Source organism: Stenotrophomonas sp., from assembly GCF_059505245.1.
The window spans coordinates 1-55,420 of the sequence record NZ_JCACKF010000037.1 but is presented as its reverse complement, the minus strand read 5'-3'; the positions used below and the strand labels follow the sequence as shown (position 1 = coordinate 55,420).

At 67.8% G+C, this 55,420-nt stretch carries 55 protein-coding genes (1 of these 55 cut by a window edge); 23 read left to right on the top strand and 32 right to left on the bottom strand.

Annotated features, from left to right (window positions below):
- The 7 genes from AC5JLE_RS13610 to AC5JLE_RS13580 form a co-directional block, all read right to left on the bottom strand.
- Positions 1-128 carry the start of an MFS transporter gene (locus AC5JLE_RS13610; protein WP_496065376.1) on the bottom strand. The gene continues 1,405 nt to the left of window position 1, outside the view, so 128 of the gene's 1,533 nt are visible here — the first part of the coding sequence; the start codon lies at positions 126-128; its stop codon lies off the left edge, out of view.
- 151 nt (positions 129-279) lie between these two features.
- Complete coding sequence (locus AC5JLE_RS13605; RefSeq protein WP_241883938.1) at positions 280-1,026, bottom strand: hypothetical protein; 747 nt, start codon at positions 1,024-1,026, stop codon at positions 280-282.
- Entirely contained in the window at positions 1,026-1,643 is a 618-nt protein-coding gene (locus tag AC5JLE_RS13600) for a DUF3299 domain-containing protein (RefSeq protein ID WP_241883939.1), read from the bottom strand. Before AC5JLE_RS13600 ends, AC5JLE_RS13605 begins: the two co-directional genes overlap by 1 nt.
- Positions 1,633-2,202 (bottom strand): DUF3299 domain-containing protein, encoded by a 570-nt coding sequence (locus AC5JLE_RS13595; protein ID WP_241883940.1) that lies wholly within the window; start codon positions 2,200-2,202, stop codon positions 1,633-1,635. The genes AC5JLE_RS13600 and AC5JLE_RS13595 overlap by 11 nt, the downstream gene beginning before the upstream one ends.
- Positions 2,203-2,204: 2 nt before the next feature.
- Positions 2,205-3,458, bottom strand: coding sequence for an ABC transporter permease (locus AC5JLE_RS13590; RefSeq protein ID WP_401746968.1), 1,254 nt, complete (start codon positions 3,456-3,458; stop codon positions 2,205-2,207).
- Positions 3,451-4,146: an ATP-binding cassette domain-containing protein gene (locus AC5JLE_RS13585; protein ID WP_262217381.1), complete on the bottom strand. Its 696-nt coding sequence runs from the start codon at positions 4,144-4,146 to the stop codon at positions 3,451-3,453. The genes AC5JLE_RS13590 and AC5JLE_RS13585 overlap by 8 nt, the downstream gene beginning before the upstream one ends.
- On the bottom strand, positions 4,143-4,676 hold the full coding sequence (locus AC5JLE_RS13580; protein ID WP_053495169.1) for a ZrgA family zinc uptake protein: 534 nt from the start codon (positions 4,674-4,676) through the stop codon (positions 4,143-4,145). The genes AC5JLE_RS13585 and AC5JLE_RS13580 overlap by 4 nt, the downstream gene beginning before the upstream one ends.
- A 32-nt stretch (positions 4,677-4,708) precedes the next feature.
- On the opposite strand from AC5JLE_RS13580, the gene AC5JLE_RS13575 reads away from it, so the two are divergent.
- Positions 4,709-5,185: a MerC domain-containing protein gene (locus AC5JLE_RS13575; protein ID WP_496065375.1), complete on the top strand. Its 477-nt coding sequence runs from the start codon at positions 4,709-4,711 to the stop codon at positions 5,183-5,185.
- 167 nt (positions 5,186-5,352) lie between these two features.
- On the opposite strand, the gene AC5JLE_RS13570 is transcribed toward AC5JLE_RS13575, so the two are convergent.
- Positions 5,353-6,255 (bottom strand): LysR family transcriptional regulator, encoded by a 903-nt coding sequence (locus tag AC5JLE_RS13570; RefSeq protein ID WP_032962637.1) that lies wholly within the window; start codon positions 6,253-6,255, stop codon positions 5,353-5,355.
- 118 nt (positions 6,256-6,373) lie between these two features.
- Here AC5JLE_RS13570 and dkgB point away from each other — a divergent pair, with 118 nt between their 5' ends.
- The 8 genes from dkgB to AC5JLE_RS13530 all read left to right on the top strand — a co-directional run bounded on the left by dkgB (position 6,374) and on the right by AC5JLE_RS13530 (position 12,935).
- Positions 6,374-7,177, top strand: a complete 804-nt coding sequence (dkgB, locus tag AC5JLE_RS13565) for a 2,5-didehydrogluconate reductase DkgB (protein WP_032962635.1) — start codon at positions 6,374-6,376, stop codon at positions 7,175-7,177.
- An 11-nt stretch (positions 7,178-7,188) separates the two neighbouring features.
- Entirely contained in the window at positions 7,189-8,163 is a 975-nt protein-coding gene (locus AC5JLE_RS13560; protein WP_496065374.1) for a TIGR03571 family LLM class oxidoreductase, read from the top strand.
- Between the two features lie 19 nt (positions 8,164-8,182).
- Entirely contained in the window at positions 8,183-9,121 is a 939-nt protein-coding gene (locus tag AC5JLE_RS13555; protein ID WP_496065373.1) for a cyclase family protein, read from the top strand.
- Positions 9,118-9,441: a MoaF-related domain-containing protein gene (locus tag AC5JLE_RS13550; RefSeq protein WP_262217384.1), complete on the top strand. Its 324-nt coding sequence runs from the start codon at positions 9,118-9,120 to the stop codon at positions 9,439-9,441. The genes AC5JLE_RS13555 and AC5JLE_RS13550 overlap by 4 nt, the downstream gene beginning before the upstream one ends.
- 113 nt (positions 9,442-9,554) lie before the next feature.
- The gene (gene copC, locus AC5JLE_RS13545; protein ID WP_069116614.1) at positions 9,555-9,932 is read left to right on the top strand and encodes a copper homeostasis periplasmic binding protein CopC; all 378 of its coding nucleotides are present in this window, start codon (positions 9,555-9,557) and stop codon (positions 9,930-9,932) included.
- Between the two features lie 10 nt (positions 9,933-9,942).
- The gene (gene copD / locus AC5JLE_RS13540; RefSeq protein WP_496065372.1) at positions 9,943-10,827 is read left to right on the top strand and encodes a copper homeostasis membrane protein CopD; all 885 of its coding nucleotides are present in this window, start codon (positions 9,943-9,945) and stop codon (positions 10,825-10,827) included.
- 45 nt (positions 10,828-10,872) lie between these two features.
- Complete coding sequence (locus AC5JLE_RS13535; RefSeq protein ID WP_049406371.1) at positions 10,873-11,571, top strand: heavy metal response regulator transcription factor; 699 nt, start codon at positions 10,873-10,875, stop codon at positions 11,569-11,571.
- Entirely contained in the window at positions 11,568-12,935 is a 1,368-nt protein-coding gene (locus AC5JLE_RS13530) for a heavy metal sensor histidine kinase (RefSeq protein ID WP_049406373.1), read from the top strand. The genes AC5JLE_RS13535 and AC5JLE_RS13530 overlap by 4 nt, the downstream gene beginning before the upstream one ends.
- A gap of 66 nt (positions 12,936-13,001) precedes the next feature.
- On the opposite strand, the gene AC5JLE_RS13525 is transcribed toward AC5JLE_RS13530, so the two are convergent.
- On the bottom strand, positions 13,002-13,955 hold the full coding sequence (locus AC5JLE_RS13525) for a LysR family transcriptional regulator (RefSeq protein ID WP_049406375.1): 954 nt from the start codon (positions 13,953-13,955) through the stop codon (positions 13,002-13,004).
- A gap of 106 nt (positions 13,956-14,061) precedes the next feature.
- On the opposite strand from AC5JLE_RS13525, the gene AC5JLE_RS13520 reads away from it, so the two are divergent.
- Positions 14,062-14,805, top strand: coding sequence for an SDR family oxidoreductase (locus tag AC5JLE_RS13520; protein ID WP_049406377.1), 744 nt, complete (start codon positions 14,062-14,064; stop codon positions 14,803-14,805).
- A 100-nt stretch (positions 14,806-14,905) separates the two neighbouring features.
- On the opposite strand, the gene AC5JLE_RS13515 is transcribed toward AC5JLE_RS13520, so the two are convergent.
- From AC5JLE_RS13515 to AC5JLE_RS13505, 3 genes are read right to left on the bottom strand one after another with little or no spacing between them, the layout of a single operon-like run.
- Positions 14,906-17,983 (bottom strand): efflux RND transporter permease subunit, encoded by a 3,078-nt coding sequence (locus AC5JLE_RS13515; protein ID WP_496065371.1) that lies wholly within the window; start codon positions 17,981-17,983, stop codon positions 14,906-14,908.
- Positions 17,980-19,152, bottom strand: coding sequence for an efflux RND transporter periplasmic adaptor subunit (locus tag AC5JLE_RS13510; protein ID WP_164110028.1), 1,173 nt, complete (start codon positions 19,150-19,152; stop codon positions 17,980-17,982). The genes AC5JLE_RS13515 and AC5JLE_RS13510 overlap by 4 nt, the downstream gene beginning before the upstream one ends.
- Complete coding sequence (locus AC5JLE_RS13505) at positions 19,149-20,396, bottom strand: TolC family protein (RefSeq protein ID WP_495223143.1); 1,248 nt, start codon at positions 20,394-20,396, stop codon at positions 19,149-19,151. The genes AC5JLE_RS13510 and AC5JLE_RS13505 overlap by 4 nt, the downstream gene beginning before the upstream one ends.
- A 62-nt stretch (positions 20,397-20,458) precedes the next feature.
- Between AC5JLE_RS13505 and AC5JLE_RS13500 the strand changes: the two genes are divergently transcribed.
- The gene (locus AC5JLE_RS13500) at positions 20,459-21,133 is read left to right on the top strand and encodes a response regulator (protein WP_262217391.1); all 675 of its coding nucleotides are present in this window, start codon (positions 20,459-20,461) and stop codon (positions 21,131-21,133) included.
- Positions 21,126-22,556 (top strand): sensor histidine kinase, encoded by a 1,431-nt coding sequence (locus AC5JLE_RS13495; RefSeq protein WP_496065370.1) that lies wholly within the window; start codon positions 21,126-21,128, stop codon positions 22,554-22,556. Before AC5JLE_RS13500 ends, AC5JLE_RS13495 begins: the two co-directional genes overlap by 8 nt.
- A gap of 342 nt (positions 22,557-22,898) precedes the next feature.
- On the opposite strand, the gene AC5JLE_RS13490 is transcribed toward AC5JLE_RS13495, so the two are convergent.
- A complete protein-coding gene (locus tag AC5JLE_RS13490; RefSeq protein WP_496065369.1) occupies positions 22,899-25,250 on the bottom strand; it encodes a GH92 family glycosyl hydrolase in 2,352 nt (783 codons plus the stop codon).
- A gap of 903 nt (positions 25,251-26,153) precedes the next feature.
- Between AC5JLE_RS13490 and AC5JLE_RS13485 the strand changes: the two genes are divergently transcribed.
- Positions 26,154-27,908, top strand: a complete 1,755-nt coding sequence (locus tag AC5JLE_RS13485; protein WP_496065368.1) for an autotransporter family protein — start codon at positions 26,154-26,156, stop codon at positions 27,906-27,908.
- Positions 27,909-28,627: 719 nt separating this feature from the next.
- Here the strand turns inward: AC5JLE_RS13485 and AC5JLE_RS13480 are convergent.
- Entirely contained in the window at positions 28,628-28,951 is a 324-nt protein-coding gene (locus AC5JLE_RS13480; RefSeq protein ID WP_049407275.1) for a thioredoxin family protein, read from the bottom strand.
- A gap of 5 nt (positions 28,952-28,956) precedes the next feature.
- The gene (locus AC5JLE_RS13475) at positions 28,957-29,373 is read right to left on the bottom strand and encodes a host attachment family protein (protein WP_014037377.1); all 417 of its coding nucleotides are present in this window, start codon (positions 29,371-29,373) and stop codon (positions 28,957-28,959) included.
- 180 nt (positions 29,374-29,553) lie between these two features.
- Here AC5JLE_RS13475 and AC5JLE_RS13470 point away from each other — a divergent pair, with 180 nt between their 5' ends.
- Positions 29,554-29,682 (top strand): hypothetical protein, encoded by a 129-nt coding sequence (locus AC5JLE_RS13470; RefSeq protein ID WP_496065367.1) that lies wholly within the window; start codon positions 29,554-29,556, stop codon positions 29,680-29,682.
- Between the two features lie 260 nt (positions 29,683-29,942).
- Entirely contained in the window at positions 29,943-31,433 is a 1,491-nt protein-coding gene (gene proP / locus AC5JLE_RS13465; protein WP_046430926.1) for a glycine betaine/L-proline transporter ProP, read from the top strand.
- A 72-nt stretch (positions 31,434-31,505) separates the two neighbouring features.
- Here proP and AC5JLE_RS13460 read toward each other — a convergent pair whose 3' ends face one another.
- From AC5JLE_RS13460 to AC5JLE_RS13415, 10 genes are all read right to left on the bottom strand, one after another.
- The gene (locus AC5JLE_RS13460) at positions 31,506-32,135 is read right to left on the bottom strand and encodes an ATPase (RefSeq protein WP_014647342.1); all 630 of its coding nucleotides are present in this window, start codon (positions 32,133-32,135) and stop codon (positions 31,506-31,508) included.
- 3 nt (positions 32,136-32,138) lie between these two features.
- A complete protein-coding gene (locus tag AC5JLE_RS13455) occupies positions 32,139-32,480 on the bottom strand; it encodes a type II toxin-antitoxin system prevent-host-death family antitoxin (protein WP_014647343.1) in 342 nt (113 codons plus the stop codon).
- A gap of 70 nt (positions 32,481-32,550) precedes the next feature.
- Positions 32,551-34,137 carry a sensor histidine kinase gene (locus tag AC5JLE_RS13450; RefSeq protein ID WP_046430927.1) on the bottom strand — a complete coding sequence of 529 codons (1,587 nt, stop codon included), beginning with the start codon at positions 34,135-34,137 and terminating at the stop codon, positions 32,551-32,553.
- Between the two features lie 9 nt (positions 34,138-34,146).
- On the bottom strand, positions 34,147-34,551 hold the full coding sequence (locus AC5JLE_RS13445) for a response regulator (protein WP_014647345.1): 405 nt from the start codon (positions 34,549-34,551) through the stop codon (positions 34,147-34,149).
- 136 nt (positions 34,552-34,687) lie between these two features.
- The gene (locus tag AC5JLE_RS13440) at positions 34,688-36,142 is read right to left on the bottom strand and encodes a surface lipoprotein assembly modifier (RefSeq protein WP_049407279.1); all 1,455 of its coding nucleotides are present in this window, start codon (positions 36,140-36,142) and stop codon (positions 34,688-34,690) included.
- Positions 36,143-36,231: 89 nt separating this feature from the next.
- Positions 36,232-36,996, bottom strand: a complete 765-nt coding sequence (locus tag AC5JLE_RS13435; RefSeq protein ID WP_014647346.1) for a Slam-dependent surface lipoprotein — start codon at positions 36,994-36,996, stop codon at positions 36,232-36,234.
- Between the two features lie 52 nt (positions 36,997-37,048).
- On the bottom strand, positions 37,049-40,165 hold the full coding sequence (locus tag AC5JLE_RS13430) for a TonB-dependent receptor (protein ID WP_496065366.1): 3,117 nt from the start codon (positions 40,163-40,165) through the stop codon (positions 37,049-37,051).
- Between the two features lie 183 nt (positions 40,166-40,348).
- Positions 40,349-41,305: a FecR family protein gene (locus AC5JLE_RS13425; protein ID WP_401733850.1), complete on the bottom strand. Its 957-nt coding sequence runs from the start codon at positions 41,303-41,305 to the stop codon at positions 40,349-40,351.
- Between the two features lie 82 nt (positions 41,306-41,387).
- Complete coding sequence (locus tag AC5JLE_RS13420; RefSeq protein WP_014647349.1) at positions 41,388-41,891, bottom strand: RNA polymerase sigma factor; 504 nt, start codon at positions 41,889-41,891, stop codon at positions 41,388-41,390.
- A gap of 128 nt (positions 41,892-42,019) precedes the next feature.
- A complete protein-coding gene (locus tag AC5JLE_RS13415; protein ID WP_164166673.1) occupies positions 42,020-42,946 on the bottom strand; it encodes a LysR family transcriptional regulator in 927 nt (308 codons plus the stop codon).
- A gap of 149 nt (positions 42,947-43,095) precedes the next feature.
- On the opposite strand from AC5JLE_RS13415, the gene AC5JLE_RS13410 reads away from it, so the two are divergent.
- The 4 genes from AC5JLE_RS13410 (at position 43,096) to AC5JLE_RS13395 (ending at position 45,927) form a co-directional block, all read left to right on the top strand.
- A complete protein-coding gene (locus tag AC5JLE_RS13410) occupies positions 43,096-43,962 on the top strand; it encodes a pirin family protein (protein ID WP_164166675.1) in 867 nt (288 codons plus the stop codon).
- A 71-nt stretch (positions 43,963-44,033) separates the two neighbouring features.
- The gene (locus AC5JLE_RS13405; protein ID WP_164077815.1) at positions 44,034-44,714 is read left to right on the top strand and encodes an isochorismatase family protein; all 681 of its coding nucleotides are present in this window, start codon (positions 44,034-44,036) and stop codon (positions 44,712-44,714) included.
- A 55-nt stretch (positions 44,715-44,769) separates the two neighbouring features.
- Positions 44,770-45,411: a hydrolase gene (locus tag AC5JLE_RS13400; RefSeq protein WP_032962577.1), complete on the top strand. Its 642-nt coding sequence runs from the start codon at positions 44,770-44,772 to the stop codon at positions 45,409-45,411.
- A 117-nt stretch (positions 45,412-45,528) separates the two neighbouring features.
- Positions 45,529-45,927 carry an OsmC family protein gene (locus AC5JLE_RS13395; protein ID WP_049404363.1) on the top strand — a complete coding sequence of 133 codons (399 nt, stop codon included), beginning with the start codon at positions 45,529-45,531 and terminating at the stop codon, positions 45,925-45,927.
- Positions 45,928-45,935: 8 nt separating this feature from the next.
- Here AC5JLE_RS13395 and AC5JLE_RS13390 read toward each other — a convergent pair whose 3' ends face one another.
- From AC5JLE_RS13390 to AC5JLE_RS13365, 6 genes are all read right to left on the bottom strand, one after another.
- Entirely contained in the window at positions 45,936-46,265 is a 330-nt protein-coding gene (locus AC5JLE_RS13390) for a hypothetical protein (RefSeq protein ID WP_005409871.1), read from the bottom strand.
- A gap of 98 nt (positions 46,266-46,363) precedes the next feature.
- On the bottom strand, positions 46,364-48,109 hold the full coding sequence (locus AC5JLE_RS13385) for a putative porin (RefSeq protein WP_496065365.1): 1,746 nt from the start codon (positions 48,107-48,109) through the stop codon (positions 46,364-46,366).
- Between the two features lie 42 nt (positions 48,110-48,151).
- Positions 48,152-48,817: a cell envelope integrity protein TolA gene (gene tolA / locus AC5JLE_RS13380; protein ID WP_164232603.1), complete on the bottom strand. Its 666-nt coding sequence runs from the start codon at positions 48,815-48,817 to the stop codon at positions 48,152-48,154.
- A gap of 39 nt (positions 48,818-48,856) precedes the next feature.
- Positions 48,857-49,270, bottom strand: a complete 414-nt coding sequence (locus tag AC5JLE_RS13375; RefSeq protein ID WP_005409874.1) for an ExbD/TolR family protein — start codon at positions 49,268-49,270, stop codon at positions 48,857-48,859.
- Positions 49,271-49,280: 10 nt separating this feature from the next.
- A complete protein-coding gene (locus tag AC5JLE_RS13370) occupies positions 49,281-51,065 on the bottom strand; it encodes a DUF2341 domain-containing protein (RefSeq protein WP_032956763.1) in 1,785 nt (594 codons plus the stop codon).
- 38 nt (positions 51,066-51,103) lie between these two features.
- Positions 51,104-52,720, bottom strand: a complete 1,617-nt coding sequence (locus AC5JLE_RS13365; protein ID WP_032956761.1) for a ShlB/FhaC/HecB family hemolysin secretion/activation protein — start codon at positions 52,718-52,720, stop codon at positions 51,104-51,106.
- Positions 52,721-52,921: 201 nt separating this feature from the next.
- On the opposite strand from AC5JLE_RS13365, the gene AC5JLE_RS13360 reads away from it, so the two are divergent.
- Entirely contained in the window at positions 52,922-53,257 is a 336-nt protein-coding gene (locus AC5JLE_RS13360; protein WP_014647358.1) for a hypothetical protein, read from the top strand.
- A gap of 90 nt (positions 53,258-53,347) precedes the next feature.
- On the opposite strand, the gene AC5JLE_RS13355 is transcribed toward AC5JLE_RS13360, so the two are convergent.
- Positions 53,348-53,824 (bottom strand): general secretion pathway protein, encoded by a 477-nt coding sequence (locus AC5JLE_RS13355; protein ID WP_014647359.1) that lies wholly within the window; start codon positions 53,822-53,824, stop codon positions 53,348-53,350.
- Between the two features lie 103 nt (positions 53,825-53,927).
- Between AC5JLE_RS13355 and gspH the strand changes: the two genes are divergently transcribed.
- From gspH to AC5JLE_RS13340, 3 genes are read left to right on the top strand one after another with little or no spacing between them, the layout of a single operon-like run.
- Positions 53,928-54,374 (top strand): type II secretion system minor pseudopilin GspH, encoded by a 447-nt coding sequence (gene gspH, locus AC5JLE_RS13350; protein ID WP_014647360.1) that lies wholly within the window; start codon positions 53,928-53,930, stop codon positions 54,372-54,374.
- Positions 54,375-54,382: 8 nt separating this feature from the next.
- Positions 54,383-54,733, top strand: a complete 351-nt coding sequence (gspI, locus tag AC5JLE_RS13345) for a type II secretion system minor pseudopilin GspI (RefSeq protein ID WP_153643303.1) — start codon at positions 54,383-54,385, stop codon at positions 54,731-54,733.
- Positions 54,730-55,344, top strand: a complete 615-nt coding sequence (locus tag AC5JLE_RS13340) for a prepilin-type N-terminal cleavage/methylation domain-containing protein (protein ID WP_496065364.1) — start codon at positions 54,730-54,732, stop codon at positions 55,342-55,344. The genes gspI and AC5JLE_RS13340 overlap by 4 nt, the downstream gene beginning before the upstream one ends.
- The last annotated feature ends 76 nt before the right edge of the window (positions 55,345-55,420 follow it).

Here is a 55,420-nt window from a genome sequence, read left to right as displayed (position 1 = left end):
AGGGCGGTGTAGAGCACGGAGTTGTCGAGCGTGACCAGCAGCAGGCCGGCGGCGACGGTGAACAACAGTGCCCAGCGACGGGCACGCGACAGGGCCGGAGCACCGGCCAAGGGCTGGGACAAAGCCATGGGAGAACCTGATCGGGCGTGAAGTACGGCGATAACTATACAGGATGTCCTGTATAGTTATGAAAACAGCGACAGCGGTTCAGATTGGAGCCCGGCCAATGTTCATGTTGCCGTGCCCCTCATGCCGGGTCGTGGCTGGTGTCCGGAATCATCACCGGCAGTCTTCCGGCAGCGCAGCAATCGCCGCTACCACCGCCGCCTGCATGCCCTGCCCCACGGCCATGTCCAGCTCCCCGCCCGTTGCCCCGTGCTGGCGCCGCAGCTCGTCCTCGCACAGGCCGCGCACCCGCGCGCGGGCATTCGCGCGCAGGCTGCTGCACCGCCAGTCGGTGCCACCCAGTGGCAACACCGAATACACCACGCTGTTGCAGGCGTTGCCAGCGCGCTGCTGCAACGACCGTCCACCGAAATCCCGGGGTTCACTGCTGCGCTGCGGGTCGAAGTAGCTGTCCGGGAAGGTGCGCGCGTACTGTTCGATGTCCACCGCCATGCTGCGCCCAGCGGCCAACGGCATCTGCAACGGCTGGCCGCACTGCGTCGCATCGGCGCGGTGCTGGATGTACTGGTAGATCGGCCGGTCCAGCGATGGCTCCTGCTGGGTCACCGCGCTGACTGCCGCCAGCACCGGCAGCGATGCACGATTGGCCATGCGCGCCAGCAGCCCCGCCTGCGCGGGCTGGCAGCGGTCGCGCACGGTTGCCGCAAGCAGGAACAGCACGTCGTTGCGGAACGCGTGATCGTCGCGCAGGCGCTGTTCGATGCGCTGGCTGGCGTCGGACGCCGGCGCCGGGAACGCGACCGCCGGCGGCGCGGTGGGTGCGCGCTGCCGCTGCCACCGCACCAGCAGCACCACCGCGACCAGCAGCATCCCGGCAGCCATGAGCCATCGCCGGCGCATCAGTTGCGGATCGCCGTCAGCGTGGCCGCTGCGGCATCGTAGGACGCACTGGCAATGTCCGCATCGAAGCGCTTCACCTGCAGGCGGCCGGCAAGCCGGTACGGGTCCCACAGATCGCCCAGCGCGATCGGCGTGGCCAGGGTCACATGGATGATCTGGTTCGGTGGCGGCGGCGGCACGTGGATGCACGCACCGTAGAACGGCACGAACAGCAGCTCATCGACCAGGCCGGCATCATTGGTGCCCAGCGGTACCACGTAGCCATCCAGATCCACCGCGCGACCGTCGACAGCGTCGACCACGCGCGAGGAGCCGAACTGCTTGGCACGGTCGGGGCTGGAATGGTCGATTTCCTGCCCCGGCGGCGTGCCCGAGCCGGTGTCGTCGATCAGGCCGCCCACCCCATCCATGCCATTGCGTGACAAGCCGATCTGTGGGGGCGGGCGCTGATAGGTCACTTCGTCCGGCCGCAGCGCGTCCCAGCGGTCGATGGGCGTTTCGGGCGCGGCGGAGGGCAACGGCTTGTCGTGCGGCGTGGCCACCACGGCATCACCGCCCGATGACGTGCAGCCTGCCAACCAGACGCATCCAAGCAGCAACACAGCGCTACGGTTCATAGGGCCTCAGCTGGGCATCGCGCATGGTGTAGGCGGAACCGGCCAGATCATCATCCAGCCGCTCGGCACGCAGGGTGCCGGCCAGGAAGAACGGCGAGTACATGTCCGGCATGGCGATCGGGCGCGGCAGCACCACGTGCACGATCTGGTTCGGTGGCGGCGGTGGTACGTGGATGCAGGCGCCGTAGTACGGCACGAACAGGAATTCGGTCAGGCGCCCGTCCTGCGCAGTGGCCAGCGGCACCACGTAGCCGGGCAGGCGCACCGGACGCTGCAGCACCGTATCCACGGTACGGAACGTGCCGAACTGCGGCATGCGCCGGTTGCCGTTGTGCTCCACCTCCGGGCCCTCTCCGCGCTCCAGCGCGGCCAGCTCGTCCTTGGGCATCATCTGCAACCAGTCCAGTTCCTGCTCCGCCGCATCCACAGCGCCAGCGTGGTCGACAACCGGCGAAGGTGGCAACGCCTGCACACCGGTATCCACCGGCCGCTCGCAGGCTGCCAGCGCCAGCACCAGCGCCAGCGCCAGCACCATCGGCAATGACAGCATCCAGCGCATGCTCAGCCTCCCGGCGACAGGCCATCGGCCAAGGTGCGCCGGTAGGCCAGCAACGCCGGCACCAGTCCGGCCACCGCGCTGATCGCCAACACACCCGCCACCCAGGCCAGCTCGCGGCCATCCGGCCAGACATGGGTGATGGACAGGCCGAACGTGGCCAGGGCCCAGCCGCGTCCGGCCATGCTGGCGGCCACCAGCAGCCCCAACGCCAGCACGCAGGCCACGGCACTGGTTGCCACCGCTTCCACTACCAGCAGGCCGGCGATGTAACCCGGCCGCGCGCCGGTCGCACGCAGGATCGCCATCTCGCGCCGCCGCTGCTGCAGCGTCGAGACCAGCAACGCCACCAGCGAGACCATGCCCAGCAGCACCACCATCGCGCTGATCAGCTGCAGGGCGCGCTCGGCCGTGCCCAGCGACTGCCACAGCTGCTGCAGCGTCACCCCGGGCAGGATCGCCAGCATCGCCTCTTCGGGATACTCGTTGATCCTGCGCTGCACCGAAAAGGTGGCGATGCGGGAGTTCAGGCCGAGCATGAAAGCGGTGATGCTGGTCGGGGTCAGATCGAGGTGGCGCGCCTGCTCGGCACTGACGCTCTGGCTGCGCAGCTGCACGCCCGAGCGCCAGTCGACGTGGATGGCCTCGATCGCCGGCAGCGAGACCAGCAGCGACGAATCCACCGGCGTGCCGGTGCGCTGCAGGATGCCGGAGACCCGGAACGGCTTGTCGGCATGCGTGGCCAGCGTGACCGCGCCGGTGCCGTGCGCCAGCACGATCTCGTCGCCGAGGCCGACCTTCTGCGCGCGTGCCACCTCCGCACCGATCACCGCGTCATACAGATCATCAAAGGGCCGCCCCTGTGCAAAAGCCAGCGCGTGACCGGAACCATAACGATAGTGTTCAAAGTAGCCGCCAGTGGTACCCACTACCCGGTAGCCGCGCCAGGAATCGCCCAGCGACAGCGGCACCGCCCACTTCACCTGCGGCATTGCGGACAGCGCCTGGTAGGACTGCCAGGACACGTTGTTGGTCGGGTCACCGATATGGAACACCGCGTACAGCAGCAGGTTCACCGGTCCCGAACGCGCACCGACAATCAGGTCGGTGCCCGATACGGTGCTGGCGAAACCTTCGTGCGCCTGCGTGCGTACGCGTTCGACACCCAGCAGCAGCACCACGCTGAGGGTGATGACCAGCACGGTCAGGCCCACGCTCAACGCGCGGCTGCGCAGGCTGGCCCAGGCAAGCTCAAGCATGGTCGGCACCTGCCTGGTTGATCTCGGACAGTGAAATTGTGCGGTCGAACAACGGCTGCAGGCTGTCGTCATGGCTGACCACCAGCACCGTGGTGCCGGCCGCCTGGCACTGCGCGGACATCAGGTGCAGGAAGGCGGTCGCCGCCTCCCGGTCGAGCGCCGAGGTCGGCTCATCGGCCAGCAGCAACGACGGGCGGCCGATCAGGGCGCGTGCCGCCGCCACGCGTTGTTGCTGGCCGACGCTGAGCGTGCTGGCGCGCCGCTGCATCAGCCCGGGGTCCAGCTGCAGCGCCTGCAGCAGTCGCGCGATCTCGGCATTCAACGGCCCGCTGATGCGCGCACTGCGCAGGCGCGAGAAGCGCAGGCCCAGTGCGATGTTGTCGCGCACGCTGAGAAACGGCAGCAGGTTGAACTGCTGGAAGATCACGCCCAGGTGGTCGGCGCGGAAGCGGTCCCGCGCGGCACCGCGCATCGCCTGCAGCGCGTGGCCGGCGACTTCGATGCGGCCCTTGCCAGGCAGCAGCACGCCCGCCAGCAGGCCCAGCAACGTGCTCTTGCCACCGCCACTGATCCCGCGCAGCAGCACGCTGCTGCCCTGCTCGATCCACAACCGCGGCACGTCCAGCACCAGCCGCCGGCCATAGCCGAACTGCACGCCATCCAGCGCGATCACCGGTCGCATGCTCACGGTGCCAGCACCACGCGCAGGTTGTCCGGGGTCAGCACGCTGCGGTTCTGTCCTCGGGCGGTGGCGCTGTTGACGATCACTTCGTGCAGGCCCGGGAACAGCACGGGCAAGCGCACCACGATGGCCCGCAACTCGGCCGGCTTGGCGCACTGGTACCGCAGCGTTACGCTGAACCCCGCGTGCCGGTGCTCACCTGATGGCGGTGCGGCAGCCGTCGCATCGAATCCCTCGGCCTTGGCATCGTTGCCTGAAAGGCGGCAGCCCGCGGCGGTGGGCAAGGTGACCCAGCTGCCGCCCTTCAGCACTGTCGTAGCCCGTGTCAGCGCGGCCTGCTCGGCTGCATTGGCCGGCGGTCGCTCGTAATCAAGGATGCCGATGCCGGGTGCCTGCAGGGCGAATTCCAGCGTCTGCTGGTCAAGCGCAAGATCGACGGTGGCCTGGCCGTGCACGTGCGGTGCGTGCTGGCGGATGTCATGGGCCTGCGCGGCACTGGCAGCCAGCAGCAGGAAAAGAGCAGCAGAACGCTTCATGGGGGAGGCTCCAATTGTTACTATGTAACATTATGGACCACATCCCCACGACGCCCGCAAGGGCCCTGGCCCAGCCGCCAACTTCGGCACGCTGGCACCCCCGCTTCGATCTTGCCGGGGCCTGGCTGTCCCTGGCCTGCGCCGCCCACTGCATTGCCCTGCCCCTGCTGCTGGCCTTCGTGCCGGCTGCGATGATGGCGCTGCGCTCGTTCCAGCATCCCGGCCATGGCGCGATGACACTGCTGCTGATGATGTCGCGCTGGGAATGGCTGTTCGCGCTGCTGGCCTCGTCGCTGGCCTTGGCGAGTACCTCGGCCGGGGTGCACCGGCACGGGCGCTGGCGGCCTGTGCAGCTGGCCTGCACCGGCGCGATTCTGCTGCTGTCGGCCTCGCTGTACCTGCCGCTGAAGGAATCGCTGCTCTGGCATGGCGTGGCGACAGCTGGTGGTGGCGTGCTGCTGGCATGCGCGCACATCGGCAACCGGCGCGCGCTGCACAACCGCCGGTAGTGCCGGCCGCTGGCCGGCAGCTGCGGGATCCCGGCAGCCGGCCAGCGGCCGGCTCTACCCCCTCCATGCATGGGCCACGCATCAGGTGATACACAGCTGGTAGTGCCGGCCGCTGGCCGGCAGCCCCAGAGACCCGGCAGCCGGCCAGCGGCCGGCTCTACGCCGCCTTATTCGTCAAACGGACGCTGGCCGAGCGTCTGCGTCACGTGGTCGACGAAACAGGTGATGCGCGCGGCCAGCGCGGTGTTGCGGTAGTACACCGCGTTGATCGGCTGGCGCACCTCCTGCGTCTGCTTCGCGAACAGCTGCACCAGGCGGCCATCACGCCGGTCCTGGCGGGTCAGGAAGTCGGACAGGCAGGCGATGCCCAGCCCGGCCACCGCCATCTGCCGCAGTGTCTCGCCACTGGATGAAGCAATCGCCGGCTCAATCACGAAAGGGCCGCCATCGGCATCCTGCAGCGGCCATTCGTTCAACGAACTGGGCTGGGTGAAGCCAAGCAGGTCGTGCTCGCGCAGCTGCTCCACCCGCGTGGGCGTGCCATGCCGGCGCAGGTACTCGGGGCTGGCCACCACGCGGATGCGGCTGTGGCCGATCGGCCGCGCATGCAGGGTGGAATCGCGCAGCACGCCAATGCGGAACGCCACGTCGGTGCGCTTCTCGATCAGGTCGGTGATGCCTTCATTGGAATTCAGCTCCAGCTCCACCTGCGGGTAGCGCTCGCGGAAGCCCTCCAGCAACGGCACGATGACGTGCAGCATGAACGGCGTGGCGGCGTCTACGCGCAGGCGCCCGACCGGCTGCAGCCGCCGCGCGGCCATCTGTTCCTCGGCCTCGTCCACCGTGGCCAGGATCGTGCGCGCGTACTCCAGGAATGCGGCTCCCTCCTCGGTCAGCTCCAGCCGCCGCGTGGTCCGCCGCAGCAGCGTGGTCTGCAGCTTGTCCTCCAGCCGCGCCAAGGTGCGGCTGGTGGCGGAGATGGTGAGCTCCAGCTCTTCGGCCGCGGCAGTGATCGAACCGCTGTCGACCACGGCCACGAAGGCCTTCAGCTCATCCAGGGTGGTTTTCATTTTTTACCTCGGCGCAAAAGCATTTCCCGTATACACGGCTTAATCAACAAATGTAAAGCGCCCACACTTCGCCCTGTCCCGAGCCCACCGGCTCTCAACGAAGTCCCTGGAGTCCATCATGAGCGTTCCTTCCTTTGGCGTCGGCACCTTCCGCCTGACCGGCCAGACCGTCATCGATTCGGTGCGCAACGCCCTCGACGTCGGCTACCGTGCGGTCGATACCGCGCAGATCTACGGCAACGAAGCCGAGGTCGGCCAGGCCATCGCCGAATCCGGCGTCCCGCGCGACGAGCTGTTCCTGACCACCAAGATCTGGGTGGACAACTACGCCGCCGACAAGCTGATCCCGAGCCTGCGCGACAGCCTGGCCAAGCTGCGCACCGGGTACGTCGACCTGCTGCTGATCCACTGGCCGGCGCCGGGCAATGGCGTTGAACTGCGCGAGTACATGACCGCGCTGGCCGAAGCCAAATCGCTGGGCCTGACCCGTCAGATCGGTGTGTCCAACTTCAACATCGAACTGACCCGGCAGGCCATCGAGGTGGTCGGCGCCGGCGAGATCGCCACCAACCAGATCGAACTGAGCCCCTACCTGCAGAACCCGGCACTGACTGCCTTCCTGCAGGAACAAGGCATCACCGTCACCTCCTACATGACCCTGGCCTACGGCAAGGTGCTGAAGGACCCGGTGCTGGCCGCCATCGCCGACAAGCACCAGGCCACCGTCGCCCAGGTCGCGCTGGCGTGGGCGCTGCAGCGGGGTTACTCGGTCATCCCGTCCTCGACCAAGCGCGAGAACCTGGCCAGCAACCTGCTTGCCCAGGACCTGCACCTGGATGCCGATGACATGGCCGCGATCGCCGCGCTTGACCGCAACGGCCGCGAAGTCGATCCGCCGGGCCTGGCCCCGGCCTGGGACTGAGGAGCCTCGCCATGGGCAGTGCGTTGACGCGGCTGCAGGCCGGTGGTTTCAGCATCGGCATCGAAGCACCGCTGGACAATGACTGGACGCCGCTGGGCGAACAGGCACGACACGCCGCGCGACGCCTGCCCGGCGAACCGGACCTGCAGCGCCATGCGGAGCTGGCACGGTTGGCCGACCGCCTTGGCTTCCGTGCGCTGTGGGTACGCGACGTGCCGGTGTACGACCCGGCCTTCGGCGATGCCGCACAGGTGTTCGAGGTGTTCAGTTACCTCGGCTACCTGGCCGGCATCACCGAGCACATCCTGCTGGGTACCGGCGCGGTGGTGCTGCCGATCCGCGAGCCGTTGCTGACCCTGAAGTCGGCACGCAGCGTGCAGCGGCTGAGCGGTGACCGCCTGCTGCTGGGCGTGGCCAGTGGCGACCGCCCGGTGGAGTACCCGCTGTTCGGCCGCGACTTCGACAGCCGTGGCAGCCGCTTCCGCGAGCACATCGCACTGCTGCGCGAAGGCGCCGCCGCGCACCTGCCGCAGGGCCTGGACGTGCTGCCCGCGGATGGCCCGGCCCTGCCGCTGTTCGTGGCAGGCCTGGCCCAGCAGCAACCGGCGTGGATCGGCCAGCACATGGATGGCTGCCTGGCCTACCCGGGCACGCCGCAGGACCGTGTACAACGCGTGGCGGCCTGGCGCGCCGTGGCCGGCAACAAGCCCTATGCCAGCTTCATCCACCTGGACCTGGTGGCCGATGCCGATGCTCCTCTGCAGCGCTGGCGCTTCGGCCTGCGCGGCGGCCGCAACGCCCTGCTGGCCGAGTTGCACGCCATGCGGGCGGCCGGTGTCGACCACATCGGCCTGCAGTTCCGCCGCAACGAACGGCCGTTGGCCGAAACCTTCCACGAAATCGCCGAGTACGTGCTGCCGCACTTCCCGGCCCATGCCGGCGCCGCTGCGCCGCATGCCCCGCTTGCCGCCCCCGCGACGGCCTGACAGTTACCGGAGCTTTGCAATGAAGATGAAGACCCTGGCCGCGCTAGTGCTGGCCACCCTGCCGATGTCCTTCCGGGCCACCGCCGAGGACTGGTACCCCTCTGCCTACGGCGCCAACGACGAGATTGGCGCGGCCAACCTGCTGACCGCCGACGTAGTCAAGCACGCGGTCTCGCTGGTCAGGACCGGCAAGACCTATCCGCTGGCGGTGCCGGTGGACAAGAACCTGCCCGCGTTCCGCCACCGCAGCTTCCGCCTGTACAACGTGCAGGTCGGCCAGCAGGCTGGCAAGTCGCTGGGCCCCAACAGGTTCACCTTCAACGATGAACTGGTGAACGCCTGGACCGGCGTTGGCACCCAGCTCAACGGCATCGGCCATATCGGCATCGACAACGTCTACTACAACGGCAACAAGGCCGCCGACTTCGTCACCGTGGACGGGGTGCGCAAGCTCGGCGTCGAGAAGGTGCCGCCGATGGTCACCCGTGGCGTCGTGCTGGACATGACCACGTACTACGGCAAGGCGATCGTGCCCGGCGGCACCGAGTTCACCGCGGCCGACATCCAGGCCGTGCTGAAGAAGCAGGGGCTGCGCCTGCGCAAGGGCGACGTGGTGCTGTTCAACACCGGCTGGCTGGAACTGATCGGCAAGGACGACAAACAGTTCCTGGAAGTGGAACCGGGTATCGGCATGGAGGCGGCGAAGTGGCTGGCCGACCAGGGCATCGTCGCCTTCGGTGGCGACACCTGGGCCTCGGAGGTCTACCCGAACCCGAACGGTGCCGAGGAGTTCCCGATCAACCAGTACATGCTGGCCAAGCGTGGCATCTACAACCTGGAGCTGATCGACAGCCGTGCCCTGGTGCGCGACAAGGCCTGGGAATTCCTGTTCGTGCTCGGCCAGCCGCTGTACGTCGGTTCGACCCAGGTCAACATCAACCCGGTGGCAATCCGATGAACACCGCCGCTGACCTTCCCGTGTTCGCCGGTCGCCGCTTCCGCGTCAGCTATGACGGCCTGGCCGCCGACAATGTCTACAGCGCCGATGGCCGCCACGTGCAGTACGCCATCGTCTCCGGCGCCTATGCCGGTGCGCGGGGCGAAGCCGCCTGTGAGTGGCAGCGGATCAGCGACGAGGTCTATGCCATTTCGTGGCAGGAAGCCGATGGCGCTACGGTCGTGCATGTCGATGACTTCGCGGGCGGGCATTCGCTGGCCTGGTTCACCGCCACCGATGGCAGTTTCCATCGCATGCAGGGGCCGCTGCACGCGCTGTGATGCGGGCCAGCGGCCGGCGGACGAAACATTACAGATCGGTAATGCAGGGGTCAGGGCAGCGAAAGGCGCTGCCCTCCACCCTGTGGGCCATGTCTTCCACAGGTGTCCCACGCATGGCCCGTCCCCTGCTCCGCTCCACCGCCCTTGTTGTCCTCGTCTCCGGCCTCGCGGTTGCGCCGCTGGCCCTGGCCCATCCCAGCCTGGTGCGCTCGACGCCGGCCGCCGACGCGACCGTGGCGCCGGCCAGCCAGATCGAGCTGCAGTTCAGCGAGAAGGTGATGCCGCGTGCCACCCGCATCGAACTGAGCATGGACCATGGCCGCATGAAGATGGCCATGCCCACCACTGCGCAGGAGCTCTCCGAAGATGGCCACACCCTGCGGGCACGCTTCGCCAAGCCCTTGCCGGCAGGCAGCTACGCACTGCAGTGGCGCGCGGTGGGCCAGGACAGCCACCCGATCACCGGCAGCTACCGCTTCACCGTGAAGTAAGGCTGCCGTCGTGGCCGAGCTCTCGCCGTATGCGCTGCGGCTGGCACTGTACCTGGTGCTGATGCTGCTGTTCGGGCGGATGCTGTTCGTCCGTTCGGGGCTGCCGCGCGGCGTCTCGCTGGCGCTCGCCCTGATCGCGTTGGCCGTGGTGGCCACCGATGCCATCACCCGCTTGACCGGTGTGCTCGGCATCGCGCCGGCCGACATCGACCCTGCAACGGCGCACTGGTTCCTCACCGGTACGCCGGTGGGTAAAGCCGGCCTGCTGCGTACCGTGGCGGTGCTGGCGATGCTGCCCCTGCTGGCATTCGCCACGCCGCTGGGTGGACCGCGGCGCGTGGTCCTGCTCGCATTGTCCGGAATGGCCCTCGCCAGCCTGTCCTGGAACGGCCACGCCGCTGCGGGCGATGGGTTCGGCGGCACCTTGCGGCTGCTGGCCGGCATCGTGCACCTTCTGGCCGCCGGCGCCTGGGTCGGCGCGATCGCCGCCATCCTGCAGCTGGCGCTGCGTCCGCAGGGCCTGCGCCTGCGCGAACGCACCCGCGAGCTGTGGCAGGCCGCCCACAGCTTCGCCCTGCCCGGCACGATCATCGTCGCCCTGCTGGCGATGACCGGCACCTATACCTATGTCGATCTCGGCGGTTCCATACAGACCCTGACCGGCACCGCACATGGGCGCTGGCTGCTGCTCAAGCTGGCCCTGGTGGTCGGCATGCTGGGGTTGGCGGCGCTGCATCGCTGGCGATTGGTGCCGGCCTTGGCCACCTCCATCCGCGACGGCTGGCAACCGCGGCCGCTGCGTTCCCTGCGCCACAGCCTGGCCTGCGAGTCGGTGCTGGCCGTGCTGGTGCTGGCCTGCGTGGCGGTGCTTGGTACGCTGGACCCGTTGGCGTGAGCCTGCGCAGCCAGCCCACGTGCAAGCTGCGATGATGGGCGCATCATGAAACTGCTGATCGTCGAAGACGAACCCAAGACCGGCAACTACCTGCGCCAGGGCCTGATCGAGGCCGGCTACGTGGTCGATCTCGCCTGCAACGGCGTCGACGGGCTGCACCTGGCCGGCAGCGGCGAGTACCAACTGATCATTCTCGATGTGATGCTGCCCGGCCTGGATGGCTGGAACGTGCTGTCGCGGTTGCGCGCCGGAGGGTGGCAGACACCGGTGCTGTTCCTGACCGCGCGCAGCAGCATCGCCGACCGCGTGCAGGGCCTGGAACTGGGCGCCGATGACTACCTGGCCAAGCCGTTCGCCTTCGCCGAGCTGCTGGCGCGGGTACGCACCCTGCTGCGTCGCGGCCAGGTACAGCCGCAGGCCGAGCGCATCATCATCGCCGACCTGGTGGTGGATACCCTGCGCCGCCGGGTCGAACGCGGCGGCCAGCGCATCGCCCTCAGCCAGAAGGAATACACCCTGCTGGAGCTGCTGGCGCGTCGCCAGGGCGAAGTGCTGCCACGCTCGCTGATCGCCTCGCAGGTGTGGGACATGAACTTCGACAGCGACACCAACGTGATCGACGTGGCGATCCGCCGCCTGCGCGCGAAGATCGACGATGACTTCGATGCCAAGCTGATCGTCACCGTGCGCGGCATGGGCTATGTGCTGGAGGCGCCGGACGACGGTGCCGTGCACAGCGGATGAGCCTGCGTCGTTCCATCGCGGTACGGCTGACACTGCTGTTCGCCATCGTGGCCACGCTGGTGCTGGCCGCATTGGGCGTGGCGATCTATGTCAGCGCCCGCCATGATCTTGTTGCCCAGGACTTCATCGAACTGGAAAACAAGGTCGCGTTGATCCGCGACCTCGCTGACAATGGGCCTGCCGCCGCGCGCGGACCGCGGTTGGCAGAGGCGCTCGGCCATCATCCGGATATCGCCTTCCACATTGTTGATGGGAGCGGAACCGTACTGTTCTCCACTGCGCCGGCACTGCTGCGCGAGCATGCACGCAGCCAGCCCATCGACGCCGCGCCACGGCGGCACGACTGGATCCTCACCGATGGTCGCTGCATGCATGCCCTGCACCTGCGCCAGACGCTGGCCGACGGCAGCCAGCTGGTGACCCTGCTGGCCATTGATGACAACCGTCACGCCGACTTCCTGGAGCGCTTCCGCCATCTGCTGGCGATCGCGATCATCGGCGCCGCCGTGACCAGCAGCCTGCTCGGTGGCTACGTGGTGCGGCGCACGCTGCGGCCGCTGCGTACGTTGGCCGATGAAGCCCGGCAGATCACCGCCGGGCGCCTGCAGCGGCGCCTGAGCGCGCGCAGTGCACCGGCCGAACTGGAGCAGCTGGCGCAGACCCTCAACGGCATGCTGGCACGCCTGCAGCAGGACTTCGCGCGGCTGACCGGGTTCTCCGGTGATCTCGCCCACGAGCTGCGCACCCCGATCACCAACATGCTCACCCAGGTTCAGGTGGTGCTGGCGCACCCGCGCAGCAACGAGGCCTACCGCGAGACGCTGGCGTCCTGCGCCGAGGAACTGCAGCAGCTGGCACAGACCGTGGGTGACCTGCTGTACCTGGCGCAGGCCGAGGCGCCGGGTGCGCTGCCTTCGCGCGAGCCGGTGGCGCTGCATGGGGTGGTGGATTCACTGTTGGAGTTCTACGAGCTGTTGGCTGAGGACCGGCAGTTGACCCTGCATCGCGAAGGCGTGGCGAGCGTGGAAGGCAACCGCTTGATGCTGCACCGGGCGATCGCCAACCTGCTGTCGAACGCGTTGAAGCACGCCACTGCCAGCAGCGAGGTGCGGGTACGGCTGGCCGAGGCCGATGGCGTGTGCAGGGTCAGCGTGCACAACGTCGGCACGCCGATTTCCGCCGAAGCGCTGCCGCGCCTGTTCGATCGTTTCTACCGCGGCGAGCGTGGCCGCCACGAAGGTGCGGGGCTGGGGCTGGCGATCACCCGCGCGATTGCACAGGCGCATGGCGGCAGCGTGAGTGTTGCGTCCGATGACACCGGCACCGTGTTCGAGTTGGTGCTGCCGAGCGCCGCAGCCCGGTAGTGCCGGCCGCCGGCCGCCCCCCCGGGGTACATCAAGCGCATTGCGGTTGCCGGCCAGCGGTCAGCACTACCCCCTGGGGTCGGACAGCTTCGCGTGCCGCTCCGGTAGTGCCGGCCGCTGGCCGGCCCCCCCGGTCTGCTCGAACACCCCGGCCACCCAGTCGATGAACACCCGCAGGCGTGGCGACGGCGTGCGGTTGCGCGGGTAGACCAGGCTCAACGGGCTTGGGGTCGGCGGCGCGTCCGGCAACAGCTCCACCAGCTGCCCGCGCGCGATATACGGGTCCATCCGGTAGCGCGGAGCCTGGATGATGCCCAGGCCCGCCAGCGCGGCGCCGAGGAACGCATCCGCACCGGACACACGCACCCGCACCGGCAGCGGCACGTAGAGCACCTGCCCGCCCTGCTGAAACTCCAGCGGAATCAGCTGGCCGGTGGCGCTGGAGCGATAGCCCACCATTTCATGGCCGCCCAGTAGGGACTCGATGCTGCCTGGCACGCCCTTGGCCTGCAGGTAGCCCGGCGCGGCCACCGTGACCTCGCGCAGCATCGCCAACCGGCGCGCCGCCAGATCGCTGTCGGCCAGCGTCCCCACCCGCAGCGCCGCATCCACGCCTTCGCGCAGCAGATCGACATAGCGGTCGCCTTCGCTGACCTCCAGTTCGATCTCCGGGTAGCGCTGCAGGAACCCCGGCAGGTGGGGAAACAGCAGGTGCCGGCCCAGCGTGCCATGCACCTCAATGCGCAAGGGGCCGCGCGGCGGCGCGTCACGGAAGGCGGCCTCCGCGTCGTCCATGTCGGCGATCAGGCGCAGGCAACGACCATAGAAGGCCTCGCCTTCCAGCGTCGGCACCACCAGCCGCGTGGTCCGGTGCAGCAGGCGCACGCCCAGCCGCTGTTCCAGCGCCTTGATCGCGTCGGTCACCGTGGCCCGCGGCAGGCCCAGGTCCTCGGAGGCCCGGGTGAAGCTGCGGCGCTCGACGATACGGACGAAGGCGCGCATGGCCGTGAAGCGGTCCATTGTTCGGCTATCCGGATGATGTTGGCGGATTATGCAGGATTATCCGAAAGCGCGATTTCGCGAAGATGGCGCTGCGCCACTTCGGCGTGTCCCCGTGGAAGCCACCATGACCCTCTCCCCCGCCCGCTCTGTCGCCCTGGTCACCGGCGGATCCCGTGGCATCGGTGCCGCCATCTCGCGTCGGCTCGCCGCCGATGGCCACGCGGTCGCGATCAACTATGCGGGCCGCCGCGACGACGCCGAAGCCTTGGCGGCCGAACTCAACGCCGCCGGCGCGCAGGCCACCGCGCTGCAGGCCGATGTGTCCGATCCGCAGGCGGTGCGCCAGCTGTTCGACGCCATCGAAGCCCGTTTCGGCGGCATCGACGTGGTGGTCAACAGCGCCGGGGTGCTGCAGCTGGCACCACTGGCCGATACCGACGACGCCCTGTTCGAGCGGGTGATCGGCATCAACCTCAGGGGCGCCTTCAACGTGCTGCGCGAAAGCGCGCGACGGGTGCGCGACGGTGGCCGGCTGATCACCCTGTCCACCAGCGTGGTCGGCATCCGGCTGGAGAACTACAGCGTGTATGCGGCCAGCAAGGCGGCGGTGGAGACGATGGGCGCAATCCTCAGCAAGGAGCTGCGCGGGCGCAACATCACCGTGAACGCCGTGGCGCCGGGCCCGACCGCCACCGATCTGTTCCTGGATGGAAAATCGCCCGAGCTGATCGAGCGGTTGGCGAAGATGAACCCCCTGGAGCGGCTGGGTACGCCGGAGGACATCGCCGGCGCGGTAGGGTTCCTGGCAGGTGCCGATGGCGGATGGATCAACGGCCAGGTGCTGCGCGCCAACGGCGGAATGGTGTAGGCCGCGGCCATCGCACACCGGTAGTCGCCCACCTTGGTGGGCGCTTCGCCGTCTGCCAACCAAGGTTGGCCTCTACCGGGCGGAGAGCCGGATATCGCCGTCAGCCCGTGCGGGCCTCGCGGCGGTGATGCACCCAGTAGTACAGCGTGGGCAGTACCAGCAGGGTCAGCAGCATCGCCGACAGCAGGCCACCGATCACCACCACCGCCAGCGGCTTCTGGGTCTCGGCGCCAATGGCATGCGAGGTCGCCATCGGCAGCAGGCCGAACATCGCCAGCAGTGCGGTCATCAGCACCGTGCGCAGGCGTTGCAGCGAGCCCTGCACCACCGACTGCAGCAGGTCCATGCCCTGCTCGCGCAACTGGGCGAAGCGGCTGAGCATCACCACGCCGTTCAGCACCGCTTGCCCGAACAATGCAATGAAGCCGATTGCCGCCGACACCGACAGCGGAATGCCGGTCAGCCACAGGGCCAGGATGCCGCCGATCATCGCCAGTGGCACGTTGGCCAGGATCAGCGCGGCGCTGCTGATGTCCTTGAAGGCATCGAACAGCAGCACGAAGATGATCAGCACCGACAGCGGAATCACCCAGCCCAGCCGCTTCATCGCACGCTGCTGGTTCTCGAACTCGCCGGACCACTCCAGCCGATAGCCTTCCGGCAGCTGTACGCTGGCATCCACGCGCTTGCGCATGTCAGCCACCACGCTGCCCATGTCGCGGCCGGCGATGAAGATGCTCACCGCCTTCACCCGCTGTGCGTTCTCGCGCGAGATGTTGATCGCGCCGCTGGCCATGCGGAAGTCGGCCACGTCGGACAGCGTCACCGTGTGGCCATCGCCGATGCCAACCGGCACCGTACGCAGCCGCTGCAGGTCACGATCGGCATCGTCCAGGCGCAGGGTGATGGGGAATCTGCGGTCACCCTCCCACAGCTCGCCGACCTGGCGCCCGCCCAGTGCGGTCTCGATCACTTCGTCGACGTCGCGTACGTTCAGGCCATAGCGCGCGGCGCGGTCGCGGTCGATCTCGATCTGCAGCTGCGGCAATGATCCGTCGCGGTCGATGAAGGCGCTCTCCACGCCCTCCACGCCGCGTACCTGGCCGAGGATCGCCTGCGCCTGCTGGTTCAACACGTCCAGATCTGAGCCGCTGACCTTGATCACCACTTGGCCCTTGATCTGCGAGATGCTCTCCAGGATGTTGTCGCGCACCGGCTGCGAAATCGAGAACTCGGGGCCCGGAATGCGCTGCTCCAGCGTGCGCTGCAGATCGCTCACCAGCTGTCGCTTGTCCACGCCTTTCGGCCATTCCTTCTCCGGCTTCAACGCCACCAGCGCCTCGATCTGGTTGGCGCCCTTGGCATCGGAGCCGTCTTCCGGGCGTCCCAGCTTGGCCACCACCGTCGATACCTGCGGGAACGTGCCGACCAGCTCACGGATGCGCCGCGACTGCTGCTGCGCTTCGCCCAGGCTGGTGCTCGGGTCGAGCGTGGCCGTCAGCCAGATCGATCCTTCGTCCAGCTCGGGCAGGAACTCCGAACCCAGCCGCGTGCCCAATGCCAGCGTGCCGACCAGCAGCGCAACCGCGGTCAGCACTACCGCACGCGGGCGGGCCAGTGCGCGCTCCAGGACCGGCCGGTACCAGCCGGTCAGGCGGTCCATCAGCGGATTGCCGTCGCGCATGCGGTCGCGCCGCAGCCACCAGTAGCAGAACAACGGCACCACGGTCAGCGCCAGGATCAGCGCGCCGATCAATGCCGAGGTCACCGAGTACGCCATCGGCGCGAACATGCGGCCCTCCTGGCGCTGCAGGGTGAAAATCGGGATATGCGCGGCGATGATGATCAGCATCGAGAAGAACGTCGGCCGCCCCACTTCCGACGCTGCCGAAAGAATGGTCGAGAACCGTGTCTTACGATCGGCCGCAGGTGGCAGCTTCGACAATCGCGAGACGATGTGCTCGGTCACGATCACCGCGCCATCGATGATGATGCCGAAGTCCATCGCACCCAACGACAGCAGGTTGGCCGGCACGCCCCACAGATGCAGGCCAAGGAAGGTCGACAGCAGCGCAAGCGGCATCATCGCCGCCACGATCAGCGCGGCACGGGCGTTGTACAGGAACAGCCACAGCACCAGGAACACCAGCACCGCGCCTTCCAGCAGGTTGCTGAAGACGGTTTTCAGCGTGGTCGAGACCAACCACGAGCGGTCGTAGAACGGCTCGATGCTGACCCCGGCCGGCAGCTGGTTCGCTTCGATCTCGGCGATGCGCGCATGCAGGGCGTCGAGCACGTCGGACGGGTTCTCGCCCTTGCGCATCAGCACCATGCCGAACACCGCATCGTCGTTTTCATCCTGGCCGACCAGGCCCTGCCGGGGCAGGCCGGTATCGGCGATGCCGGCCAGGTCGCGCACCAGGATCGGCGTGCCACTGCGCTGCGCGACCACCACGTTGCCGATGTCGGCCGGCGAACGCATCAGACCGACGCCGCGGATCAGGAACTGCTGCTGGCCACGTTCCACGTAGCCGCCGCCTGCGTTCGAGCTGCCCTTCTCCAGCGCCTCGGCGAACTCACCCAGGCTGATGCCGCGGTCACGCAGCTTGTCCAGGTCCGGCTTGACCTGGAAAGTACGCGCGAAGCCGCCGAAACTGATCACATCGGCTACGCCCGGCACGGTGCGCAGGCTGCGCTCCATCGTCCATTCCTGCACGGTGCGCAGCTGGGTCGGCGTCAGGTGCGGGCCTTTCAGCACGTACCGGTAGATTTCGCCCACCGCCGAGCTCATCGCCTCCAGCTCCGGCGTCACCCCTTCCGGCAGCTCCACGCCCTGCAGGCGTTCCAGCACCTGCTGCCGCGCGAAGTAATCATCGGCCTTGTCGTCGAAGGTCAGGATGATCATCGACAGGCCGAACTGCGTATGCGAGAACACCCGCACCGAATGCGGGATGCCGGACAGTGCCACTTCCAGCGGCATCGTCACCTCGCGCTCCACCTCTTCGGCGGCCCGGCCCGGGTGCAGCGATACCACCGTCACCTGGGTGTCGGACACATCCGGAAAGGCTTCCACCGGCAGCACGCGGAACGCGGCAATGCCAGCGCCGATGAACAGCAGCAGCGCCAGCATCACCATCAGCGGCTGGCGCAGGCAATAGGCAATCAGGCGATCGATCATGGCGCGGCATGCCCCGTCCCGGTGCTGGCGGCAGCGGGCGCACTGTCGACCAGCTGCTGCAGCAACAGGCCCCCTTCGACCACCACCCTGGCGCCCTGGGCCAGGCCCTCGCGCACCCACAGGCGGCCATCACCTAGCTCCTCGGCACGCACGGCCCGGCGCGCGAAGCGGCCCTTGGCCTCCTCCACGAACACCACCTGCTTGCCGTCGATCAGCAGTACCGCAGCATCGGGCAGCGAGACACCGCCCTCGGCCGGCACTGCCACCTGCGCACGCACGTACTGGCCCGCCTTGAAACCGCGCGCACGGTTGTCCAGTTCGGCGCGCGCCTGCACCACGCGGCGCTCGCTGTCGACGAAGTCATCCACGTGCTGCAGGGTCGCCTGCTGCGGCTGTCCATCGGCGCCGGGCACGCTCACCTGCATGCCCGCCTTCAGGCGTCCGGCCAGGCTCTCCGGTACATCCAGCAGCAACCACAGGCGGTCCGGATCACCAATCACCGCCAACGGCTGTTCGCTGTCCGGGCTGACCGCCATGCCCGGGCTCATCCGTCGCTCCACCAGCACGCCATCGATCGGCGCGCGCAGCGGCAGGCGCTGGTCGACGCGCTGGCCATTGCCATATGCCTTGGCGAAGGCGGTTGCACGCGCATGATCGGCCTGGCTGCCGGCGAAGTTGGCCTCGGCCTCGTCCAGTTCGCGGCCCGACGCCACACCCGCCGCATGCAGCTCGCGGGTGCGCTCCAGCTCCTTGCGCGCCTGCTGCAGCTCGGCGCGGCCACGCACGCCCTCCGCCTGGGCCTGGCCGAACTCGGGCGAGGTGATCCAGGCAATCACCTGGCCGGCCTTCACCTTCTGCCCCGGTTGTGCCTCGATGCGCGCCACCTGCCCCGCCAGCGGGGTGCGCAGCGCGCTGGAGCGGGTCTCGTCCCAGACCACCCGGCCCGGCAGCTGCAGGCTGGCGCTGGCACCGGCGGTCACCAGCTCGCTGCGCAGTACATCCAGCTGGCGGCTGCCGGCCGGAAACAGGATCTGGCCGGCACTGACCTGCGGCGCATCCTCGGTATACGACGCCGGTTCGCGACCGCAGCCGCCGAGGAGGGCCAGCGCCAGCAGGGCCGGCAGCATGGCATGTCGCGCCCGCGGGCGATGGGCGACGGTGGACTTCATCGGGACTCTCCTTCAGCAACGGATGTGGCCGCTTCCCAGCGCGCCAGGGCAATGGCATGGTCGGCACGCGCATCAATCAGCGCGGCCTCGAACTCGCGCCAGCTGCGGCGCGCGTCGAGCAGATCGGTCAGGCTGGCGGCGCCACGGCGATAGGCCAGTTCGATGCCCTCTACCGCCTTGCGCGCAGCGTCGGACTGCAGCCCCTCGTAGTCGCTGCGGCGCTGCGCGGCGGACTGCACGCTGGCCTGCAGCTGGTCCAGTTCAGCGTGTGCTTCGCGCTGCAGCAGCTGCAGTTCCAGCGCGGCGCTGTCCCGGTCGGCCTCGGCACGCTGGATCGCGCCGCGTGCGCGCGACGGGCCGCCCAGCGGAATGGTCAACGACACGCCCCAGGTGACACCGCTGATATCGGTGGGCTCGCGCTCGGCCTCCACACCCAGCTGGATGTCGCGGTGGCGCTCGCTACGTGCCAGGGCCACGCCAGCGTCGGCGGCGGCCAGGCGCGAGCGTGCCGCGCGCAGATCGGCACGCTGCTGCGGATCGAACGCGCGCACCTTGGCCACGCTGCTGGCATCCGGCCAGGGGTCATCGGCACTGAGGTCGCGGCTGTCATCGCTGCCGAGCAGCAGGCCCAGCGCATGCCGCGCGTCACGCAGATCCAGGGCCGCCTCGCGCGCCGCATCGGCCACCGCCAGATGGTCCACCGCCATCCGCGCGCGATCCACCGGCGCCATCGCCCCGGTGGCCACCTGCTTGTCGGCCGCCGCCATCTGTTCGGCCGAACTCTGGCGGTTGGCCTCGGCAATCTGCGCCCGCTCCTGCGCGCCCTTCAGGCCGAAATAGGCTTCATGCAGTGCCACCTGCTGCCGGCGCCGGGTATCGAGCATGTCCAGCCCGGCCACTTCCAGCAGCGCGTCCGCCTGGCGGATGCGCAATGCGCGCTTGCCGCCGCGCTCCCAGGTCCAGCCCAGGCCCAGCGTGCTGTCCACCCGCTTGTCCTGCCAGCGCCCCGGGCCGATGCCGTGCTTCGGGCTGATCTTGCTGCTGCCGATCGACAGCTCGGCAGCTGGCCGCAACGCAGCGGTCAGCGCATCGCCCTGCACCCCACGCAGTTCCAATGCCGCCGCGCGCAGGTCCGGGTTGTGCGCTTCCATTGCACGCTGTGCATCCTGCAAGGACAGCGCCGAAGCCGCAGGCGCGCACGAAAGGGCGGCCAGCAGGGCCGCAAGACGACGGGAGAAATTCATGCACGTCACGGTAAGGTGACGCACTTGCGCCAAACTTGCCCCAACCTTGCACGAAGCTTGCAATGCGAATCCTGCTGATCGAAGACGACGCCGCCCTGGCCGATGGACTGATCCGCGCCCTGCAGGGCGCCGGCCATCTGTGCGACCACCTTTCGCGCGGGCTGCACGCGCCGGCTGCACTGGCCAGCGCGCCGTATGACGTGATGGTGCTCGATCTTTCATTGCCCGACGTCGATGGCCTCGACCTGCTCTCGCGCCTGCGCAACGACGGTGTCACACTGCCGGTGCTGATCCTCACGGCGCGCGATGGCGTGGAGGACCGCATCCTCGGCCTTGACCGCGGTGGCGACGACTATCTCGCCAAGCCATTTGCACTCGGTGAGCTGGAAGCCCGCCTGCGTGCGCTGTCGCGTCGCCGCAGCGACGCACCGGCGCAGAAGCGGTTGGGCCGGTTGTGCTTCGACAGCATCCGCAGTGAAGTGCAGGTGGAAGGCCAGCGCATCGAACTGACCGCGCGCGAGCTGTCGCTGGTCGAGGCACTGATGCAGCATCCTGGCCGCACCGTCACCAAGCAGCGCCTGTTCGACGCGCTGTACAGCTGGGATCACGAGGCCAACCTGTCAGTGATCGAAGTGCATGTCAGCCGCCTGCGCCGCAAGCTGGAACAGGCGCGCGCCGGCGTCGGCATCCGCATGCTGCGTGGCCTGGGCTATCGGCTGGAAGCCGGTGGTGACTGAGCGTGTGCACAGCCTGCGTGGCCTGCTGCTGCGCCGCCTGTGGCTGCCCCTGCTGGTGCTGCTGCTGTGCAGCGCGATCGGTTCATTCGCGTTGGCCCGCTTCTATGCCGGCCAGGTCTATGACCGCTGGTTGCTGGACTCGGCGATGTCGTTGTCCGAGCTGGTGAAGGTGCAGGACGGGCGTGCCTCGATCGAGATCACGCCCGCGGTGTCGCGCATGTTCACCTGGGATACCGCTGACGAAGTGCATGGCGAAGTGGTCGACGCTGCGGGCGGGCGCCTGTATGGGGACCTGCCCGAAGCGCTGCCCCGCCCCGCGATCGCTGCCGGCAGCGACGATGCCGTCTACTACGACGCGCGCCTGCGTGGGCAGCCGGTGCGCATGGTCGAGGTCGTGGTCAGCGCTGGGCCGGGCCACGATATCCGCCTGCGCGTGGCCGAGACGCTGCGCAAGCGCCATCGCCTGGAGCGCAAGCTGCTGCTGGCCAGCATCCCGTTCCAGGCCGCGATCCTGGCGCTGGCCGCGTGGCTGGCCTGGTCCGGTACCGGCGCAGCTGCACGCCATGCCAACCAGGTGGCGCGGCGGCTCGCCAGCCCGCGCCCGGACCCGCTGGCGCCACTGGAGCCCGCGCAGGAGGCACCGCGCGAACTGTGGCCGGCGGTGGAGGCCTACAACGCGCTGCTGCAGCGTCTGGACGCGATGCAGGATGCGCAGCGGCGCTTTGTCAGCAATGCCGCGCACCAGCTGCGCACGCCCTTGGCGGCGATGCAGGTGGAACTGGAGAGTTCATTGCGCCAGCACGACCCGCAGGCCCAGCAGCTGGCGCTGTCCGGCACGCTGGCCGGGCTGGCCCGCTTGCAGCATCTGGTCAACCAGCTGCTGATGCTCAGCCGCTCGGAAGATCCGCATGGCAGTGCACTGCCACTGCAACCGGTGGACCTGGCTGCGTTGGCACGCGGGGTGGTGGAGCGCTACGCCGACCGTGCGTTGGCGGCGGGCGTTGACCTGGGCTACGAGGGGCCAGACGACGGCGTGCAGGTGCAGGGCGATCCGCAGCTGCTGCGCGAAGCGTTGGGCAACCTGCTGGACAACGCGCTGCGCTACGGTGCCGTGCCCGGTGTGATCACCCTGGGACTACAGCGGGATGCCGAGGGCGTGCAGGTGTGGGTGGACGATGACGGTACAGGTATCGCCGAAGCCGAGCGCGCGCGCGTCACGGAACGGTTCTACCGGGCCAGCAGCGAGGGAGATGGCTGCGGGCTGGGGCTGGCGATCGTGGCCGAGATCGCGCAGCGGCATGGCGCGATATTGATGATCGAAACGGCGCCGCTCGGTGGCGCGCGCGTGGGGTTGCGTTTCCGTTCGCGAAAGCACCCCGACCCACGGATTCCGGTAGACGCCCACCTTGGTGGGCGCCGTTGATGTCCCGCGTGCCAACCAAGGTTGGCACCTACCAAAAGCACCGCGACCCACGCATTCCGGTAGACGCCCACCTTGGTGGGCGCCGTTGATGTCCCGCGTGCCAACCAAGGTTGGCACCTACCAAAAGCGCCGCGACCCACGCGTTCCGGTAGACGCCCACCTTGGTGGGCGCCGTTGACGTCCTGCGTGCCAACCAAGGTTGGCACCTACCAAAAGCACCGCGACCCACGGATTCCGGTAGACGCCCACCTTGGTGGGCGCCGTTGATCTTCCGCGTGCCAACCACGGTTAGCGCCTACCAGGTGCGGGGCAATGACGGCGGCAATGCGGTGCCGCCCCGCATCACCGGCTCATCGAGTACGGCGCCTGCGCGCCCTGCCCCGGCCAGTCCTTGTTCGGCTCGGCCTGCATGCTGAAGCGCAGTTCGCCGCCAGCCAGGATCTCGTCATGGCGCAGGAAGGTGCGCTGCAGCGGCTTGCCGTTGAGGCTCACGCTGCCCACATAGGTGTGCCTGTCATCCAGGCCATCGGCCACGATGGTGAACGTCTTGCCGTTGGGCAGGCGCATCGCGGTCTTCGGCAGGAACGGGCGGCCGAGGATGTACTCGCCCGAGCCCGGTGCCACCGGGTAGAAGCCCAGCGCGGTGAACACATACCACGCCGACATCTGGCCGACGTCATCGTTGCCGGCCAGGCCATCCGGACGGTCGGCGTACTGGGTGTCCATGATCTGCTTCAGGCGCGCCTGGGTGCGCCACGGCTGGCCAGCGTACGAGTACAGGTAGGCCACATGGTGGCTGGGTTCGTTGCCATGTGCATACCAGCCGATCAGCCCGGTGATGTCTTCCATGTGCTCGAAGATGGACGGATCCACCTTGGCGTTGAACACCTCGTCCAGGCGCGCGAGCAGCTTGTCGCTGCCACCGTGGGCTGCCGCCAGGCCGGCAACGTCCTGCGGCACGTACCACGAGTACTGCCAGGCGTTGCCCTCGGTGTAGTCGGTGCCGTAGCCGCTGGCGCTGGGGTCGAACGGCGTACGGAAGCTGCCATCGCGCTTGCGCGCGCGCATGAAGCCGGTGTCCTTGTCGAACGCGTTGCGCCAGTTACCCGCGCGTTTGTCGAAGGTGGCCGCGATATCGGCCTTGCCCATCGCCTGCGCCATGCGTGCGATGGTCCAGTCATCAAAGGCGTACTCCAGCGTCTTGCTGGCCGCTTCGCCTTCCTCGTCGATCGGCACATAGCCCAGCTCACGGTACTGCGCGATGCCGTCATACGGGCCGTAGTTGGCGGTCTCGACCATCGCCTTCAATGCCTTGTCGGCGTCGAAGCCACGAATGCCCTTCACGTAGGCATCGGCGATCACCGGCACGGCGTGGTAGCCGATCATGCACCAGTCTTCCAGGCCATGGAACGACCACACCGGCAGCATGCCGTAGGGACTGTGCTCATGGTGGGCCAGCATCGAATTGACGAAGTCGCTGTTGCGCTTCTCAGGCTGCACCAGCGTCAGCAACGGGTGCAGCGCGCGGTAGGTGTCCCACAGCGAGAACGTCGAATAGTGCGTGAAGCCGTCGGCCTTGTGCACCGAGTTGTCCGGACCGCGGTACTGGCCATCGGCGTCCATGAACAGCGTCGGCCCCAGCATCGTGTGGTACAGCGCGGTATAGGCACTGCGCCGCGCATGCTCGGGGGCATCGATATCGAGTACCGACAGCGCCTGCGTCCAGTCCTGCTTCGCCTGTGCACGCACGCGATCGAAATCGAAGTTGGCCACTTCCGCGTCGAGGTTGGCAATGGCGCCGGCCTCGCTGACCGGCGAGATGGCTACCTTCACCACCAGCGGTGCGTCCAGCTTGCCGAAGTTGAAGGTGCCGACCAGCTGCCGGCCTTCGATCTGGGCGCGCTGCGCCGGATCCTTCTCGCCCGGCGGCGGGAAGCCTTTATAGACGATGTCCTGCTCGGTGTTGTGCAGCTCATGGCCGGCCAGCGGCCGCGAGAAACGCATCGCGAAATACAGCTGGCGGCCCGGTGCCCAGCCGCGCGTCGCGCGGAAGCCGGTCACCGTGCCATCGGCGCGCACCCGCACCCGCGACCACAGCACCTTGCCCGGGTAGTCGTACATGCTGGTGCGCATGTCCAGCAGCACCTTGGCGTCGGTGCCCTTGGGGAACGCATAGCGATGCACCCCCACGCGGGTACTGGTGGTCAGCTCGGCACGCACCTTGTAATCGTCCAAGGTGACCGCGTAGTAGCCCGGCTCCGCTTTCTCGTCATCATGGCGGAAGCGGGAGGCATAGCCGCTGCGCGGCTTCTCGGGATCGCCACGCTCCAGGCCGGGACTGCCGGTGAACGGCATCAGCAGGATGTCGCCCAGATCGGAATGGCCAGTGCCGGAAAAATGGGTGTGCGAGAAGCCGACGATGCTGCTGTCGTCGTAGCGGTAGCCGGCCGCCCAACCGTAGGCCTTCTCGCGCGGCTGGATACGCGTATCCGGGCTGAGCTGGACCATGCCGAACGGCACCGTCGCCCCCGGGTAGGTATGGCCTTCCCCGCCGGTACCGATGAACGGGTCGACCGAGCCATAGGCGCGTTCGGCGGCGGATGTCGACGGAGCCGCCAGCACCGCCCCGGAGGCAAGCATGGCGGTCGCGGCGAAAGCGATCAGGAGACGACGGTCCAGCGTGGGCATCGGCATTTGGATCGATTCAGGTGGTGGTCAGATCCTAGCACCCGCGTTCTGGCACCGCATGTTGCGGTGCGGCTGAACGGTTCCAATCACACAGCCTATGGCGAATGAAGACTGCAATTAATTGCATGGATCGATCCATCCCCCTTCACCACACTGTCCCCGTGCCCAAAACGGCGCGGCAAAGCGAGTGACGACATTTCCTGCCGTTGTGTGATCTCTCGCGCAGTTTGCGTCGGGCGGGCCGGAAAAGGGCACGGGTATCACCTGGGCTTCACAACATCTCGGCGTCTCATTAACGCTGACGAGTGAACGCGGTCCCCTTTCCTGAGGTTCTGATTCCAACAGGAGTACGTCATGAAGATCGCTGTTCGCCGTTCCCTTGCGCTGGCCATTGCCGCCGGCCTTGCCGTTGCCGGTCCCAGCCAGGCCGGCACCCTCAACCCGGGTGAAAGCGCAACAGTCAATGCTGGAGACCCCATTGAAGGCTGGTCTGCCCACGGTGCCACACTGACGTTCAACACCGGCAGCGCCGCCACATCCGTAGGCATCAGCGACGGATCCACGCTCGCCATGACGGGGGCAGCAGCCACCGCCACCGATCCGTTTGCCGCCGTCCAGATTGCCTCCTCCAGCGCAACGATCGCCGGCACCCGGATACAGAACAGCCGCGCCGCGGGATTGGCGGTAACCAATGGCATCTCTGGTGGCGCTGCCGGCACCGCAACTGTCACTGACTCGAGCATCATCGGCCAAGGAATCGGAGGCTATGTTCAAGGTGGCGTACTGACCCTGAGCAACACGACGATTGATGGAACCGGCATCGGAGCCGGCCTCCTACCGTCCGAAATCTCGTCCGGTCTGGCAGTCTTCTCGAACTCAAGCGTCAACATCACCAACGGATCTTCCGTCATGGGGGATGAGAACGGCATCGTTGTGAAGGACATCGGGGGAACTCCCACCAGTCCGATCAGTGACAACGTCCTCACCATCGACAAGTCACGCGTCGCCGGTCGAAACGGCTCGGGCATTGTTGTCAGCGGTGCAGGGATCATCGCCCCAACCACTGTCAACGTTCTAAACGGCAGCACTGTAAGCGGCGGCAATGGCGTGATTGCTGAAGCCGTCGATGGCGGTACGCTGAATCTGAACGTCGGCGCGTCACAACTGCAGGGTACGCTTCGTGCCGATGCAACCTCGCAGCTGCACGCCAAGCTTTCCAATGGCGCGGTACTGACCGGCGTCATGACCAACGTCACCAGTACCACGCTGGACACGGCCACCTGGAACATGACCGGCAATTCCACGATCGGTGCGCTCAGCCTCGGTAACGGCACTGTGTCCCTCGGCGACGGTTCCGCCTTCCACACCCTCAACGTGGCTGGCAACTTCAGCGGTGCCGATGGCACGATCGTCTTCAACACCGTACTGGCTGGCGACGACGCAGCCACCGACAAACTGATCATCGGCGGTGACACCAGCGGCACGGCCAACGTGCGCGTCAACAATGTCGGCGGCGCGGGTGCGCAGACCGACAAGGGCATCGAGCTGATCTCCGTCGGCGGCGCTTCCAACGGCCAGTTCAACCTGGCCGGGCGCGCGGTGGGTGGCCAGTACGAGTACTTCCTGCACAAGGGTACCGGCGCTGATGGCAACTGGTACCTGCGCTCGCAGCTGCCGACCCAGCCGGACCCGTGCGTGGTCGATCCGAGCCTGCCCGAGTGCAATCCGGTCGATCCGGAGCCGGTGCTGCGCCCCGAGCCCGGCGCCTACCTGGCCAACCTGCAGGCGGCGCAGACCATGTTCCGGCTGGGTTACCACGATCGCCATGCCGGCCAGAATGCCGGCCGCGCCTGGGCGCGCGTGGATGGCTCGCGCAACGGCTTCGATGCCATCAGCCGCCAGCTCGACATCCGGGGCAACAGCCAGGCACTGACCGTCGGTGCCGATCTGTGGCGTCACGATTCGGGCAGCAGCGTGGGCGTGATGCTGTCCAGCGGCAACGCCAGCAGCACCTCAACCAATGAGCTGACCGGCTACTACGCCCGCGGCAAGGTGAAGGGCGAGGCGCTGGGCATCTACGGTACCTGGCGCGGCGGCAACGGTGCCGACCCGTATGCAGGCTTCTATGTGGACGGCTCGTTGCAGCGTGCGCAGTTCCGCAATCGCGTGGAAGGCATCGGCCTGGATACGGAACGCTACGACAGCCGTGCCTGGCAGGGGGCGGTGGAAACCGGCTACGCGTTCCGTGTGGGCGGTGCCAACAACGGCGGCATCTACCTGGAGCCGCAGCTGCAGGTGGGCTACAGCCGCTGGGACAGCAACCGCCACACCGAGGCCAACGGCACGGTGGTGAGCACCGAGAATGCCAATGGCGTGTTCGGGCGTGCAGGCCTGCGCCTGTCCGGCGTGACCCGCTGGGGCAATGGCGCGGCGGAGGTGCAGCCGTACCTTGCTGCCAACTGGCTGCACACCCGCGCCGAATCGCAGATCCGCATGGATGACGAGATCGCCGATGCGCGCGTGCCGCGCAGCCGTGGCGAGTTCAGCGGCGGTGCGTCGGTGAAGTTTGCCAACGGCATCGGCGCCTGGGGTGGGCTGTCGCTGCAGAAGGCCAGCGGCTCTCACCAGACCAGTGCACAGGTGGGTGTCAGTTACAGCTGGTAATCGGTCGCCTTCAGCCCGCGGTCGATTCGATTGCGGGTTGATATCAAGGCGGGAGGTGTGGCTGCCGGACTGGGGTTCGCGGCCACGGCGTGAAGGGCGCGACAGGGATTGTCGCGTCAGACACTTGTTTGCCGGGATCTGCAGCGGTGAGTGACGTGACCTTTCGATTCTGCCCGTTTGGCAGAAAGCATCAATGAGCATTCCACGTCGTGACCCGTACAAGATGGCGCCGCAGCGGACATCCCGCTGCCGGGATTGGAACCCCGTTTTGAGCTACGAGATTTGCTTGCCGTAACTACGGCGGGCGGTGTGCGGCGGCCGCATGGCCCTCCGGCTTTTCTCGTAGCTCAGCCGAAGTTCCAACCTCGCACCGCCCGCCACCCTTGCGGTGGCCCTCGCTTCCCAAGGAGTTCCCGCATGACCCAACGTCCACTCAGTCCGGCCATGGAGTCGCTCTTCCAGCGCATCGAACACGCCCTCAACAGCGCCGAAGGCATGGCCATCCTCATCGGCGAACAGTACGGCCCCGAGCCGAAGCCGCCCGCACCGATGGGCTACAACGCCAAAGAGATCGCCAACGCGATGGTCATGCTGAGCCAGCATGGGCGGTGCCTGTTGCAGAAGCTGCGTGCGGAAGCGGAGAAGGTGACCTATCACTACACCGCGATGCAGCCGAGCCTGCTCGACGCCGTGCGCACCGCACGCAGCGATCGCTGCCCTCAATCTGGCAATGCGCCCTGCAAGGTGGCGAGGTCGGCGCTGTCGACCGGCCTCACCACGCGCGCCACTTCCTGGCCGTCATGCAGCAGCACCACGGTGGGCCACAGTTTTACCTTGAACGCACGCCCCAGCGGCTTTCCCTTGCCATCCTCGATCTTCCAATGCACAAGATCGTGGGCGTCCACAAACGCCTGGAGTGCGGGCTGCGCGGCCTGGCAATGGCCACACCAGGGTGCACCGAACTCCAGCAGCTGCCAGCCCGCCTGAGCTTCCACGTCCGCGCCCGCAGGCTCCGCCGCCGGGTAGTCACGCATGAACGGCATGCCGGTTACGCCGCCAGCGCTTTCTGGATATCCGCCAGCGGGGCGTTGGTCAGGTCCTTGGCGATATCGCCCAGCAGGCGCGCCTGGACCTCCTTGTGCAGCAGCGGGCGGATACGGCCCAGCGTGGTCGGGTCTGCCACCAGCACCAGGTGTGCATAGCGGTTGTTGAGCGCATCTTCGTTCAACTGCTCCGCTACCTGCTTGGCAAACGTCGCCTCGTTGAGCTGCGAAATGGACATGTCCTTGGGCACCGCGCCAGCCGGGCCCTGACCGGAGACGCCCTGCTCGCTGATGTCCTGCAGGCGCAGCTCACCTTCCTGCTTCAACGCCAGCTGATGTTCGCTGCCGACGTTGGTGAACACGCGGGCCGAACCGCCATCGGCGACGATGATCAACGTGCCTTCGGGAATGCGACGGGTCATGCAATGCTCCTTCTCGATTGCGTTCAGCGCTACCGTAGACAGCGTCGCGTGAGCGCCGCGGCCAGAGTTCGTTCAACACTTGTCATTGCATGCCGCGCGCATGAACAGGCGCGATGGAACACAGCGTGCAGATCAGTCCGCTTCGCTGCATGCTCACGCCGATGCCGCTATGATGAACGAATGATCGACACGACCCACTACGTGACGGGCGCACCTGTTACGTGGGAAGCACTGCCGACCGGCGCTCCGCTTGCCACGATTGCTCCCGCCCTGCTCTTCCATCGCCTCGCGCTGGATCCCGGCGGATGACGCCCGCAGGCCCTCGGCCTGCACTCCCCACGCTGCTGTGACCTCCGGCCGCTGACTGCGCGACCGCTGTGATCCTGTTGCTGCGTTTCCGCCGTTGCGGCGGTGCTTTGCCGTGCGCGTGGCGTCGTGCCTGCACACATTCCCCGGCCCCCACGCCACTCACCGATGCCCCTGCGCCACCTGCGCCTGCATCGCCGTTTCCGATTTCCGGGACCTACCTCACCGCTCATTTCCCCTCTTCTGCCTACAAGGGAGCCCCCATGCAGGACACCCCCGATGCACATGCCCATTTCGGCTGGTTCAAACGCCGCCGCCACCTGAAGGTCGATGAGATCACCGTCGTCGACAAGCCCATGCTCAAGCGCGCCGTCGGCGCGGCCGCACTCGGCAATGCCATGGAGTGGTTCGACTTCGGTGTCTACGGCTATCTGGCCGTCACCATCGGCCAGGTGTTCTTCCCCTCCAGCAACCCCACCGCGCAGGTGATCGCTGCGTTCGCCACCTTCACCGTGGCGTTCCTGGTGCGGCCACTGGGCGGCCTGGTGTTCGGCCCCCTGGGTGATCGCTACGGCCGCCAGAAAGTGCTGGCGTTCACCATGATCCTGATGGCGCTGGGCACGTTTGCCATCGGCCTGATTCCCGCCTACGAGCGCATCGGCATCTGGGCACCGGTGCTGTTGCTGCTGGCGCGCGTGGTGCAGGGCTTCTCCACCGGCGGCGAATACGGGGGCGCGGCCACCTTCATCGCCGAGTATTCCACCGACCGCAACCGCGGCCTGATGGGCAGCTGGCTGGAGTTCGGCACGCTGGGCGGCTACATCGCCGGCGCCGGCACTGTCACCGCGCTGCACATGCTGCTGAGCAGCGAGCAGATGCTGGACTGGGGCTGGCGCATTCCGTTCCTGGTGGCTGGCCCGCTGGGCCTGCTCGGCCTGTACATGCGCATGAAGCTGGAGGAAACCCCGGCGTTCCGCGCCTTCGCCGAGGAAGCCGAGAAGCGTGAGCACGAGCGGCCGGGGCTGGGCGCGCTGTTCCAGGTGCATGGCCGCCAGCTGCTGGTGTGCATGGGCCTGGTGCTGGTGTTCAACGTGACCGATTACATGCTGCTGACCTACATGCCCAGCTACCTCAGCGTCACGATGGGCTATGCCGAGAGCAAGGGCCTGCTGCTGATCATCATCGTGATGCTGGTGATGATGCCGCTGAACATCGTCGGCGGCCTGTTCAGTGACCGGCTGGGCCGGCGCCCGATGATCATCGGTGCGTGCATCGCGCTGCTGGTGCTGGCCATTCCGTGCCTGCTGCTGGTCGGTAGCGGCAACGACGGGCTGATCTTCCTCGGCCTGATGCTGCTGGGGCTGGCGCTGGTGTGCTTCACCAGCTCGATGCCGTCCACGCTGCCGGCGCTGTTCTACACCCCGGTGCGCTACAGCGCGCTGTCGATCGCCTTCAATGTGTCGGTGTCGCTGTTCGGTGGCACCACGCCGCTGGTGACCGCGTGGCTGGTGGAGCGTACCGGCGACCCGCTGGTGCCGGCCTATTACCTGATGGGCGCGGCGGTGATCGGCCTGGTGACCATGCTGTTCGTGAAGGAAACCGCCGGCCTGCCGCTGCGCGGTTCACCGCCAGCGGTTGGCAGCGACAAGGAAGCAGCCGCGCTGTTGAAGAGCGATGTGCCGGTGACGGTGGACCCGACCTTGCCGCCGCTGCCGGACGTTGCCGAGCCCGAGCAGGCGAAGCCGGCGTTGTAGAGCCGAGCCCGTGCTCGGCTGACTTCCAGGGGATCAGCCGAGCATGGGTTCGACTCCGCACCCCGTGCGGCATCAATCACCCGGGGTGTCCAATTCCATCGCGCGCATCACGATGGGCTTGGCCCAGCCCGGCGTGTGCAACAGGTCGGCCACTGCGACCGGGTAATGCAGCTGGCCTGCAGCCATGGCCAATACCGGCAGCGGCACCACGCAGCCGTCAGCATCGGCCGGCGCGCTGTTGTCGTAGACATGCAGCTCGGCCAGGTGCGGCAGCAGCTCCAGCAGATTTGCGCGCGCCGAATCGAAACGCGCGTGGATCTTCTCCACCGGAATATCGTGGCCACCGGCGGCCACCCGCGCGGCCACACGGGCGACGTGCAGCCCGACATCGGCCAGCCCACAGAACCAGATCGCCACCTGGTGCCGCTCGCAGGCCTCACGCAGCAGACGCGGAATGGTGTTGCCACCGAGCGTGGTCTCGAAGGCGAAGTCGGTGCCATCGGCCATGGCCTGGCGCAGGCGGCGGGTGCCTTCCTGCCAGGCCTCGGCATTGGCGTCCGGCAGCGGCCAGCCGGCGTCGACCAGGCGGCGGGTGAACGAGTCCGGGTTGAACCAGCTCAGCCCTTCGGCGTCCAGCCAGGTGCCCAGCAGCGAACTCTTGCCGGCGCCATTGACACCGGCCAACGCCAGGATGCGTCCCATCGATCAGAGCGGACGGCCAAGGGTGACCTTGCGGCCGCGCCGGATCGGCTGGCCCAGCACCTTGCCCAGCCCTTCCCCGCGCTGCAGCCCGGCCAGGGTCTGGTCGAACTCGCTGCGCAGGCGCTGCAGCTCCTCGCTGCGCTCACCGGCATCACCGCCGGCGGCCTTGGCCAGCAGTTCCTGGTAGGTGCGGATGTCCACGATCACCGCTTCCGGGTGGTTGTGGTTGGTGATGACCAGCGCCTGCTTTTCGCGCACGGTGCGCATCAGGCTCGGCCAGCCCCGGGTCTTCACCGACGAGGCCGGGGCCTTTTCAAGGCCAGGCAGATCCAGCGGCAGGGTCATGGCACGGCTCCAGGCGGGGTGGATGAGCGACACTATACCCAATTTGGCCAAATTGGGGATAAATCCCCTTTTACCGCAGGGGCGCGGTGTCCGGAGCGTCGGTCTGCAGCAGGCTGTCGCGTTCGCGCAGCGGGAAGCGGATCCACGCATCCAGCCCCTGTGGGCCAAAGTGCAGCTCGCCGCTGCCAGCCAGCTCGTAGGGCACGCGCTGCTCGATCAGCGCCCGGCCCAGGCCACGCTGGCGTGGCATTTCCCAGCCCTCCACGTCGGCATGGCGCTCGCACCAGTGCAGGCCCAGCCACGGTTCGGCGTCCTGCACCTGCAGATGCCAGGACACCTCGATCCGCCCCGCCTCGCGCGCGGCCGCGCCGTAGCGCAGCGCATTGCTCGCCAGCTCATGGATGGCCAACGACAGCACCTCGGCCGCTTTCGGTGGCAGCAGCACGTCCTCACCGTGCAGTTCGCACAGGCCCGTGCCCGGCATCTGCGCCGACACTTCCTCTTCGATCATCCCGCGCAGGCAGACCCCGGCATTGCCGCCGCGGGTCAGCAGGCTCTGCGTGCGCGCCAGCGACATCAAACGCCCGCACAGCCGCTCGGCGTACTCGTCCACGCTGGCCACGGTGCTGCGCGTCCGCCAGGCAAGGGCATGGATGGTGGACATGATGTTGCGGACCCGGTGCTGCAGTTCGGCCAGCAGCACCGCCTGGCGCTCGGTGGCGCGCTTGAGGTCGTCGATATCCACCGCAATGGCGAACACCCCGGTCACCTCGCCGTCTGCATCGCGCAGCGGCGCAGCGGCGACGCGTGTCCAGCGGGCGCGCCCGTCGTCATGGATGAACTGGAACTCCAGGCCGGGGACCACCGTCTCCCCCCGCAGGGCGCGGGCGATGGCGAAATCATGGGGCTCGATGCGCGAGCCGTCGGGGTGCCATCCCTGCCAGCGGTAGTGGTTGGGACGATCAGTGGACGGCACCTTGCCGGTGGGCAGATAGGTCCGCATCCGGTCGTTGGACAGTTGCAGTCGGCCTTCGGCATCGACAATGCAGACGCCCACCGGCAGCACCTTGAATGCCAGCGCCAGGCGCCGGTCGCTCTCACGGCGCTTCTGCTCCTCGCGCTCGCGGGCCGCCTGCGCGACATGCGCGGCGGTCGTTTCGAACATGGTGACAAGCACACCGTTGATGCGCCCTTCCTCACCGCGGATGGGGCTGTAGGTGATGGTGAACCAGACATCCTCCAGCCGCCCCCGCCGCGCCAGCGGATAGAGCTTGTCCTCGTAGGTGATGGTCTCGCCCTGCCACACCCGCTGGTAGATCGGGCCGTTGATGTGCCAGACCTCAGGCCAGCACTCGCGGGTGGGCTGGCCAAGCCCGCCCGGATGCTTGTCGGCGAGGATCTCGGCATAGCCATCGTTGTAGAGCTGCACCAGCTGCTCGCCCCACAGCACGATCATCGGGAAGCCGTGGGCCAGCATCAGGTCGACAGTGGCGCGCAGGTGCGGCGGCCATCGCTCGATCGCACCCAGTGGCGTGCCTGACCAGTCGTGGCGGGCAATACGGGCGGCCATGCCGTCATGGCGCGCATGCGCCTGCAGCGGCGGCGGCATGCCCGCCGGGCGCTCAACGGCCGGGAGACCCTGGATGCGGTGTGACATGCCGCGCAATCAGGCGATGCCCGCAGCAGCCTGCGGGCCTGCCACCAGCCGTGCCAGCTGCTGCACCAGTGCCTCGATGTGATAGGGCTTGGTACAGCGGGGCGCGCCAGCGAAGCGGCTGGGCAGATTGTCATCGTAGCCGGAGGTCAACATGAACGGCGTGCCGGCGTCCGCCAAGCGGTCGGCCAAGGGGTAGACCAGTTCACCCCCCAAGTTGATGTCCAGCAGGGCGACATCGATGGGGTTCTCATCGACCAGACGCCCCAGCGCCTGCAGGTCACCGGCCGGTCCCACCACCTGCGCCCCCTTCAGTTCCAGATAGTCCACCAGGAACATCGCGATGGCGAATTCATCTTCCGCCACCAGCACCCGCAGCCCTTTCAGGCCCTCTGGCTTGTTGCCCGCTTCCAGCACGACCCGCGCTCCTCGATACACGCGGCGCACCTCTGCCGCAACGCCTGCAGGATGCGCGAAACGGGCTACAAGGGCGCGTGATGATCGATGAAGATCGCCGCCACGGCCCGTTCACCCGGGCATTGCAGCGGCGCGTTCAGAACGCACGCTCCCATTTCAGGCTGAGCAGGCTGCGGTCGTGGCTGTACAGCCAGCCGACGTTGCTGTCGATGCGGGCGTAGCGCAGGCCCAGGCTGGGCACCAGCCCGGCCACCGCCAGCCGCTCGCTGCGCACGATGGCGATCAGGTTCTGTTCGTCGTCCTGCCTGCGCGCCTCCAGCAATGGACTCCAGGCGTCGTAGTCGCGGCGGCGCAGCGACACGAACACCGTGGCCGTGGTGCCGCTCCACTGCCGCGCCGCGCCCAGCCGCAAGCCGCGCTGGCGGTAGCCGTTGGCCGGGTCGGCAGCGCTGCTGCCGGTGACATCCAGCCCGGCGAAGACCGTCCAGCGCGGATTGAGCGCACGGAACCAGGTGGCATACACCGATGCCAGTTCGCCGTCATAGTTGCTGGCCAGGCCCTGTTGGCGATACCGCTGGCGCTTCCAGTCGGCCTCCAGCTTGAGCAGGCTGCGTGCATCCGGGGCGTACTGCCATTCGCCGTGCACGCCACTGCCGCCCTGCAGCGCATGGTTGCCCAGGCCCTGGACGTCATAGCTGGGGGCAAGCAGCACGGTCTGCCGCGCACTGCGCCAGCTGTAACCTGCCTGCACATTGGCATTGAGCTCGTTGTAGGCACGGTGCCCGCGCCATGCCTGACCGAAGGCGAGACCGCGCACGTACAGCCCATGATGCCCGTCGAGGACCCAGCGCCGTTCCAGGCTGGCGTCGTAGTCGAGGCCCCCTGCGCGCTGGGCGTCGGGCAGTTTCCGTTCGATGATGCAGGCGTCGCCTACGCCGAACAGGCAGGTGCGGCTGGCCGAGCTGCGGTTGATGTTGTCACTCCATGCGGGGCCGGCGGACAGCGCGCCTTTCCAGCGCTGGCGCGCCTGCAGGGCACCCAGGTAACCGTCCACGCGCGCGCGGACGCCGGCCGTGGCCGGATCATCAGCATTGATGCCTGCAGCGATGGCCGTGAACAGCGCGACCGCATCGCGATCACGCTGGTCTTCCGCATAGACACGTGCCAGCTCGAGTCGGGCCGGCAGGAAATCCGGCTGCGCCGCCAGCAGCGCTTCGTACTCCTTCGCCGCGCGACGATGGTCGCCGGCCACGCGGGCCAACACCCCCTGCGCGTAATGGCGCAGCAGCGGGTCATGCCCCTGCAGTTCGATGTACTCCTCGAGGAACGCCGCGGCGGCCCGCCATTGCTGATGCTGCAGTGACAGGTAGAGGGCCTGGCCGAGATCGTCGACGGTGCGCTCCACGCGCAGCGTCCTGCCATCGATGGTGATGGTCGGCCGCTCCGACTCGGCCTGTTGCAGGCGCTGCCGGTCCTGCTGCTGGTGGCGCAGTTCGCTGCCCTGTTCAAGCACGCGGCGCAGATCGTCCTGCTGGGCGCGCACATCAGCGGCAGCCAACAGCAGTACGACAAGGAAGGTGGAATGGCGCATGGTCGATCCGTGGTGGTGCATGCAGCGGCCGAAGCAGGGACTGGCGGATCGCGGCTTGTCCCTGCCCTGCCCCGTCAGGGGCGTGGCGATCAGTTCTTGCTGCCGCCGAAGGCGGTGTCGTACTGGCTGTTGCCGGCGAACGTGGCGATACCGGCGAGCGTGGCCGCGTTGGCGCCGAAGAACTGGCCCTGGCTGTTGCCGGTGACCGAGCCGTTGGCCACGGCGGTGCCGGCGAAGGATGCATCGGCGCTGTTGATGTTGGCGCTGATCGCCAGGGTCTGGCCACCACCGGTCAGGCCGCCGGTCAGCTTGCCAGTGCCGAAGTTCGCCGCGAAGGTACCGCTGAGCAGGTTGCTGCCATTGAACCGGTTCAGGCCGGCCACCGCGTAGGTGGCGGTACCGCTGGGTAGGGTGGTGCCGGCGCGGTCGCCAGCGAAGTACACCTGGCGGTTGTTGAAGCCACCCGCAGCGCCGTCCTTGGACCATTCGCCGAACCACACATCGCCACTGCCCACCTTGACGAAGTTGAAGTGGCCCATGCCGGAATGGCTGCCCGGCGTACCGGTGATCGGCATGGCCAGGGTACGCACGGTAACGCCGTTGACGGTGGTCGGGGCCGAGTAGGCCGCCAGCCCCTGGAAGTCGACCGGCTTGCCGTTGGAGACGGTGCCGACGCCGATGCCGGCCTTGCCTGCGCTGTGCGGGCCGCCGTTGACTTCGGAGGCACCGACCTTGACGTACAGCTGCGAATCGGTGGCCGGGCTGGCCGCACCGACGATGTCGGCGGCCTGGGCGGCACCGGCCAGGGCGAAGGTGGCGGCCATGGCCAGTACGGAACGGGAGATCATCTTCATGGAACTACTCCTTGGGTTGAGGGAACAACGGGTACAACAACAGAACAGGTGATCAGAAGCGCGCAGTGACACCGAGCTTCAGCGTGCGCCCCGGCGCCGGCAGCGTGGAGCGCGTGGCCGGGTCGACGTAGTAGCGGTTGCCTAGGTTGGTGCCGACCAGCTCGACGCTGGCGTGGTCATTGAAGCGCCAGCGCGCGTAGGCATCGACGGTGGTGATGTTTCCCCAGGTGAACGGCACGTTCTGCCAGATCAGGCCACCGCTGCCGGCGTACAGGCGATCACGGTAGGCCTGCAGGTCCGGGTTCTGGTGGCGCTGGTAATGCACGATGCGGCTGCCCAGCTCCAGGCGCTCATCGAACAGCCGGGTGCCCAGCGACACGTTCACCGACAACCGGGGAATGGCCTGGGTCAGCAGGTAGCCACTGACGAAGCCGTCCTGCACGCAGTTGGGCACCTTGCCGGCCAGCGCATCGAGCTGCACCGCCATGCTTTCGTCGCAGACCTTGTTTTCCAGCGTACGGGTGATGCCCAGGTCGGTGAAGAAGCGCCGGTTGTCGAACCGCGCCTGCAACTCCAGGCCGCGGATGCGCTGCTTGTCCAGGTTGTCGAACAGGAAATTGCCGTCGCGCTCGATCACGTTGCGGGTCTTGTGCACGTAGTAGGCCAGCTTCACGTCGGCATCGGCGGTGTTGCCGAACAGCGCCGACAGGTTGTGCACGTAGCCCACTTCGTAGTTGTAGGCGTGTTCGGGCTTGAGCGGGTACAGCGGGTTCAGGCTGCTGGAGAACGCGATGGTGCTCTCGAACATGCTGGGGAAACGCACCGCCTCGCTGTAACGCACATAGGCGCGCGCATTGGGCGAGAAATGCGCGGTGGCCGAGAAGGTCGGCAGCCAGGCATGGTCGCGCCTGCGCTCGTTGCGGCCGGCCACCGTCTGCGACCGCCCGCTCTGGATGCTGCACAGGATCTGCGCGCCCTGCACCGGCAACAGCCCGGGAATGGCCGCCACCTGACCATTCAGGCACGGGTTGCTGGCACGGCGGTAGTTGCCGTCCGCATCCGGCAGCCACGGAATGCTGTGCTCCACCGCCACCGGCGTCTCGTACCTGCTCAGCAGGCCCTTCAGCAGATCATCGACGATGAAGCCCATGCCGATGCTGTCCCAGAACGCGCGCTGCGCCTCGATGGCGTCGATCTCGCCCTGCAGGCTGGCCGGGCGTTCGGGCAGTTCGTTGACCCGGTAGCGGGCTTCCCTGGGGAACACAGAGGTGGTCATCAGCTCCGGGTGTTCCTGCAGGAAATCATCGAAGGCCCAATAGCGCGCGTAGCGCACGCCGGCGCTCAGGGAGAGGAAATCCACCGGCCGCCAGTCCAGCACCAGGTAGCCCTCGCCTTCCTGGCGACGCCCGGCGCGCGGGTACATGCGCCAGCCATCGCTGACGCCAAAGTACGGGTCCGCCGAGCGCAGTTTCTCGAACTGCCAGTTGCCGCCCACGGTCAGGTCCAGGGTGGAATGCAGCGCGAAGCGGTTGCTCAGGGTCAGGCCGGTGCGGTCGTTGCGGGCATTGGCCAGCGCGGTATTGCGCAGGATCGGGCTGCTGCCGGGGTTCCAGTCGGGGTTGCTGGCAAAATTGGGGAAGCCGCCGGCGGTGTAGGTATCGCTGGTGGTTTCGGTGCGCCACAGGTTGGCACGCAGGTCCAGCCAGCGGCTGCCGGCAGGCTGCCAGTGGTATTCCAGGTTCCAGGCATCGGCATCGACGCGGCTGAGCGGCCACTGGATGCGACCGTAGTCGGGCGCGGACAGGATGCGCGAGGGCATGATCTCGCCGTAGTGGGAGAGCGTACGCCGCCAGGTGGCGCGCAGCTGCTGGTCATCGTTGATCTGCCAGGTCGCCTTCAGCAGCCACGATTCCTGCTCGCTGGAGGTGTTGGGCACCTCGTCGCCGGGCTTGAAGTAGCGCGCCAGCGTGGTGATGTAGTCCAGGCCCTTGTACTCGAACTGCTCGCGCGGGTCCTGGTCGTAGTACGCCGTGCCCTGGGTGCCGGAGAAGTAGTTGCCGCGCTTGCGCCAGGCATACGCGGCCATCAGGTCCACGTGTTCGCCGCGCAGGCCCAGCGCCAGCCGCCAGGCCTGGTCCTCGCCGGCGAACACATTGGCTTCCGAACCGCGCGACTTCACCGGCACCAGCAGCGTGCTGTCGGCATACGGTGCCGAGGGCGAGCCCTGCGGGAACCCGGGCACCGTGCGGTAGTCCTCGCCGGTATGCAGCCGCGGCAGGCGTGGCGCCACCGCATTGCTGCTGCCTTCGATCTTCAGCTCCCCGCCGAAGCGCTCACCCGCTTCCACGATGTCATCGACGTCGATGGTCTTGATCACCAGCGCGCCACCGATCCCGCTGTGCACATCGCGCACCAGCCCCGGCCCCTTGATGACCTGGATGCCACCTATCAGGTTGGGATCGATGTAGTTGCGGTTGCTGACGCCGTTGTAGCCGCGCCAGACCGTAAGTGCCTGCTCGCCGCCGTCGATGCTGACCGGCACCCGCCCCGGCCCCTGGATGCCGCGGATGTTGATGTCCAGCGCGCCACTGTTGCGCGCATCGCCGCTGAACACACCGACCAGATCCTTGACCACGTCGGCCGGATTGGAGCCGCGATAGCGCTCCACCCGGTCGCGCCCCGAATACGCCGTGGCCATGTCCAGCGCGAACACATCATCGTAGCCGCGCCGATCGCGGGCCTCGCCCCCTTCCGACTGCAGGCGACCGGCCACGTCCAGTGTCTCGGTCACCCGCACCCCTTCCCCTTCACCCGCCTCCGCTACGGCACGCAGGCTCCAGGTGCCGTCCATGCCACGCTGCGCGCGCACGCCGCTGCCACGCAGCAGCAGCTGCAGGGCCTGCATCTGGCTGTACTCGCCGCTCACCGCGCTGGAGCGACGGCCTTCCACCAGGTCACTGCGGAACACCACCTGCACATCGGCCTGGCGGCCAAAGGCACGCACGGCGTCGGCCAGGGGCTGTTCCGGAATGGCGTACTGGCGCAGCGGCGCGACGACCGCCGGTTGCGCCTGCCCGGCCGGCACCCAGGCCAACTGCAGCAATGCGGTGGAAACAGCCAGGGCCAGAGCGGTGGCGCGACGATGACAGGCGGATGCCGTGGACGGCATGGACAGGAACTCCTCAAGCGGGGCGGGACAACGGACACGTCCGGTGCCCGGTGGTGTGTCTGGCTTGAGAAGAAACGCGGTTTCGCTCTGGCTATACCTCTATAGACAGCGGGCTGCGACGACTGCCCACGGTTTTTTCATGTTTTTTTCATGCGACCGGTTCGTCCATGTTCCGAGGGTGCTTCACCACAGCAGCAACGCACCACCGGGCAAGCGCTGCACGCGCAGTCCCGCCTGCGCGGCCACGGCGACGATGGCCGTGTCCGGTTGCTGCAGGTGGAACAGGCCACTGACCCGTACGCGTGCGCCCTGCCCGCCCAGTACCCAGACCGGGCCACGACGGTAGCGCGCCAGGTCGGCGATGGCCTGCGCGGCCGGCCGATCATCGATCACTACCTCGCCACGCCGCCACGGCGCCATGCTCTCCGGATCTTCCAGCTGCACCGGCTGCAGCCAGTGCCCGTCACGGAACGCGCGTGCCTGTCCGGCATGCAGGCGCTGCACGCTGCCATCGCCCGGGCGCACATCGACCACACCCGCGCTGACCTGGGTGGTGACCGTGGTATCCAGCATCGACACGCTGAAGGCAGTGCCGATGTCACGGACCAGGCCGCCCGCTGCCTCGACCTGGAACGGGCGAGCCTCGTGCGCTACCTGGAACCAGGCCTGGCCGCGCAGCAGGCGCAGGTGGCGCTGCCGGTCATCGAACGAAAGTGCCAGCGCGGTGCCGGCATCGAGTACCGCCGTGCTGCCATCGGCCAGCTGCACCACTCGTGGCGCATCGCTGCTGCGCACATCACTGCGCGCCAGCAGCAACGCATGCGGAGCGGCCGCGACCATCAGCACCACGGCCGCAGCCGATGCCAGCAGCCACGGCAGGCGACGGTGCGGTGCGATCGGCCGCAGCCCCTGGCGGTCGCCGGTCAGCTCGGGCAGCGCGGCCAGCACCTCGGGCCCGGCAGCGTCCAACCGCTGCCAGAAGGCCTGCTGCTGGCGCCAGGCCAGCGCATGGCGCGGATCGGACTGCAGCCAGCGCTGCAGGGTGCGTTGCTGGCGTCCCGGCAACGGGCCTGCACTGCACCGTATCACCCAGCGCAACGCCTGCCTGGCCTGACGCGGCGAGGGTTCGGACGTGGTCATGGTTGTGGCCTGCCGCACCGCGAATGGGTGCGCTTTCCTGTTGTGACAACGGCGGGCACGATCTGCCCACGGCAATCGCCGCTCATCGGCCCATTCCCCGCTGCTGTTGCTGGATCAGCAGCGCTGCGCGCAGCACATGCTTGCCGACCAGGCTCTTGGAGATCCCCAGGCGCGCGGCAATCTCGCGTTCGCTCAGGCCCAGGTAGCGGTTGAGCACGAAGCACTCGCGTACCTGGGCCGGCAGGGCCAGGATGGTCTGGGTGATCTCGCGCAGCTGCGCCTGGTCCAGCGCCTGCGCCTCGCCGTCGTGGCCTGCCTCGGCCATGCCGGTGGCGTACTCGGCCATCGCGCGCCGCTCGCGGGCGTCGGCCTGGCTGCGGTTGAGCGCGTGGTGGTAGGCCATCCGGTACAGATAGCCGCGCGGCTCGAGGATGGGCGGGTCGCCGGGCACGCTGCTGGCCTTCAGGTACAGGTTCTGCAGAGTGTCCTCGGTGCTGGCCGGGTCGAGGTAGCGCGCGACGAAGCGGGACAACGCACGGCGCTCGCGGATCAGCAGCTCGACCAGCGCCAGGGCATTGGGAGACATAGGTGCCAAGGCCGGACCGGGGAATGATGGGCGTGATGGCGACGGTCCGGACGTGGATTGTGGGCTGCACGGCCGCAGGCGGCAAGCTGCAGCCCCGACATCATCCACGCATGGCGTGGATGGAAGACCTAGGGTTCCTCCAGCGCCTCGAAGCGTTCGGCGAGGTAGTCGATCAGCGCACGCACCGCAGGCAACAGGCCGCGTCGCGACGGGAACACCGCGTGCACGATGCCGTGCTTGGGCACCCACTCCGGCAGTACCGGCACCAGCGCGCCACGGGCCAGCTCGTCGCTGATCATCATCCGCGGCAGCATCAGCAGGCCCACCCCGGCCACCGCGGCGGTGCGCAACGCGATCATGTCATCGCTGACCAGCCGCGGGCGATGGTGCACGCTGGCCAGCACATCGCCCGGCCCGGTGTATTCCCAGGCATGCTGCTGGCTGGCCGATGCCAGATCCACGGTCGGCATCATCGCCAGGTCGGCCGGCACCTGCGGCGTGCCCAGCCGCTGCAGCAGCGCCGGGCTTGCACTAGTGCACCAGACCCGGCGCGCCAGCACGCGTACCACCAGGTCACTGTCCTCCAGCGGCGGCGGCCGCACGCGGATCGCCACGTCCATACCCTCGCCCACCACATCGACGCGCCGGTTGGTGGCGTCCAGCTGCACCGTCACCTGCGGGTGCAGGGCCAGGAAATCGGCCAGCATCGTGCCAATGCGCGCGTGCAGGATCGCGATCGGGCACGCCAGGCGGATGGTGCCGCGCGGCTCGGCACGTGACATCGCAATGGCTTCCTCGGCCGCTTCGGCTTCGACCAGCATGGCCTTGCAGTGGCGGTAGTAGTCCTGGCCGACCTCGGTGACCGAGAAACGCCGGGTCGAACGCTGGATCAGGCGCACGCCCAACCGTTCCTCCAGCAGCGCGACGCGCCGGCTCAGTTTCGACTTCGGCATCGCCAGCGCCCGGCCGGCCTGCGAGAAGCCGCCATGCTCGACCACCATGGCGAAGTAGAACAGGTCGTTGAGGTCACAACGGCGGATATCTGCGATGAACACGGGGCGATCTCCTGCGGCCACGGCCTGCAGACATTGTTCACCAGATAGGACTATGACGGCAAATACTGGCGTCTACCGGCCTTATTGTCACGGCGATATCGTCTTCGCAACGAAGAACAGCGGCCGGCAGCCCCGGCCAGGAGATCGCCATGAAGCGTGTCACCGGTACCTACAGCGCCCCGCGCCCGCACTGGGTGGGCGACGGATTCCCCGCCCGCTCGATGTTTTCCTACAACACCCACGGCCAGCACCTCAGCCCGTTCCTGCTGCTGGATTACGCCGGCCCGTACACCTTCGCCCCCAGCAATACGCCGCGTGGCGTCGGCCAGCATCCGCATCGCGGATTCGAGACCGTCACCATCGTCTATGAGGGTGAGGTCGCCCACCGCGATTCGACCGGGGCCGGCGGCACCATCGGCCCGGGTGACGTGCAGTGGATGACGGCTGCCTCCGGCATCCTCCACGAGGAATTCCACACGCCGGAATTCAGCAGGCGCGGCGGCACGCTGGACATGGTCCAGCTGTGGGTGAACCTGCCGGCGCGCGACAAGATGGGCGCACCGGGCTACCAGACCCTGCTCGACGCAGAGATTCCCTCGGTGGATCTGCCCGATGGCGCCGGCCGCGTGCGGGTCATTGCCGGCCGCTTCCACGGTCATGCCGGCCCGGCCCGCACCCACACGCCGATGGATGTCTGGGACATCCGCCTGCGGCAGGGCCACCACGCCGAACTGCCGGTGGCTGAGGGCCGCACGCTGGCGCTGGTGGTGCTGAAGGGCACGGTGCGGATCAACGGCGGCCAGCCGGTCGGCGAGGCACAGCTGGTCACCTTCGACCGCAGCGGCGAGGACGTGTTCGTCGACGCCGACAGCGACGCCACCGTGCTGCTGCTCAGCGGTGAACCGATCGACGAGCCGGTGGTGGGCTATGGCCCGTTCGTGATGAACAGCCAGGCCGAGATCGCGCAGGCGGTCAACGATTTCAACAGCGGCCGCTTCGGCCAGATCGCGCACTGATCGTTTCAAGCGGCGGGCGATGGCCCGCCGCACCCTCCGGGCCATCGCCCGCTTTTTCCAGGAGACTGACCATGAGTACCCCCGCCAACTTCAACGGTGCCCGCCCGGTGATCGATCCGGACAACGCCGCGATGCTGCTGATCGACCATCAGAGCGGCCTGTTCCAGACCATCGGTGACATGCCGTTCACCCGCGTGCGCGCCCACGCCACCGCGCTGGCCAGGATGGCCACGCTGGCAAAGATGCCGGTGATCACCACTGCCTCTGTTCCGCAGGGCCCGAACGGCCCGCTGATCCCGGAGATCCACGACGCAGCCCCGCATGCCCAGTACGTGGCGCGCAAGGGCGAGATCAACGCATGGGACAATCCGGAATTCGTTGCCGCAGTGAAGGCCACCGGCCGCAGGCAGCTGATCATTGCCGGCACCATCACCAGCGTGTGCATGGCCTTCCCGTCCATTGCCGCCGTTGCCGATGGCTATCAGGTGTTCGCGGTCATCGATGCCTCGGGCACCTATTCGAAGATGGCCGAGGAGATCACCCTGGCCCGGGTGGTGCAGGCCGGCGTGGTGCCGATGGACACCGCCGCGGTGGCCTCGGAGATCCAGCGCAGCTGGAACCGCGATGATGCCCAGCAGTGGGCCGAGGTCTACACGAAGATCTTCCCGAACTACCAGCTGCTGATCGAAAGCTACCTGAAGGCGCAGGACGTGCAGAAGAACCACGAGCCGCTGGATTCGCAGCGCAGCTGACCTACGCCCGGGGTGCCGGCCCGCTGTCGGCACGCCTCTCAACCGGAGACCCATCATGTCCAGTGAACCGATCCGCGACCCGGCCAGCGATCATCTGCTGACCCCGCAGAACTCCGCCTTCATCATCATCGACTACCAGCCGGTGCAGGTGAACTCCATTGCTTCGATGGACCGCCAGTTGCTGGTCAACAACATCGTCGGCACTGCCAAAGCCGCAGTGGCTTATGGCCTGCCGATCGTGCATTCGACGGTGAACGTCAAGACCGGCCTGAACAAGCCGCCGATTCCGCAGCTGCGCCAGGTGCTGGGTGACTATCCGACCTACGACCGCACCACCATCAATTCCTGGGAAGACGTCCAGTTCCGCAGGGCGGTGGAAGCCACCGGCCGCCGCAAGCTGATCATGACCGCGCTGTGGACCGAGGCCTGCCTGACCTTCCCGGCCTTGGATGCGTTGAAGGAAGGCTATGAGGTGTATGTGGTGGTCGACGCCGTCGGCGGCACCTCGCTGGCCGCGCACGATGCCGCGCTGCGCCGCATCGAACAGGCCGGCGGCCAGCTGATCAGCGTGCCGCAGCTGTTCTGCGAGCTGCAGCGCGACTGGGCCCGTTCGGAAACGGTGCCGGCCTTCATGAACCTCTTCATTGAAACCGGCGGTACGGCGGGCATCCAGTTCTCGTACGATCGTACCGAGTAACCGGGTGGCGGCGCCGGTCCTGACTGGCGCCGCCTTTGGGGAGCCGTCGAGCATGGCTCGACGCTACAGTGGGTTTGGTCGAGCGTGGCTCGACGCCATGGACAGATGGAGAATGTGATGGCCTACGCACGCATTGTTTCAACCGCCGACAATTACCTGCACCACATCAGCAATGGCAGCTTCGATGTGGATGCGGACGAGCCTGCCTCGTTGGGCGGCCAGGGCAAGGGCTTCGCGCCGTTCGACCTGTACCTGGCCTCGCTGGCGGCGTGCACCGCCATCACCCTGCGCATGTACGCGCAGCGCAAGGGCTGGGACCTGGGCGAGTTCCATGCCGAGCTGCGCTCGGAACGTGATGAGGACGGGCGCCTCCACGTGCACCGCGTGCTGCATGCCAGTGCCGAGCTGAGCGATGCGCAGTGGCAGCGATTGCTGGAGGTGGTGGAAAAGACCCCGGTGACCCTGGTGATGCGCGAAGGTGCACGCATCACCAGTGAGCGTGGGGCGGCGGCGTAACAGAGGGCTCAGCGCCGTGAATGCAACACCGTGCGCTGGCGCATCGCGTTGAATTCCTGCTCCACCTGCTGGATGTCTTCGGCCTGGAACCCGGCGGCATCCAGCAGCTGGTCGGCGGCCGCGGCCGCCAGCGGATCATCGTCACGCTGGCGCCAGCAGCGCGCCGGCAGGAAGTAGCCCACTTCGCTGCGCCCGCGCATGATCACCACCGGCCGGCCCGCGTACAGCAGGAACTCGGCCAGGTGCTGGCGCAGGCCCTCCACGGAAACATAGGCCGGTCCAACACCCAGCATCTGGCTGGACGGTTCGGGACTCTCGAACAGCTTGCGACGGCTCATCCACTCCTCCTTTTGAACAACGCGTGGTCTCCTTTCCCTAGACGGGCGCATCGCTGCGCCCCCGCCACGCACTACGTGATCCGCATCACGCCCGCTACTCAGAAGCCGGTGTTGAACTCCAGCTGGAACACGTCGATCGACAGCGGCGCACCGGACACTTCCTTGGCCGCCATCCACTTGCCGCTGATCCAGCTGCGCGCGTCCAGCGCATAGGCACCGCCCACGTAGTAGCCGCGGGCGTTGGTGCCACCGAGGTGGAAGTTCGGATCGTTGTAGGCATCCGGCAGCGCATCGGCCTCGATGTGCTTGTAGCCCAGCAGCGCCCGCCACTGGCCCTTCTCCTTCAGCTCGGTGGCACCGAAGGTGGCCTGCAGCATCCATGCGGTGTCGCCGCTGCGGAAGGTATCGATGCTGGCGGCACCACCGGCACCGTAATTGTTGACGATGCCGTTGTTGGCGCGACTGAACATCGCCTGCTTGTCGTAGGCCAGGTTGCGGATGTAGTCGCCTTCAAGGCGCAGGCCGACGTCCTGGGCCAGCTGCGTATCCCAGCGCAGGTTCAGCGTGGCCAGGCGGAATGCCGAGGCCAGGCCGACATACTGCGGGGTGGGCGTATTGGCCGGATCCAGCGGATTGCGCGCGATGTCGCGGATCAGCATCAGGGTGTTGCCCTTCTGCATGAACGCCGGACGCGACCAGTCGGTGTCGCAGCCCACCGCGCCCGCATACAGCGCGCACGGCGAGGACAGGCGGCCGCTGATGTTCTTGAAGTCGTAGTAGCTCAGTGCCGCGCGCAGCGCGTTGTCGTCATTGAAGCGCCAGTTCACGCCCACCTGCGCCCCGGACAGCCACTTGTTCTCGTTCGGGGTCTTGACCCGGCTCTGGCTGGGCGCGCTGTCGGAGGTGTATTCCAGCGGTACCACCGCCAGGTTGCCGAACAGGCCGAGGTCACCGCCGCCGAAGTCGTACTGCAGGTTGGCGGCCAGGCCGTCGAAGTTGAGGTCGTTGGAGAACAGCGTGTCGCTGGTCCAGAACGGATTGCCGAAGCGGCCGCCGCGCACCGTCACCCAGTCGGCCGGGCTGTAGGCCAGCCAGGCCTGGTCCAGCCACACGTCCTTCTTGCTCAGGCCACCGCCCAGCTGCTCGGTGGTCGACACCGGGCCATTGCTGCTGCCGCTGGCCAGGCGCACACCGGCCGTGGTGTGCTGGCCGATGGTCGCCTCGATGCCCAGGCGGGCGCGGATGCGCCACAGGTTGCGGCGGTCCTGGCGGGTGTTCAGCAGCGGTGGCAGCTGCAGGTTGGTGTTGGTGTTGGTGTCGAAGCCGTTGCCGGAATTGATCGACGACCAGTTGCTCACGATGTCGCTGTTGCGTTCGGAGAAGAAGCGCGATTCGCTGCGCACGCGCATGTCACCAGTGACCTTGATGCGCTTGGTCCATTCAGCCACTTCGTTCGGTGCCGCCCAGCCCTCGGACCTGGCCTGCGCCATCACGTCCTGGCGTACTTCGTCACGGATGCCGTCGCGCACGCTCTGCGGCACGTAGGGCACGCGCACGTCGCCGGCTTCCAGGGCCACGCCACCGCTGGCGGCCGAAGGTGCAGTGGTCGCGGTACGCGATGCGGCCGCTGCTTCAGCCTCGGCCTGCACCAGCAATGCCTGGCCATCTTCGGGTTTCAGTGCGCCGCTGGCGATCAGGCCCTTGATCAGCTTGACCATGGTCGTTTCGGCGGCCATCGCACCGGTCGGGGCGGCCAGGCTGAGCAGCACGGCGCAGCACAGCAGCGCCCGTCGGGCCGGCCGCGGGCGGCGGGAATCGGTTCGTGCGCGGACGTGGTCGTTCATCACGGTTCTCATCTAAAGAAGGGAAATCACGGAGGTCGGGAATCAGGCCCCGGGCCGGCGGCCCTGGATCAGGACGCGGGCGGGGAAATCAAGCGACGGTGGGGGTGCCTGGTCGACCTTGCCGATGCGACGCAGTGCATCGAGCACGGCCGCGTCGGCCTCCTCGTTGCCACTGCCACGCACCAGCTCGACCTTTTCCAGGCGGCCATCGCTGGCCAGCCACACATTCACCTGCAGCTGGAACGCCAGGCGCTTGACCTTGTCGTCGCGCGAGATTGCCTGCTGCATCAGGTAGCCGAGGTAGCGCCCATAGGTGGCATTGCCGGCACCGCCGCGACCGACGCCGGACGAACCGCCACCATTGCCGGACTGGATGCCGAAGTTGTCACCGCCGGCCTGCGCATCGGCGTTCATCGTCACCGGATCTGCATTGTCCGGTGCCGGCGTCGGCTCTTCAGCCGGCGTCGGCTGCTCCAGCGGCTCCGGTTCGGGCATCGTCTCCTCCGGCGGCGTTTCCGGCTCCGGCGGCTTTTCCGGCGGCGGCGGGGGTGGCGGAGGCGCTGGCGGCAGCGCCAACATCGGCGGCTGCACCACCGGCCGACGGGTGCTCGCGGTGTCCTTGAACAGCATCCACCACACGGCGATGCCGAGCACCAGCAACGCGGCCAGCACCAGCGCGACAGTCACCAGAAACTGGCGACCGCGCATGCCGGGCTCCGGCCGAGGGGGTTGATGGGCCGTCATGCCTCAGCCCTGCGCCTTGCCGGTGACCAGGCCGACCTGGGCGAGCTCCAGGCGCCGCAGCAGGTCCAGCACCTCGACCACGCGGGCGTACTGCACCTGCGCGTCACCGCGCACGATCACCGGGAAATCCGGCGTGGTCGCGCGCTCGGTGCGCAGGCGGTCTTCCAGCTCCGCCATCGTCACCGGGTAGGCATCCAGAAACACCTGGCCACTGGGGTCGATGGTGATCGCCTTGGTCTTGGGCTTCTCCAGCGCCACGCTGTTGCTGGCCTTCGGCAGGTTGACCTCGATGCCGGGGATGGAAGCGTTGCTGGTCAGGATGAAGATCACCAGCACCACCAGCAGCACATCGACGAAGGGCGTCACGTTGATGCCCTTCTCGCGCTTCTTGATGCCGAACTTCGCCTTCTGGCCCATGGCGCGCCCCTCAGCCCTGGACCGCGGCCGGGCCGCGCCCGTCCTGCTCTTCGGCCAGGCGCGCGGCGAATTCGTCGATGAACACCGCCATGTCCGCACCGATCGCTTCGGCACGCGCGCCCAGGTAGTTGTAGCCGAACAGCGCCGGAATCGCGACGCCGAGGCCGGCGGCGGTACACAGCAGCGCCGCGGCCATGCCCGGTGCCACCGAGTTGATGTCCACCGCGCCGGCCATCGCCGCAACCACGAACACCAGCATGATGCCGATCACGGTGCCGAACAGGCCCACGTAGGGCGCGCCTTCGATGGTGGTCGACAGCCAGTTCATGCGCCGCGCCATCGCTTCCTGCTCGCGCACCATCACTGCATCCATCGAGGCGCGGATCGCCGCGATGGTGGCACCACTGAGGTAGCCGCTGTTGCCATCGCGCTGGTGCCGTTGCTGCATTTCATCGATGGCCACCTGGTAGATGCGCCACAACGAGCCATCGTGCATGGCGGTCGGCGCCTTGCCCTGGCGGTCCATGTCGGACAGGGTGCGCAGCGGTACGCCGGACAGCTTGCCGAAGCTCTCGGTGAACACCGCATTGGCCTTGCTGGTACGACCGAAGTGGCGGCTCTTGGCGATCATGATCGCCCACGACAGCAGCATCATCAGGCCAAGGATGGCGACCACCACCCAGGCATCGAACGGCATCGCCTTGAGGATGAAGGCGAAGTGGCTCTGCCCGGCGGACTGCTCGTCGGCGCCGTAGCTGACCAGGCGCGAGTCGGCGCCCTGAGCGGTGGCGTCGGCCAGCAGCAGCGCGGCCGGGCGTGCCACCCGCGAAATGCGCAACTCGTCCAGGGCACCTTCGAAGTTGGCCAGCGGCTGCGCGGCGCCCGGCGCATCGGCGCCGACCACCGGCGCGGTGGCCAGCGCCGGCAGCGCACCGCTCAGCTGGGCAGCTACGCGCCCATTGAGGTACAGCTGCAACGCGCCCTTCTCTGCCGTCAGTGCAACATGCGCCCACTGCCCTTCCGGAATCGGTTGCGCCGGCGTGCTGCGCTGGCCATTGAGCTGCACGAACGGCACGCGGTTCTCGATGCCCAGCACCAGTTCGGAAGCACCATCACGGCGGGCGTAGATGGCTTGAGCCGCATTGTTGCTACCCGGCTTGATCCAGGCCGAAACGGTGAGCGGCGCGCCCGCTTCCTGCGCCAGCGACGCGCTGGCCGGCAGCGGCAGTGAGCCGGCGCCCAGCTGCACGCCGCGGCCGATCACCGCGCCTTCCGACGGCGGCACCACCGCACCGGCATTGTTGCCATAGGCGGTGGTGTCGCGTGCCGGCGCATTGGCCTCGGCAAAGTGGTAGACCAGCGTGTAGTCCGGATCGAACACCTGCTGGCCGTTGCCGCTGGCCGGGGCTTTTTCATTGCCGTAGTACATCCAGATGGTCTGCGGCGCGGCGGCACTGACCGCCGGCAGGTCCACCCAGACCAGGGCCAGGCCCAGCGTGGGATCGAACTGCTCGATCTGGTGGGCCAGCACGGTACGGCCATCACCCGAGACGAAGCGAAGGTCGTTGCCCGCATCCTGGGTGCCGTCGAAGCCGAAGTTGCCGGTATGCAGCCGCAGCAGCAGTGGCGTGCGGCCCGGGTCACCGGCCAGGCCCGCGCCCTGCGGGCCGGCGTCGACGGTGATCGGCTTGCGGTATTTCCATTCGGCCTGCCACCAATTGGCATCGGCCGCAGCCGCCGGCAACGCAACCAGCGCGGCCAGCAGCAGCAATACTCGGGAAAGCAAACGGTCCATGCGAAGGGTCTCCGGAGAACGCATGTTCAAGGGAAGGGTCAGTAGCTGGTGCTGATGTTGAAATGCAGGCGCGGGTCGTCCTTGCGCGTGACCGGGCCATCGGCATAAGGCCAGGCGTAGTCCAGGCGCAGTTGCAGGTGTTCACCCAGGCGCAGCTGCGCGCCCAGGCCGACCGAGGCCAGGTTGTACTTGTCACGCTGCTCGGGCAGCGGCCGGCGCAGGCGCAGGTAGGCCGCGTCGGCGAAGCTGTAGACACGCAGGTCGGTGCCGCTCCACAGCGACCACGGCGGGGTGCGCCATTCCAGGCTGGCCAGGCCGCCGTAGTCGCCGATCGCCTCGGCCGACAGGTAGCCACGCACGGTGTACATGCCGCCAGCAGCGAACTGCTCGGCCGACACCAGTGGCGCATCGGTTACCTGCAGCGAGCCACGCGCATACCACTGCCAGTCATTGCTGAAGGTGTGGGTGTTGGCCACGTCGGCCTTGAAGGCCACGAAGCTCGGGTCAGCCCAGTAGCGCTTCTGCCCGAACGCGGTGGCGTCGCTGCCGTAACCCAACAGGCGGCGGGTACCGGCCACCAGCTGGGTGTTGATGCTCAGCTGATCCTGCTCGCCTTGGCGCACGCCGACGAAGGCCAGGGTGATCGGCGCATACTTCAACGGTGTCTTCAGGCTGTCCTTGCCCATCTGCGTGTCTTCCTCGGTGTCCTTGAAATCCACACCGAGGCTGAGCTGGCGCCACCACTGGCTGCTGCCGGCAAGCCGGTAGTTGAGCTTGAGGCCGATCGAATGGCCGTTGCCGATCACGTTGGTGCCGGTGCCGGTACCGACCTGCCCGCCTGCATTCAACACGCGGCTGTCGGATCTGTAGCCGGAGGCTTCCAGGCTCCACGGCGTGCCTTCGAACGGCATCGTGTACGAGGCCGAGAACACCTTGGCCTGCTTTGTATCTTCCGGCGCCAGGTACACGCCGATGTTGGCGCTGTGCCCGCGCTTCCACAGGTTGTCGTAGGCCAGCGACGCACTCAGGCGCAGCTTCTCGGTGTCGGCACTGTGGTCGTTGTTGAGTGACGCGCTGGCACGCCACGGCGACTTCTCCTCGACCTGCAGGTCCACATCCATCGTGCCCGGCACCTGGCCTTCGCGCACCAGCGGCATCACCTGGCGACGCCCGCCTTCGTTCAGTGCGGTCAGTTCCTTCTGGGCCTGGTCGAAGTCCGGCACCTTGCCCTCGGCCAGTGCCGGTACGCGATCGCGTATGCGGTCGGGCGATTCGTGGCGGGTGCCGACCACGCGCAGCTGGCCGATCGGCGTCTGCTGCACCTTCAGCAGCACCACGCCGCCACTGACCTGCTGCTCGGGGAGTTCGACGTAGACCGACTGGTAGCCCGCCTGCTGGTACAGCGCGTGGACCGCATCGCGCGCCTTCTCGACATCGGCCAGGGTCCTGCCCGGGCCGAGGAACGGCTCTACCGCCCGTTCGATCTGACGCGGATCGAGCACGGTGTTGCCGCGCACGATGTATTCATTGATGTTTACGCTGGGCGCAGGCGCTGCCTCCTGCGCGAACAATGGCAGCGGCATCGCGGCCAGCGCCAGCACCAGCGGATGCAGGCGCAACGGAAAGCGGACGGCTCGGCACGGAACAGGAGTCATCGAAGGCATCGCGTCGTATCGGAGGGAGGGGCCAGGGAGCGGCGCGTGGGTCTACCAACAGGACGTGCACGTCGCGTCAAAACCGCCACCAGTTTTGTGACAGCACTGTCATCTTGTGACAGCGCCAGAGCACTCGCCGGCGTAGACTGCCCTCGCCACACTTCTTCATTGCAGAGCGTCGGTTGTTGCAGGAGATTCGCGATGAGTGAGCCATTGAAGGCGGGCCTTCGCCCTGCCCTCGCCCTTGCCTTGTTGCTGGCGTTGCCATCGGCCTGGGCCGGAGAGGCGAAGAAGCAGGACGGTGCTGCGCCGTGCATCGAAGTACAGGTCAACGGCGAGCGCATCCCCGCGTGGGAATGCCTGCAACGCAGGCTGGCGCCGGCGCCGAAATCGGCGAAGTCAGCGGCGCTGCCGGATGCCGAACGCCTGATGCGGCAGCCCGGCAACCAGCTGATGCAGTACAACCTGGAAGGCACGCGGCAACGCATGGGCGATGCCTTCGGGCGGTCCGTGGTACCGCAGCGTCCGGCGCGATGAACCCATGCATCTGCAGAGCCGAGCCCACGCCCGGCTGCGCCTGCACACCGTTCAACGGCCATGCAGAGGCAGCCGAGCGCGGGCTCGGCTCTACCGAGCGCCGCCCTGCGGAGCGGCCGGCACGATGCCATCGTTCGGCACCGGTGGCAGCGCGGGCACCGGCAGGCTGCGCGATTGCCCGGCCTGGTTCAGTTCCACCGCGTTGGCGCTGATGCTGGCCAGCACCGTACAGGGCCCCAGCCGCTGGCCGGGCGCGTAAGCCTCCGGCGGGCGTCCATCCACCGACAACAGGGCCAGGGGCGCGTGGTCACCCGCCATCACACCCAGCACGACCACCTCGGTCTGCACCGCACCGGGCGACAGCAGCCGCACCAGCGGCAGACTGGCCACCGCATCGAACAGCGGCCGCGCCGGCGCATCGGCATGCGCTTCGCTGGCTGCCGCCGCAGGCGCCACCGCAGACAGGGTGACGCTCCAATAGGCCACCACCGCCAGCAGCAGGGTGGCCGCCAGCAGGGTCAACATCCGATTGCGATCCCAGCGCCTGCCATCCATGTTCCGCACCATCGCCACGTTCGTGTCCGCCCACGCTAGCAGCCGCCGCTGACGCTTTTGTTTCATCATGCGGGCCTACGCTGGCAGGCATCGACCTGGACAGGAGGCAACGTCGATGCAGCACGTGCCGCGTGGTTTCACCCTGCTGGAACTGATGGTGGTGCTGGTGATCATCGGCATCTGCACGGCGGGCATCGGCCTGGGCCTGGGCAGCCTGCTCGACCCCGCGCGCCAGCTGCGGCAGGAGGCCGAACGACTGGCGCAGCGCCTGCAGGTGGCGCGCGACGAGGCCCGCATCGATGGCCGCCCCCTGCGCTGGCAGGCCGACGCCGCCGGCTACCGGTTCAGCAGGCGCGAAGGCACCCGCTGGGTGGACGTGCAACGCGACGACCTGCTGCGCCCACAGTCATGGCAACCGGCCGGCATCGTGGTGCAGCCGGCCACCCCGGTTGAACTGAGCCCGGAGTGGATCGGCGTGGCATGGGAACTGACGTTGTCGTTGCAGGGCCGCCAGCTGCGTCTTCGTGACGATGGCAGCGGACAGTTGCAGGTCGTGCAGTGAAGCGGAACATGCGCGGATTCACCTTGATCGAAGTGCTGATCGCACTGGCGATCGTTTCGATTGCGCTGGCTGCGGTCATGCGCTCGGTCGCGGTGGCCACCGACGATCAGTCACGCCTGCGCGACCGTCGCCTGGCGCTGTTGTGCGCGCAGGACCGCTGGCAGGAGCTGCGCCTGGCCGGGCAGCCGCCGCAGGATGCACGACTGCGCTGCGTGCAGGGGCGAAGCAGTTTCCTGGTGCTGCAGCATATCGGCACGGGGAGTGACGGACAGCCGCAACTGGAACTCAGCGTGGCTGCCGAAGATGCACCGCGGCAGTCGCTGGCGCGGATGCAGCTGCCGTGGACCGCGGCGCAATGAAGCGTACCGCAGCAGGCTTCACCCTTATCGAGGTGATGATCGCGATCACCATCATGGGCGTGCTGGCGCTGATCTGCTGGCGAGCGCTCGACAGCGTGGCCGGCAGCGACCAGCGCCTGCGCCAGGCCGATGCCGAGACCACGACGGCACTGCGCGTGCTGCAGCAGTTCCAGCGCGATATCGAGATGCGTGCCGACGATGCGCTGATGAACGGCGCGGTGCGCCCGGCGGATCGTCCGCAGCGACTGTTGCCGCCTTCGCTGGTGAGCGAACGGTACCCGGATGGCAGCTTTGCGCTGGAAATCACCCGCAGCGTCGACAGTGATGGGCTGCGCTGGCAGCGGGTGCGCTGGTGGCGGCAAGGCAACACGCTATGGCGCGCCAGCGGTACGGCGACGGACCGCTATCCCCTGCCCGCACCGGTTCCTTCGGAAGGCATTGCAGTGGCAATGGATGTGCAGCGGTTCGAGGTGCGCGCCTGGCAACCCGGGGCCGGCTGGGCGATGCTGCCGAGCGAGGGCGAGGTGCTGCCGGCCACCGGGCTGGAACTGCGGCTGGGCCTGCGTGACGGGCGTGGACCGCTGGGCTACCGGCGCGTGCTGGAGCTTTAGGATTCCTCCCAGGCAAAGCACCCACGCATGGCGTGGATCTTATCTCTTGCCGATCTGGCACCTTGGGGGCCGAGAG

What these genes read in the sequence shown, in the direction of transcription:
- AC5JLE_RS13605 (WP_241883938.1), bottom strand. Translation starts at nt 1,026, where the DNA reads ATGCGCCGGCGATGGCTCATGGCTGCCGGGATGCTGCTGGTCGCGGTG.
- AC5JLE_RS13600 (WP_241883939.1), bottom strand. Translation starts at nt 1,643, where the DNA reads ATGAACCGTAGCGCTGTGTTGCTGCTTGGATGCGTCTGGTTGGCAGGC.
- AC5JLE_RS13595 (WP_241883940.1), bottom strand. Translation starts at nt 2,202, where the DNA reads ATGCGCTGGATGCTGTCATTGCCGATGGTGCTGGCGCTGGCGCTGGTG.
- AC5JLE_RS13590 (WP_401746968.1), bottom strand. Translation starts at nt 3,458, where the DNA reads ATGCTTGAGCTTGCCTGGGCCAGCCTGCGCAGCCGCGCGTTGAGCGTG.
- AC5JLE_RS13580 (WP_053495169.1), bottom strand. Translation starts at nt 4,676, where the DNA reads ATGAAGCGTTCTGCTGCTCTTTTCCTGCTGCTGGCTGCCAGTGCCGCG.
- AC5JLE_RS13575 (WP_496065375.1), top strand. Translation starts at nt 4,709, where the DNA reads ATGGACCACATCCCCACGACGCCCGCAAGGGCCCTGGCCCAGCCGCCA.
- AC5JLE_RS13570 (WP_032962637.1), bottom strand. Translation starts at nt 6,255, where the DNA reads ATGAAAACCACCCTGGATGAGCTGAAGGCCTTCGTGGCCGTGGTCGAC.
- dkgB (WP_032962635.1), top strand. Translation starts at nt 6,374, where the DNA reads ATGAGCGTTCCTTCCTTTGGCGTCGGCACCTTCCGCCTGACCGGCCAG.
- AC5JLE_RS13560 (WP_496065374.1), top strand. Translation starts at nt 7,189, where the DNA reads ATGGGCAGTGCGTTGACGCGGCTGCAGGCCGGTGGTTTCAGCATCGGC.
- AC5JLE_RS13555 (WP_496065373.1), top strand. Translation starts at nt 8,183, where the DNA reads ATGAAGATGAAGACCCTGGCCGCGCTAGTGCTGGCCACCCTGCCGATG.
- AC5JLE_RS13550 (WP_262217384.1), top strand. Translation starts at nt 9,118, where the DNA reads ATGAACACCGCCGCTGACCTTCCCGTGTTCGCCGGTCGCCGCTTCCGC.
- copC (WP_069116614.1), top strand. Translation starts at nt 9,555, where the DNA reads ATGGCCCGTCCCCTGCTCCGCTCCACCGCCCTTGTTGTCCTCGTCTCC.
- AC5JLE_RS13535 (WP_049406371.1), top strand. Translation starts at nt 10,873, where the DNA reads ATGAAACTGCTGATCGTCGAAGACGAACCCAAGACCGGCAACTACCTG.
- AC5JLE_RS13530 (WP_049406373.1), top strand. Translation starts at nt 11,568, where the DNA reads ATGAGCCTGCGTCGTTCCATCGCGGTACGGCTGACACTGCTGTTCGCC.
- AC5JLE_RS13525 (WP_049406375.1), bottom strand. Translation starts at nt 13,955, where the DNA reads ATGGACCGCTTCACGGCCATGCGCGCCTTCGTCCGTATCGTCGAGCGC.
- AC5JLE_RS13520 (WP_049406377.1), top strand. Translation starts at nt 14,062, where the DNA reads ATGACCCTCTCCCCCGCCCGCTCTGTCGCCCTGGTCACCGGCGGATCC.
- AC5JLE_RS13515 (WP_496065371.1), bottom strand. Translation starts at nt 17,983, where the DNA reads ATGATCGATCGCCTGATTGCCTATTGCCTGCGCCAGCCGCTGATGGTG.
- AC5JLE_RS13510 (WP_164110028.1), bottom strand. Translation starts at nt 19,152, where the DNA reads ATGAAGTCCACCGTCGCCCATCGCCCGCGGGCGCGACATGCCATGCTG.
- AC5JLE_RS13505 (WP_495223143.1), bottom strand. Translation starts at nt 20,396, where the DNA reads ATGAATTTCTCCCGTCGTCTTGCGGCCCTGCTGGCCGCCCTTTCGTGC.
- AC5JLE_RS13500 (WP_262217391.1), top strand. Translation starts at nt 20,459, where the DNA reads ATGCGAATCCTGCTGATCGAAGACGACGCCGCCCTGGCCGATGGACTG.
- AC5JLE_RS13490 (WP_496065369.1), bottom strand. Translation starts at nt 25,250, where the DNA reads ATGCCGATGCCCACGCTGGACCGTCGTCTCCTGATCGCTTTCGCCGCG.
- AC5JLE_RS13485 (WP_496065368.1), top strand. Translation starts at nt 26,154, where the DNA reads ATGGGGGATGAGAACGGCATCGTTGTGAAGGACATCGGGGGAACTCCC.
- AC5JLE_RS13480 (WP_049407275.1), bottom strand. Translation starts at nt 28,951, where the DNA reads ATGCCGTTCATGCGTGACTACCCGGCGGCGGAGCCTGCGGGCGCGGAC.
- AC5JLE_RS13475 (WP_014037377.1), bottom strand. Translation starts at nt 29,373, where the DNA reads ATGACCCGTCGCATTCCCGAAGGCACGTTGATCATCGTCGCCGATGGC.
- AC5JLE_RS13470 (WP_496065367.1), top strand. Translation starts at nt 29,554, where the DNA reads ATGATCGACACGACCCACTACGTGACGGGCGCACCTGTTACGTGGGAA.
- proP (WP_046430926.1), top strand. Translation starts at nt 29,943, where the DNA reads ATGCAGGACACCCCCGATGCACATGCCCATTTCGGCTGGTTCAAACGC.
- AC5JLE_RS13460 (WP_014647342.1), bottom strand. Translation starts at nt 32,135, where the DNA reads ATGGGACGCATCCTGGCGTTGGCCGGTGTCAATGGCGCCGGCAAGAGT.
- AC5JLE_RS13455 (WP_014647343.1), bottom strand. Translation starts at nt 32,480, where the DNA reads ATGACCCTGCCGCTGGATCTGCCTGGCCTTGAAAAGGCCCCGGCCTCG.
- AC5JLE_RS13450 (WP_046430927.1), bottom strand. Translation starts at nt 34,137, where the DNA reads ATGTCACACCGCATCCAGGGTCTCCCGGCCGTTGAGCGCCCGGCGGGC.
- AC5JLE_RS13440 (WP_049407279.1), bottom strand. Translation starts at nt 36,142, where the DNA reads ATGCGCCATTCCACCTTCCTTGTCGTACTGCTGTTGGCTGCCGCTGAT.
- AC5JLE_RS13435 (WP_014647346.1), bottom strand. Translation starts at nt 36,996, where the DNA reads ATGAAGATGATCTCCCGTTCCGTACTGGCCATGGCCGCCACCTTCGCC.
- AC5JLE_RS13430 (WP_496065366.1), bottom strand. Translation starts at nt 40,165, where the DNA reads ATGCCGTCCACGGCATCCGCCTGTCATCGTCGCGCCACCGCTCTGGCC.
- AC5JLE_RS13425 (WP_401733850.1), bottom strand. Translation starts at nt 41,305, where the DNA reads ATGACCACGTCCGAACCCTCGCCGCGTCAGGCCAGGCAGGCGTTGCGC.
- AC5JLE_RS13420 (WP_014647349.1), bottom strand. Translation starts at nt 41,891, where the DNA reads ATGTCTCCCAATGCCCTGGCGCTGGTCGAGCTGCTGATCCGCGAGCGC.
- AC5JLE_RS13410 (WP_164166675.1), top strand. Translation starts at nt 43,096, where the DNA reads ATGAAGCGTGTCACCGGTACCTACAGCGCCCCGCGCCCGCACTGGGTG.
- AC5JLE_RS13405 (WP_164077815.1), top strand. Translation starts at nt 44,034, where the DNA reads ATGAGTACCCCCGCCAACTTCAACGGTGCCCGCCCGGTGATCGATCCG.
- AC5JLE_RS13400 (WP_032962577.1), top strand. Translation starts at nt 44,770, where the DNA reads ATGTCCAGTGAACCGATCCGCGACCCGGCCAGCGATCATCTGCTGACC.
- AC5JLE_RS13395 (WP_049404363.1), top strand. Translation starts at nt 45,529, where the DNA reads ATGGCCTACGCACGCATTGTTTCAACCGCCGACAATTACCTGCACCAC.
- AC5JLE_RS13390 (WP_005409871.1), bottom strand. Translation starts at nt 46,265, where the DNA reads ATGAGCCGTCGCAAGCTGTTCGAGAGTCCCGAACCGTCCAGCCAGATG.
- AC5JLE_RS13385 (WP_496065365.1), bottom strand. Translation starts at nt 48,109, where the DNA reads ATGAACGACCACGTCCGCGCACGAACCGATTCCCGCCGCCCGCGGCCG.
- tolA (WP_164232603.1), bottom strand. Translation starts at nt 48,817, where the DNA reads ATGCGCGGTCGCCAGTTTCTGGTGACTGTCGCGCTGGTGCTGGCCGCG.
- AC5JLE_RS13375 (WP_005409874.1), bottom strand. Translation starts at nt 49,270, where the DNA reads ATGGGCCAGAAGGCGAAGTTCGGCATCAAGAAGCGCGAGAAGGGCATC.
- AC5JLE_RS13370 (WP_032956763.1), bottom strand. Translation starts at nt 51,065, where the DNA reads ATGGACCGTTTGCTTTCCCGAGTATTGCTGCTGCTGGCCGCGCTGGTT.
- AC5JLE_RS13365 (WP_032956761.1), bottom strand. Translation starts at nt 52,720, where the DNA reads ATGACTCCTGTTCCGTGCCGAGCCGTCCGCTTTCCGTTGCGCCTGCAT.
- AC5JLE_RS13360 (WP_014647358.1), top strand. Translation starts at nt 52,922, where the DNA reads ATGAGTGAGCCATTGAAGGCGGGCCTTCGCCCTGCCCTCGCCCTTGCC.
- AC5JLE_RS13355 (WP_014647359.1), bottom strand. Translation starts at nt 53,824, where the DNA reads ATGGTGCGGAACATGGATGGCAGGCGCTGGGATCGCAATCGGATGTTG.
- gspH (WP_014647360.1), top strand. Translation starts at nt 53,928, where the DNA reads ATGCAGCACGTGCCGCGTGGTTTCACCCTGCTGGAACTGATGGTGGTG.
- gspI (WP_153643303.1), top strand. Translation starts at nt 54,383, where the DNA reads ATGCGCGGATTCACCTTGATCGAAGTGCTGATCGCACTGGCGATCGTT.
- AC5JLE_RS13340 (WP_496065364.1), top strand. Translation starts at nt 54,730, where the DNA reads ATGAAGCGTACCGCAGCAGGCTTCACCCTTATCGAGGTGATGATCGCG.